Consider the following 56,701-nt stretch of genomic DNA (forward strand, 5'->3'; position numbering starts at 1 on the left):
GCCAACACCGGGGCGAACGACGCGTCCGGGGAGTCGTGCACGGCGATGAGCACCGCGACGACGATGAAGACAACGGTCACCACGCCGACGTAGCCCAAGACAACCTTGCGCGCGGTCCGCTGGTTGCTCCAGGCCATGGCACCCTCCCGGCCTCCACCCTGCCGCACGAGCGGGGCCCGCACCGGATGAGTGGGTTTCACGTCCCCCGGCACCGGCGCGGGCCCGGCCGACTACTTCGCCAACTGGGCCTTGACCTGCGCGACCGTCGGGTTGGTCAACGCCGACCCGTCCGGGAAGTGCAGGGTCGGGACGGTCTGGTTGCCACCGTTGACGCTCATGACGAACTCGGCCGCGTCGGGGACCTGCTCGATGTCGACCTCCTCGAACTCGATGCCCTCGTCCGCGAGCAGCGTCTTGAGCCTGCGGCAGTACCCGCACCAGGTCGTGGAGTACATGGTCAGCGTCGTGGGGGCGGACATCGGCTGGCTCCTCGGGGTCGTGCCGGAGATCGTCTCGTAGGGCTCAACGCCCCGGCCACTGTGCCCGATGCCGGTCGGGGGTGAGGCCCGCATCACACGAACGGGGAAAATGAGGTGACTTGCCCATGATTTTTCCGTCAAGATATGTTGCTGAGGTGATCCGCCCGCCGCGGATCGCGTCGAAGTCGCGAGAGCGAGCGTGGCCGCCCGCGATTCGCACCCAACGGCCGACAACGACCACAGGACTCCACAAACCCACTTTCGCCGGGTTGCGGGGACACGCGTCCCCGTCCAGGGTCAGTTTTGTTTCCGAGCCGAGCGCCCACGTGCGTCCTGGGGGACGCCACCTAGAACACGGAGGCGAACGATGCATCCCGACGTGTACCAAGACATGATCCGCCACCAGCAGGCCGAAGCCCGCCAAGAAGCCGCGGCCTGGCGCTTCGGCCACGGCGAACCCGCCGCCGAGTTGGCCTGGGAAGAACCCCCGGCCCACCCGAAGGACACCATCTGGCAACGGATCGTCGCGGGCAGCCGAAATCCACTCCGCACCTGACCGGTTCGAAGAACCGCCCCGAACGGGGTGCGTCCACCGCACCCCGTTCGGCTACACCCGATCCGGTGAATTTCGCCGACAACGAGCGACCGTCGCCGGGGATGAACCCGAATAATCTTCCAGCCTTCGAGCTGATTAATTACCTGCCCCGCCACCGGATTCAGTAGGAAATTAATCCAACACCACGCGCTCCCGCGAACCCACCCACGAACCCGTGCGCCCTATTCGCACCGCACCTCTGCTCACCCACCCGCCCGGACGTTACCCACTCGCGGAGCGCTGCCCCGACATACAGGGGTTGCCCACCGGGCCCTCTAGCTCACCCGGCCTCTCTCGCTCACCCGGTGCTGTGCTGCCTACCTGGCGGTCTCTCGCTCACCTGGCGCCGCGTTGCCCACTTGGCGCTCTCTCGCCTACTCGGCGCTGCGCTGCTGGACCGGTGTTGCGCCGCCGGACCGGTTTCGCCTGTTGGACGACCGGTGCGCTGCTGGGCCGGTACTGCCCCGCTAGACCGGTGCGTTGGCAGGGCAGCGCTGCCTCGCGGACGGGCGCTTGCCTCACCCAACTGGTGGCGCCTTGCCGGAGTTTGCCCTCCCGACAAGGTGGCGTCGCCACCCAGCCTGGCGAGCAGACTGGCCCAGCGCACGGCCCGGAGGTGTGGCGCGGGCTCGACCACCACCCGCCTAGCGGAGGCGATGGCGCTTCTCCACCCGACGCGGCGCTCAGCTCGCTGCCCCATGGCTGGCGGTGGGCAAAGGCACGCTCGGGCCACCTGGCAGCCGGGCTCGTGCGGTAGCAGGCCCGTCGCCCTGATAGGGCTCCGGCCCGCCCGGACTTGGCACCGGCAGGTGCCAGCCCCGCCAGGTCTCGCCCTCGCCGGATCCAGCTCTGCCCGTTCAGCCCGGCCGGAGCCGGCTCTCGGGCTCAGTCCCGCCGGAGCCCAAGCCATGCCACACCCGGTCTGCGGGAGGCAGCCCGGCCGGAGCCGGTCTTGCCCGGTCCGCGCCCCGTCAGGCGCCAGCCCTGCCAGCCTTGCCAGGCGCCAGCCTTGCCAGCCCTGCTGGCTCTGTTCGCCCCTTCGCCCGACGGGCCAGCCGACAGGCACGTGCCAGCGCGTCAGGTCGGCCCACCTGGTGGCGGATGCGTGTCGAGCTTGCCCGCGCTCGGCCCAGTGGGCTCGCATTGCCTCGGTGCCTCGGTGCCTCGGTGCCTCGGTGCCTCGGTGCCTCGGTGCCTCGGTGCCTCGGTGCCTCGGTGCCTCGGTGCCTCGGTGCCTCGGTGCCTCGGTGCCTCGGTGCCTCGGTGCCTCGGCACAGGAGCGCCGGGAGTGCGGGGAATGGCGGGCGGGGGCGCTGTCCCTATTTTGTTGTGGGGGTTGGGTCAGGCGGTCACCTCCGCGGGAGCCGGGTCGAGTCGGACGACGATGGACTTCGACGTGGGGGTGTTGGACGTCTCGGCCGTCGAGTCCAGGGGGATCAGGGAGTTGGCTTCCGGGAAGTACGCCGCGGCGCAGCCGTGGGCTGTGGGGTAGGCGACGACGCGGAAGTTGTGGGCGTGGCGTTCCGGGGTGCCGGTCGGGTCGTCCGGCCACTCGCTGACGAGGGTGACCAGTTGGCCGTCGGCGAGGCCCAGGGCGGTGATGTCGTCGGGGTTGACCAGGACGACGCGGCGGGCGTCCTTGATGCCGCGGTAGCGGTCGTCGAGGCCGTAGATGGTGGTGTTGTACTGGTCGTGGCTGCGGAGGGTTTGCAGCAGCAGGCGGCCCGGGGGTACCCGGAGCACGGTGAGCGGGTTGGCGGTGAACACCGCCTTGTCGTGCCGTGTCCCGGTGAACTCGCGGGAGTCGCGGGGGGCGTGGGGGAGGACGAAGCCGTCTGGTTGGCGGACCTTCGCGTTGTAGTCCGAGCAGCCGGGGACCACGCGGGAGATGCTGTCGCGGATCTGGTCGTAGTCGTCGGCGAACTTGGCCCACGGCACCGAGTGGTCCGGACCGAACAGGGCCAGTGCCAAGCCGCACACGATGCCGACTTCGGACAGCAGCTTCTCCGACGCGGGCGCCAATCGCCCACGCGACCGGTGCACCACCGACATCGAGTCCTCGACCGTCACGAACTGCTCGCCCGACGCCTGGAGGTCCCGCTCCGTCCGCCCCCGCGTGGGCAGGATCAGGGCGGTCTCCCCGTGCACGACGTGCGACCGGTTCAACTTCGTCGACACGTGCACCGTCAACGCGCACGACCGCAGAGCCGACTCCGTCACCGAGGTGTCCGGTGCCGCCGAGACGAAGTTCCCCCCGACGGCCATGAACACCTTCGCCGACCCGTCCCGCATGGCCCGGATCGCGTTGACCGTGTCATGCCCGTGCGAGCGCGGCGACGAGATCCCGAACTCGGTGTCCAGCGCCGCCAGGAACTTCTCCGGCATCTTCTCCCAGATGCCCATCGTGCGGTCGCCCTGCACGTTCGAGTGACCCCGGACCGGGCACAGCCCCGCCCCCGGCTTCCCGATCATCCCCCGCAGCAGCGCCACGTTGGCGATCTCCCGGATGGTCGGCACGGAGTGCCGGTGCTGCGTCAACCCCATGGCCCAGCAGAAGATGACCCGCTCGGACGTCGCCACCATCCGCGCGACCCGCTCGATCTGCTCCTGCGGCAACCCGGTGGCCACCCCGATCTCCGCCCAGTCTACCGACCGGACGCTCGCCGCGTACTCCTCGAACCCCTCGGTCCGCGACTCCACGAACGAGCGATCCACGACCGTGCCCGGCTGCTCCGCCTCCCACCGCAGCAGCAGGTGCCCGATCGCCTGGAACAGCGCCTGGTCGCCGCCGAGCCGGATCTGGCAGAACTCGTCCGCCAGCTCCGTGCCCTTGCCCACCAGACCCCGCGCGTTCTGCGGGTTCTTGAACCGCAGCAGCCCCGCCTCCGGCAGCGGGTTCACCGCCACGATCCGCGTCCCACCGCGCTTGGCCACCTCGAGCGCGCTGAGCATCCGCGGGTGGTTGGTGCCCGGGTTCTGCCCCACCACCACGACCAGGTCCGCGTCGGTGATGTCGGCCAGGCTCACCGACCCCTTGCCGATCCCGGTGGTCTCCGCCAGGGCCGCCCCGGACGACTCGTGGCACATGTTCGAGCAGTCCGGCAGGTTGTTCGTGCCGTAGGACCGCACCAGCAACTGGTAGAGGAACGCCGCCTCGTTGCTCGTCCGCCCCGACGTGTAGAACACGGCCTCGTCCGGTGTGGACAAACCGCGCAGGTGCGCCGCGATCAACTCGAACGCGGCCGACCACGACACCGGCTCGTAGTGCGTCGCCCCCGGCCGCAGCACGACCGGCTCCGTGATCCGACCCTGCTGCCCCAGCCAGTAGTCGGTCCGCGAAGCCAGCGACGCCACCGAGTGCTCCGCGAAGAACTCCGGCCCCACCCGCCGCAGAGTCGCCTCCTCCGCGACGGCCTTCGCCCCGTTCTCGCAGAACTCGGCCAGCTTCCGGTGCCCCTGCGCCTCCGGCCAGGCGCAGCCCGGGCAGTCGAACCCCTCCCGCTGGTTGAGCAGCCGGAGGGTCTTCGCCGTGCGCACGGCCCCCATCTGCTCGACCCCGCGCTGCAGCGACACCAGGACGCCCGGGATCCCGGCTGCCCACTGCTTCGGCGGGGAGACGTCGAGGTCCGATTCGGTGACGTCCCGCTCTGGGGGTTTGCTGACCATGTGCCTATGGTCGTCCACCACCCCGGCTCACCGCAAAAAGTTGTCCACAACCCCATTGAGCACTTGACAGGGGTGGCGACGAGGCTCTGACCAGCGGCTCCCGCCCAGGAGCCGCCAGGTCAGGCCGGGCAGCCGCTGGTGTTCGGCACCGCCGTGTTGAGGTCGAAGTACGCCTCCGGCCCCAGTCCCGTCCCCCCGGTCGCCACCGGGTCCTTGTACGCGGGCGCCAGGAACCCCCGCTTGTACGCGTCGCACGAGATCGAGTACCCGTACCCGCCGACCTCGCCGTACCAGAGCCCCTGGCTGCCCGGCGTCCAGTGCGGCCCGCGCAGCAGCTTGTACTCCACGTCCGCCCGCACCACGACCAGGATGTCCATCGCCGAGGTGTGCTTGGGCTGCCGGTCGTCGGCGAAGGCGTAGACGAAGACGTAGTTGGTGCGCACGACCAGTTGCCCCGGTCCGCCCGCGCTCACCTGCATCGACCCGTTGACCTTCGGCGCGACCGGCAGCAGCGCGCTGCCCTTGTCGATCATGCTGACCAGGCCCTGGGTCTGCGGCTGCTGGGCCGTGCCGAACAGCGGCTGCAGCTGCCTGCGCGAGTCCGGGGCCAGCAGCGACAGGTACCGCTGGGGGTTGTGGTCGGCCAGCATCGCCGGGTCCAGCCTGCTGGCGATCAGCACGTCCCGCACCAGGGCCGTGGCCTGCGCGACCTCGTCCTTGGTGAACTCGCCGACCGGCATCGCCGGGGGCGCCTTGACGCCGTCGGCGCCGTCCGCCCAGCCCGCCGCGGGCGTGCCCGCGTACGGCCGGTTCGCGTCGACGGTGGGCAGCGCGAACTCGGCGTCGCCGCCACCGCCGCCACCGTCGCCCTTGGGCGAGCGGTCGAACACCCCGACGCCGACCAGCAGCATGACAACAGCGACCGCCGCCACGAGGGCGGCGGCCACCACGAGCCAGCGCTCGAGCCTGCGACGGCGCGCACGGCGCATCATCGCCTTCACGTCGGCTCTCGCCGAGTCCCGCACACGGCGTCGCCACGCGGCGTCCTGTAACGCCGCGTGATCGCCGTACTCACGTTGGTCCACCGGCCCCCCAAGGGCGATCCAAACCGGCGGACCGGTCTGGTTGAGGTGTCGACTGCCTGGTGAACACACCATCGATACGGCCACATCCGGCGTTAACAAAGCGATCACGCGAACTGTCCGCGCTGCGGTGAACGGCACTCGAAACCCGACCAACGGTCGCACCTGTTCATTTTGGTCGCGGCTGGTCACCCGGTTGGCGTAAGCAAACAGCGAGGGTCGAATTGGGACCCACGGGGCGTCTGCCGAAGCGGACCTGAGCCACCTCGAAGTGGCTCAGGTCACAAGTCTACTCCGACAAAAGAGTGACGGTGGCGGAAACGCCGGGGTGCGGCAAGCGGGTGTACCGCAGCGCCCGAACGGAGCCCGCGGCCCGCAGGTCGGCCTCGGCCGCGCGCAGTGCCATCTCCTCCTCCGGGCCGCACTCGAGCACCAGTTCGGCCACCGGCCAGCGCATGGACCGGCGGGCCTCCGACTTGGCCCGCCGGACCGCTACCAAGACCTCGGTGGCCAGGGCAAGCGTCTCGGCGAACCCTTCGGTTCCGGTCACTGTCGGCCACGGAGCGGAGTGCACCGAGCCCTTCTGCCACCACGACCACGTCTCCTCCGCCGCGAACGGCAGGAACGGCGCAAGAAGCCTCTGCAGGGCCGACAGGCACACCCGCAACGCGGCCCTGGCCGAGTCTCCACCGTCCCCGTACGCGCGATCCTTGACCAGCTCCAGGTAGTCGTCGCACCACGACCAGAAGAACCGCTCGATCCGCTCGAGCGCGTCGGTGTACTCGCCGTCGTCGAAGGCGGCTGTGGTAGCCGCGACCACTGCGTCCAACTCGGCCAGCGCCGCCAGGTCCAGCGGCTCGGACACCGTCTGACCTGGGGCGAAGCCGAGTACGAACCGGCTCGCGTTGAGCAGCTTCGTGGCCAGCCGCCGACCCACCCGCATGCGGGTCTCGTCGAACACCGTGTCCACGCCGGGGCGCCCCGACGCCGCCCAGTAGCGCACCGCGTCCGCGCCGTAGTCGTCCAACAACGACTCCGGGGTCACTGCCGTGCCGTCCTTCTTGCTGAGCTTCCGACGGTCCGGGGTCACCACCCACCCGGACAGCGCCGTCTGCCGCCACGGGAGGACCCCGGTCTCGGTATGCGCACGCAGCACGGTTGAGAACAACCAAGTCCGGATGATCTCGTGGCCCTGAGGGCGCAGATCCATCGGATACGTCCGACCGAACAGCTCCGGGTCGTCGTCGGCCCCGCACACCAGCAGCGGTGTGAGCGACGAGGTGGCCCACGTGTCCATCACGTCCGGGTCGGCCGTGAACCCGCCGGGCGCGCCGCGCTGGTCCTCGGTGTAGCCCAGAGGGGTGTCGGAGGCCGGGTCGACGGGCAGGTCCGCTGGAATGATCGGATTCGCGTAGTCCGGCTCCCCGGTGGCGTTAATCGGGTACCAAAGCGGAAAGGGCACCCCGAAGAACCGTTGCCTGCTGATCAACCAATCGCCCGCCAGCCCTTCCGTCCAGTTCTCAAAACGCACGTGCATATGCACCGGCTGCCAGTGCAACTCGCGTCCCCGGGCGAGCAGGGTTTCTCGATGCGCCGACGACTTGATGAACCACTGACGCCCCGACACGATCTCCAATGGTCGGTCTCCGCGCTCGTAGTAGGCCACCGGACGCTCCACCGCGCGGGGCTCACCTAGGAGCGCTCCCGCTGCGCGCAGTGACGACACCACCCCCTCACGGGCGGCGTGCACCGTCTTACCCGCCAGCGCGCGGTAGGGCTCCGCAGCGACCCCCGGCGGCGGGTCGGCAAGGAACCGACCGTCTCGGCCGATCACCGGACGCACGGGCAGACCCAACTCGCGCCACCACCGCACATCGGTCAAATCGCCGAAGGTGCAGCACATGACCAACCCGCTCCCGCGCTCGGGATCGGCCTCCGGATGCGTCAACACCGGCACGGGCACCCCGAACACCGGGGTGAGCACGGTCGTGCCCACCAGCGCGCGGTGGCGCTCGTCGTCGGGGTGCGCGATCAACGCCACGCACGCGGGCAGCAGCTCCGGGCGCGTGGTCTCCACCTCCACGCCCTCGGCGAACCGCAACGTGTGCCACGCCCCCTTACGCGGGCGGTGCTCCACCTCGGCCTGGGCCACCGCAGTCCGGAAGCCCACGTCCCACAACGTCGGCGCCTCAGCCTGGTAAGCCTCACCCGAGGCCAGGAGACGCAAGAACGACCGCTGCGACAACCGTCGCGCTCGCTCGCCGATGGTCGTATAGGTGCGAGACCAGTCCACGGATAGACCCAACCGGCGCCACAACGCCTCGTAGCCCTTCTCGTCCTCCTCCGTCTGCCGCGCGCACAGCTCCACGAAGTTGCGCCTGGAGATCGCGGTCGGTTCACCGGTAGGTGTGAACCCGGGGTCGTAGGGCAGGCTCGGATCGCACGTCACGTTGTGCACGAGCTGCACCCGTCGCTCGGTCGGCAGCCCGTTGTCGTCCCACCCCATCGGGTAGAACACGTCCTTGCCGCGCATGCGCTGGTAGCGCGCGATCAGGTCCGTGTGCGTGTACGAGAACACGTGACCGATGTGCAGGCTGCCGCTGACCGACGGCGGAGGCGTGTCGATGGAGAAAACGCCTTCCCGTGGCCGATCCCCGCGGAAGCGGTATACAGCGGACTCTGCCCACCGGGGGGTCCACGTCGCTTCCAGCCCGTCGAGGGACGGGCGCTCGGGCACGGTAGGTGCGTTGTCTGCCATAACCGGACGGTAGTGGCCTCCCCGCTCCCGGTTCGACCCGTTTTCCCTGGCCTTCGTAGACTCGCACCGTGACTGAGACCCCCACCTCACCAACCACCGACCTCCCCTCGGCCTGGGAGCCGAGCGCGGTAGAGGCGGAGCTGTACGAGGGATGGGTAGCCGCCGGGTACTTCACCGCCGACGCGGCCAGCGACAAGCCGCCGTTCACGATCGTGCTGCCCCCGCCGAACGTCACCGGCAGCCTGCACATGGGCCACGCGCTCAACCACACGGTCATGGACGCGCTGACCCGCCGCCGCCGGATGCAGGGCTACGAGGTCCTGTGGCTGCCGGGCATGGACCACGCGGGCATCGCCACCCAGAACGTCGTGGAGCGCCAGCTGGCGAGCCAGGGCCTGTCCCGGCACGACCTGGGCCGCGAGGCGTTCGTCGAGCGCGTCTGGGAGTGGAAGACCGAGTACGGCGGCAAGATCCTCGACCAGATGCGCCGCCTCGGCGACGGCGTCGACTGGTCCCGCGAGCGCTTCACCATGGACGACGGCCTGTCCCGCGCCGTGCAGACGATCTTCAAGCGCCTCTACGACTCCGAGCTGATCTACCGCGCCGAGCGCATCATCAACTGGTGCCCGCGCTGCCGCACCGCGCTGTCGGACATCGAGGTCGAGCACTCCGAGGACGAGGGCGAGCTGGTCTCCATCCGCTACGGCGATGGTGACGCCTCGATCGTCGTCGCCACTACGCGCGCGGAGACGATGCTCGGCGACACCGCCGTTGCCGTGCACCCCGACGACGAGCGCTACAAGCACCTTGTCGGCACCGAGGTGGCCCTACCGCTCACGGGTAGGCGCATCCCCGTAGTGGCCGACGAGCACGTCGACCCGGAGTTCGGCACAGGCGCGGTCAAGGTGACCCCGGCCCACGACCCCAACGACTTCGAGATCGGCCGTAGGCACAACCTGCCGTCTCTTACGGTCATGGACATCAAGGGCAACATCACCGTCCACGGCCCCTTCGAGGGCCTGGACCGCTTCGAGGCCCGCCCGGCCGTGGTGCGCGCGCTGCGCGAAGAGGGCCGCATCGTTGCGGAGAAGAGGCCCTACCTGCACTCGGTCGGCCACTGCTCACGTTGTGACACCGTTGTCGAACCGCGGCTGTCCTTGCAGTGGTGGGTCAAGGTCGAGCCTCTTGCGCGCGCGGCCGGTGACGCGGTGCGCGACGGTCGTACCCAGGTGCACCCGCCGGAGCTGGCCAAGCGCTACTTCGACTGGGTCGACAACATGCACGACTGGACCATCTCGCGGCAGCTCTGGTGGGGCCACCGCATCCCGGTTTGGTACGGCCCGGACGACCAGGTGGTGTGCGTCGGACCGGACGAGGAGCCGCCGACCGGCCAGGGCTGGACCCAGGACCCGGATGTGCTCGACACGTGGTTCTCGTCGGCGTTGTGGCCGATCTCCACCCTCGGCTGGCCCGCGGAGTCGGCGGACCTGGCCAAGTTCTATCCGACCAGTGTGCTGTCGACCGGCTACGACATCCTCTTCTTCTGGGTCGCCCGGATGATGATGTTCGGCCTCTACGCGATGGACGGACAGCAGCCCTTCGACCACGTCTACCTGCACGGTCTTATCCGTGACGCGCAGGGCAAGAAGATGTCGAAGTCGCGCGGCAACGTCATCGACCCCCTCGACTGGTTGGACCGCTTCGGCGCGGACGCCACCCGCTTCACCCTCGCGCGCGGCGCGAACCCGGGTAGCGACATGGCCCTGGCCGAGGAGTGGGCGGCCGGATCGCGCAACTTCGGCACGAAGCTGTGGAACGCCAGCCGCTTCGCCCTGATGAACGGCGCCACTACGGCCGTTCCGGTGCCCGACCGCGCGGAACTGACGGACGCCGACCGGTGGATCCTCGACTCCGCCGACGCCCTCTTGTCTGAAGTGGACAAGCTGTTCGAAGGCTTCCAGTTCGCCAAGCTGTGCGACGCGCTCTACCACTTCACGTGGGACCTCTACTGCGACTGGTACCTGGAGTTGGCCAAGGTCCAGATCGCCGAGGGCGGCGCGCGCGCCGATGCCACCCGCGCGGTACTCGGCCACGTGCTCGACAAGGTGCTGCGGCTGCTGCACCCGGTCATCCCGTTCGTCACCGAGGTGCTGTGGAAGGCGCTGACCGGCAAGGAGTCCGTGGTCATCGCGGACTGGCCCACGGTGTCGGGTGCCGAGCGCGACGCGCAAGCCAAGGTTCGCGTGGAGGGCGTGCAGAAGCTCATCACCGAGATCCGGCGGTTCCGCGCGGATCAGGGGGTAAAGCCCGGCCAGAAGGTGAAGGCGCGCCTGTCCGGTGTGGACGCGGTAGGCCTAACCGCGCACCAGACGGCCGTTACCGCGTTGGCGCGCCTAGAGGCGCCGGGTGACGAGTTCGCGGCAAGTGCGTCGTTGGAGGTCTCACTGGCCGGTGGGACCGTCACCGTGGAGTTGGACCTGTCCGGCACCGTTGACGTCGCAGCGGAGCGCAAGCGCTTGACCAAGGACCTGACGGTGGCCGAGAAGGAACTCGCGCAGTGTGCGGCCAAGCTGGGCAACCCCAAGTTCACCGACAAGGCCCCCGCGGACGTCGTGGACAAGATCCGCGTGCGCCGCGACGCCGCCGCCGCCGAGATCACCCGCGTGCAGGCCCGACTTGAGGCACTGCCCGCGAGCTGATGCTTTCGCCGGTCACGGGGTCACGAAGATCATTAGTGTGGCGCCATGGCATCGCTACTCGCCCTGATCGCCGCGCACGATGAGGTGGCCCGGGTACTGGCCTGGCCCGGCGGTTTCGAGCTGGGCCGGGCCGACCACCTCGAGGACGTCCACCTCGCGGGCGGCGCGGCGCTGGAGCCGATCGCGGGCGACCAGTCGGGCGGCACGTTCTTCTTCTGTGGCGAAGGCGGTGAAGAACGCCCGGTGCTCTATGCGGACTCCGAGGGCGGGGCGGCGCTGCTCGCCACCGGTCTCCCGGAGTTGTTGCGGCTGCTGCTCGTTGTGCCTTGGTGGGGGGATTGCCCCGCGTTCACCGCCGAGGAGCACGAGGAGGCGAGGGGTTGGTACCTCGAGGACGAGCCGGACCTGCTCCCGCAACGGGAGCGGGCGGCGGCCGTGCTCGGCTTGGAGCTGCCGGACGGGGCTACCGCACTGGCCCGGCTGCGCGAGGTCGCGACCTCGGCGGGGCCGGACTTCGCACTGGTCCTCACCTCGGACAACGAGCCCTACCGGCAGCTCATCCCGAAGGGGTGACGTACCTCAGGCCGGTACGGGCAAGTCATAGACCGTGACGGGGATGCCGGTGAGTTCGTCGGTGATGAGCGGCTCGATGTCCTCCCAACGACCACCCGCGAGGCCCGCGCCGATGCGGGGCATGTGCACGCTCGCGCCGAGGGGGGCTGCTTGGGTCGCGAGGTGGCGCAGGCACTGGCGTAAGGCGTCGTAGCGGATCGGTGGGGTGGTGGTGCGGCTGGTGCGGGTGCCGCGTTGGCCGACCATGTTGGCGACCCAGATGTCGGCCGTGACCTGTACGAGTTGAGTCGCCCCGAGGCCGAACTCGTTGTTGGCCCGGTCTCGGTACCAGCGGCGGAAGGCGGCTTCGGGCTCCGGCCAGCGCGCGGAGATGGCCAGGACGAAACCCCTGCCCCAGCCGCCGCGGTCGTTGCAGACGTGGGCGATGACCTTGGGGCCGGTTGCCTGGGGGGCGGTCGCGTCGCCGACCAGGTAGTGGATGTCCGCCATGGGCGGGGACGGTAGGCGGGCGCACCGACAAGATCGCTGGTCGTGACGGTGCCAGGTCCGGCGTCGGACCTGGCACCGTCACGAGCGGTCAGTCGGATTCGGTGTCGATCCAGCGGAACTCGACCTGGCGATTCCCGCCGAGCACGTGGGAGGCGGACTCGGCGGTGCGGAACTGGCCGCGGGTGCGGACGCCCTGGGCGTCGGGCATGCCGAAGAGCTCGACGTAGTCGTCGCCGGCGCCGTCGGCGATTTCCATGCCCCAGCCGAGGACGACGAAGTCCGTGGCCTGGCCTTCGGTGTCGCGTTGCACCTGGTAGACGGCGAATCGCCGGGGCGCGAAGTGCGCGGTGACCTCGGCGATTTGCCTGGTCAGCTCGTCTTCGGGGATGGGGGCGGCGGTGACCTGCATCAAGACCTCCTGATTCGCAACGTTGCGATCGGACTTGGGCAGCATCGCATCTCGACGGGTCGGAGAACAATGGCGCCATCGAGTGAATGCATTCGGAGCTACGTTGCGAGACACTGACGCCGACCAACCAAGATCGGGAGGATGGACATGGCTACCCCCAAGCAACCCACCGTCATCGGACGCGGGCTCGGCGGCGAACTGCGGATGCTGCGCGAGGCCAGGAAGATGAGTTGCAAGGAGGTCGCGAGCCAGTTGGGCTGGCAGGCGTCCAAGATTTCCCGGATGGAGACCGGCAAGCAGGGCATCAGGCCCGCCGACGTCGCGTCCCTACTCGTGATCTACCGGGTGATCGGAAAGGATCGCGAACGCCTGGTCAAGTTGGCCGAGCGCTCCGACGACATAGGGTACTGGGAGCATCAGACAGCTCTGTCCGATGAGTCCAAGACCCTCATGCGCATCGAGCGCGAGGCCACCGAGATCGTCAACTACGAGCCGCTGGTTCTTCCGGGGCTGGTGCAGACCGCTGACTACATTCGGGCGCTGATGCGAGCGGGGAACGTCCCTGCTGCGGATGTAGATTCCAGGGTCGCTGCTCGGTTGGCCCGCCAGGTGATCCTCACCAAGGATGTTCCGCCAGTCTTGCGGATGATCGTCGATGAGTTCGTGCTTCGTCGCGTGCTGGGCAGTCCGAAGGTGATGGCGCGGCAGCTCCGGCACATCTTGGAGGCAACTGAGCAGTCCACTACTACGGTGCAGGTGTTGCCCTTGTCGCTACATGGGCACTCAGGTCTGGATGGTTCGTTCGTGTTGATGGACTTTGAGCGGAACAAGCCGGTGGTCTACCTCGATCACAAGGTTTCCGGCCTCTTCCTGGAGGAAGAGGCTCACATCGAGTTCTTCCGTGCTGAGACCGATACTCTGGGTGGGCTGGCTCTGAGCCCCGCCAAGTCGGCGGAACTCGTTGCGACTATCGCACGAGAGCATGACCGAGAGTGAGGAACCTGATGGACGTGGTGGACCGGGCTTCGATGGTGTGGCGCAAGTCCAGCCGGAGCGGCACCAACGCGAACTGCGTGGAGGTCGGCTTCGTGTGGCGCAAGTCGAGTCGTAGTGGCTCCAACGCGCAGTGCGTCGAGGTTGGCCACGGGCCTGAGGTCACCGGTGTGCGGGACTCCAAGAACCCCGACGGCCCCATGCTGGCCTTCCCCGTCGCTTCGTTCGCGCAGGCCATCCGTACCCTCTAGGCGTGAGTCTGGATGAACTGGATCAGGTCGAGGCGGAACTCGACACCCGCTGGCCGGAGACCAAGCTCGAACCGTCGTTGACCCGCATCGCCGCGCTCGCCGACCTGCTCGGCGAGCCGCACCGGGCGTACCCGGTCGTGCACATCGCGGGCACCAACGGCAAGACCTCGGTCACCCGCATGATCGACGCCCTGCTCACCCGCATCGGGCTGCGCACCGGCCGGTTCACCAGCCCGCACCTGCAACTCGTCACCGAGCGCATCAGCCTCGACAACGCGCCCATCGACCCCACGCGCTACATCGAGGTCTACCGCGACATCGAGCCGTACATCGGCATGGTCGACTCAGGCTCCGACGTGCGGATGAGCAAGTTCGAGGTGCTCACCGCCATGGCCTACGCCGCGTTCGCCGACGCCCCCGTCGACGTCGCCGTGGTCGAGACCGGCATGGGCGGCGCGTGGGACGCCACCAACATCGCCGACGGCAAGATCGCGGTCATCACCCCCATCGGCATCGACCACGTCGAGTTCCTGGGGCCGGACATCCTCGGCATCGCCCGCGAGAAGGCCGGGATCATCAAGCAGGGCTCCATCGCCCTCATCGCCGAGCAGAACCCCGAGGTCGCCCGCGTCCTCCAGGAACGGGCCGTCGAGGTGGACGCCACTATCGCGCGCCAAGGCCTGGAGTTCGGCGTCCTGCGCCGCGACATCGCCGTCGGCGGCCAGGTCCTGTCCCTCCAGGGCCTCGGCGGCGTCTACGACGAGATCTTCCTGCCCCTCCACGGCGAGCACCAAGCCGCCAACGCCGCACTGGCCCTGGCCGCCGTCGAGGCCTTCTTCGGCGCGGGCGCCGATCGTCAACTCGACGTCGAAGCCATCCGCGAGGGCTTCGCCTCCGCCACCAGCCCGGGCCGCCTCGAACGGGTCCGCATGGCCCCCAGTGTCTTCGTTGACGCCGCCCACAACCCCCACGGCGCCGCAGCCCTAGCCAAAGCCCTCGACGACGAGTTCGGCTTCCGGCGGCTGGTGGGCGTAGTGGCGGTCATGGACGGTAAGGACGCGCCAGGCATCTTGTCCGCCTTGGAACCTGTGCTCACCGACGTCGTAGTGACGACGAACTCGTCCCCGCGCGCCATGGACCCGGACAGGCTCGCCGACATCGCCACCGACATCTACGGCGACGAGCGCGTGATGGTCTACCCGAACCTGGTAGACGCCATCGAGGCCGCGACCCAACTGGCCGAAGAATCCGAAGAGCCCGACGAACCCCTATCCGGCGGTGGGGTAGTGGCTACCGGCTCCGTAGTGACGGCGGGCGAGGTCCGGGCCCTCTTCGGTAAGGACCCGGCATGAGCGCCCCAGACCCCATGAAGAGCTTCCGCGGTGTCATGTCGGCGCTGCTCATCCTGGAAGCCATCGTCGTCCTCTTGGCGCTCTTGGTCGTCACCAAGTCCGACATCGCGTCTTGGCGGATCTGGTCTGTCGTCGCCTTGGCCCTCGCAATGGTGTTGGCGTGCGCCTTCGTCAGCCGCCCTTGGGCGACCTGGATGGTGATCGCCCTACAGGTCCTCGCCATCGCAGGCTTCTTCGTGCTCACTGCTTTGGGCGTAGTAGGCGTTCTCTTCGCTCTTGCGTGGTCTTGGGCACTCTGGGCCCGCAACGACATCCGCAAACGCATGACCCAGGGCACGCTGCCCAGCCAACAGCAGTAGCGGGAACGCAAGAGGCCGCCCACGTCCAGGACGTGGGCGGCCTCTTGTGGCTTTACAGGTTCGGGAACCAGATCTTGATCTCGCGCTCGGCGGACTCCGGGGAGTCGGAGCCGTGCACGAGGTTGTACTGGACCTCCAGGCCGAAGTCACCGCGGATGGTGCCCGGGGTGGCCTTGTCGACCGGGTCGGTGCCGCCGGCGAGCTGGCGGAACGCCGAGATGGCGCGGGGGCCCTCGACGACGAGCGCCACTACGGCGCCACCGGTGATGAACTCCAGCAGCGACTCGAAGAACGGCTTGCCGTCGTGCTCGGCGTAGTGCTGCTCGGCCACGGCCCGCTCGACCGAGCGCAGCTCCAGTGCCGCCAGGGTCAGACCCTTGCGCTCGATGCGGGAGATGACCTCGCCGACCAGCCCGCGCTGCACGCCGTCGGGCTTGACCAGGACCAGGGTGCGCTCGCTCACGGCTGTCGCAACTCCATTCACGGGGGAGGGATTGGCACGCCGTGCATGACCACGAGCGTGTGAGCAGGGTAACCCGACCGGGGGCACGCCCCCGCACCAGCCACCCGCCCGAAATACGTGAGCACCGCTGTCTAGATCGCGTAGTGGCTCCGGTCTCGCCGCTCGGCAAGACCGGAGCCGCAACACCTATCGGCTCGGGTTGAGCGTCTTGGACCAGAGGGAGGTGCCCTTGCCATCACGCAGGTACACCGTCAGGTCGCCACTACGGCCGTCGACCTGCACCTCACCGAAGTGCTGGAACCCGGCCAGCGGCGAGGTGTTCGCCGCAGGCGGCGCGTGCACGAACACGGCCTCTGGGCCGAACGTCGGGTCGAGGTTGTTCGGACCGAACGCCCCCGCGTGCAGCGGGCCGGACACGAACTCCCAGAACGGGTCGAAGTCGCCTACCGCCGCGCGGTCGGGCGAGTAGTGGTGCGCGGCGGTGTAGTGCACGTCCGCCGTCAACCACACCACGTTGCGCACCCGGCGGCGAGCGAGGGTCCGCAGGACCCAGGCGAGCTCGTGCTCACGGCCCGCGGGCGCGCCCGGCAGACCGTTGGCCACGCCCTCGATGTCCTTGCCGTCCGGCACGACCAGGCCGATCGGCAGGTCGTTCGCCACGATCTTCCACGTCGCCCGGCTGCGCGCGAGGCCGTCGACCAGCCACCTGGCCTGGCGGTCGCCGAGGATGTGACCGGGCTTGGTCTGGTCGGCGGTGTTGGCGTCCTTGTACGTGCGCATGTCGAGGACGAACACCTCGACGTGCTTGCCGTACGCGAAGCTGCGGTAGATGCGACCGTCCTCCGCGCGGCGGCGGTCGATCGGCTGCCACTCGTGGAACGCCTGGGAGGCGCGGGCGGCCAGGACGTCGACGCGCTTCTCGGTGTACTGGGGGAGGTCGAGGATCTCGCCGGGGTACCAGTTGTTGGTGACCTCGTGGTCGTCCCACTGCACGATCGACGGGACGCGCGCGGCGAAGGCGCGGACGTTGTCGTCGAGCAGGTTGTAGGCGAACTGCCCCCGGTACTCGGTCAGCGTCTCGGCGACCTTGGACTTCTCAGGGGTGACGATGTTCCGCCACACGCGACCGTCGGGGAGCGTGACGGTCGGCTGCATGGGGCCGTCGGCGTAGACGGTGTCGCCGGAGTGCAGGAAGAAGTCGGGGCGGCGGGCGAGCATGGCGGCGTAGGCGGTCATGCCACCGGTGTCGGGGTTGATGCCCCAGCCCTGGCCCGCGACGTCGCCGGACCAGGTGAACCGCACGTCCGAGCGGCCGACGGGGGCGGTGCGGAAGGAGCCGACCAGGGGAGCGCTGGTGGCACGCCCGTCCAGGTCCTCGGCGCGGACGCGGTAGTGCACCTCCTGACCGGCGGGCAGGCCGGTCAACCGGAGGCGGCCGGTGCCGTCGGTGTCCGGGCTGAGCACCGGCCCCCGCAAACACCGCGCGTGGCGGAAGGACGGGTCGCGCGAGACCTCGACGAGCATCCGCGACGGCCGGTCCGCCCGCGTCCAGACGAGCGCGCCGTCGCTGGTCACGTCACCGGTCTGCACGCCGTGGGTCAGCACCGGCCGCGCCTTGCCCCGGGCGAACGCGACCCCGGGCAGCGCCAACCCGGCCGCCACCGCCCCGGCGCCAACCCCGCCAACACGCAACAGAGCCCTACGATTCAGTTCGGTCATGGCCGCTTTCTAACCCCCCGACCCCGTCTCCGGACCAACCCGAGTTGACCAGCGGATGACGCTTGCGCCACCGCTCACCCGGCCACGGTCCAGGTTGATCAACCGCATGGCCCGATCACCAGCAGAGCCGGGGCCGGACATCCGGGTGTCGTCGACCGCCAGGCCGGGAGGTCGCTTCCGGTTCTCGATCAGCCCTGGTGGACCAGCCGCTCGGGCGCCGAGCCGGTGTCCTACCAGGCTCTCGCCGGCTTGCCCGCCGCTGTTCGGAACACGCCATCCCGGTTGCCGTCCGCGGGCGAGGTGGTCTCCGACCCCTTGTCCAAGACCAGGTACCGGTCCGAGCCGCCGTCGGTGTGGAACCGGTACCTGGCCTCGGACTCGTTCTCGTTCCTTGTGCGAGTGCACCAGTGCCGCCACCGCGATCGCCTCTATGGCTCGCGGTGATCCTCGTTTGCCGCAGGTGGGATTGGTTCTCCCACCGTGACACCTCGTTGGCCGCTGCGTGGGCTTCGCGGTAGGAATCGCGCCTCGGCCAGTTCGTGTTCGAGCAGGGCGAGGTCTTCCCGATATCGATCCAGTTGCCATTCTTGATCCCCGACTTCACGTCCGCCGCCCGGGCAAGACGTTCGTAGCCGCTCACGATTGCCTCCGCCACGGGAACGGGGACTCCTCGCCGAAGGCTTCATCGTCGGTGTCAGTGCGCTGAGCGGGCCTCGTCGAGCACGACAGGGCGGTCGGCCTGGCCCGCTGCTCCGCTCGCCTATTTGATCACGTGCAACTCCACGTCACCGAGCCGTCACCCCGCACTGTACGGATGGCTCGGACTCGTGCTTGGCCCCTGTGGATAACTTTTTCCGCTTTGTCGGTCCCTCCGGATACTGTCGCCCCCGTGGGGACCAGCACCGAATCACTCGTATCCGCCAGGGGACTGGCCAAGCGCTTCGGCGACTTCGACGCCGTGCGCGGCATCGACCTCGACGTGCGTCCCGGTGAGGCCTTCGGCTTCCTCGGGCCGAACGGCGCGGGCAAGTCGTCGACCATGCGCATGATCGCGTGCGTCTCGCCGCGCACCGGGGGCGAGTTGACCGTGCTCGGCATGGACCCGAGTCGCGACGGGCCCGCCATCCGGGGGCGGCTCGGCGTGGTCCCGCAGCAGGACAACCTCGACACCGAACTCACTGTCCGGGAGAACCTGCACGTCTACGGGCGCTACTTCGGCCTGTCCAAGGCGCACGTCCGCGCCAAGGCCACCGAGCTGATCGAGTTCGCCCAGCTCGCCGACCGCTCCGACGCCGAGGTCGAAACGCTCTCCGGTGGGATGAAGCGGCGCCTCACCATCGCCCGATCGCTGATCAACGACCCCGAGCTGCTGCTCCTCGACGAGCCCACCACCGGCCTCGACCCGCAGGCCAGGCACCTGCTCTGGGACCGCCTCTTCCGGCTCAAGCAGCAAGGCGTCACCCTCATCGTGACCACTCATTACATGGACGAAGCCGAGCAGTTGTGCGACCGGCTCGTGGTCATGGACGCGGGCCGAATCGTCGCGGAGGGCAGCCCGGCCGAGCTGATCGCCCAGCACTCCACCCGCGAGGTGCTGGAGCTGCGGTTCGCGGCGGGCACCCAGGACGAGCAAGCCGTCGAGGGGCTGGCCGAGCGGGTGGAGGTGCTGCCCGACCGCCTCCTGCTCTACACCACCGACGGCGAGGCGTCCTTGGCCGCCGTCCACCGGCGCGGCCTCACCCCCGTCTCCAGCCTGGTCCGGCGCAGCACGCTGGAGGACGTCTTCCTCCGCCTCACCGGCCGGACGCTGGTGGACTGATGCCGACCGCGATCACCACCCCGCGCGCCATCCGGCTCGTCGTCGAGGGCCAGTGGACCTGGTACCGCCGCAGCTGGCGGGCGTCCGTCGTCTCCAGCGTCCTGCAGCCCGTCCTCTACCTGCTGGCCCTCGGCATCGGCGTCGGCACCCAGATCCGGCCCGGTGGCGCGACCGGCGACCTGCCCTACCTGCAGTACCTCGCGCCCGCGCTGGTCGTGGCCAGCGCGGTGCAGACGGCCGCCTTCGAGTCGACCTTCCCGGTGCTGTCGGCGTTCAAGTGGCAACGCACGTACCACGGCATCGCCGCCACCCCGGTCAGCGCGACCCAGGTCGCCCTCGGCCAGCTCGCCTGGGTCGCGCTGCGGATCAGCGTCTCCGCCGCCGCGTTCCTGGTGGTCGCGGGTCTCTTAGGCGCGTTGACCAGCATCGGGGCTGTGCTGTCGCTGGTCGTCGCGACCCTCACCGCGGTGGCGTTCGCCGCGCCGGTGATCGCGTACTCGGCCACCATCGAGACCGAGGGGCAGCAGTTCAGCGTCATCTTCCGCTTCATCGTGATGCCGATGACGATGTTCTCCGGCACGTTCTTCCCGGTCGAGCAGCTGCCCGAGTGGGTGCGCCCGCTGGTCTGGCTCACCCCGCTCTGGCATGGCACCGAGCTGTCCCGCGCCGTCGCCTTCAGCACGTGGGAGGCGTTGGGCGCCCTCGGTCACCTGGCGTTCCTGCTCGCCATGCTGGCCGTCGGCACGCACTTGGCCGTCCGCAACTTCAACCGCAGGTTGGCTATCTAGATGACCACCACCGCACCCGAGACCCGGGTCCCCGAGCGCGTCGGCGTGCTGTTCCGCGTGTTGCCCACGGGCATGTACGCGGGCAGGCCCAGCGCCGTGCTGGAACGCTCGTTCCTGGTCAACCGGCGCACCTGGCTGGCCGTGGTGTCCGGGTTCTTCGAGCCGCTGTTCTTCCTGTTCGGCCTCGGCTACGGCTTCGGCGCCCTGATCGGCGACGTCACGGGACCGGGCGGCGAGCACATCAGCTACGTCGCCTTCGTCGCGCCCGCGCTGCTGGCCGCCTCGGCCATGAACGGCGCGGTCACCGACGCCACCTTCAACATCTTCTTCCGCTTCAAGTACGCCCGCACCTACGACGCCATGCTCGCCACCCCGCTGGGCCCGCTCGACGTGGCCATCGGCGAGATCACGTGGGCGCTGATCCGCGGTGCCCTCTACTCGGCGGGCTTCCTCGCGGTCATGCTCGGCATGGGGTTGCTGACCTCGCCGTGGGCGGTGCTCGCGCTCCCGGCCGCGGTCTTCGTAGCGGTCGCGTTCGCGGCGGTCGGCATGGCCTGCACGACCTTCATGCGGTCGTGGCAGGACTTCGACCTGGTGAACCTCGCCGTGATGCCGATGTTCCTGTTCTCCACCACCTTCTTTCCGTTATCGGTGTACCCGCCCGCACTGCGGGTGGTCGTGCAGTGCTTCCCGCTCTACCACGCGGTGGAGATCATGCGCGGGTTGTGCACCGGCTTCGTCGGCCTAGCGATGCTGGGGCACCTCGCGTACTTCGTGCTGATGGCCGCCGTCGGGCTCGTGGTCGCGGCGCGCAGGCTGGGCAAGCTCCTGCTGGCGTGATGGCGGCGGCGAGCACCTGACCGGCAGTGGCCCGTCCGATACGCCGAGAGTGACGGGTTACCCTGGTTCGTTGTGAGCGTCGAGTCTGTGTTCCCCCGGCTTGAACCCCTGCTGCCCCGGGTGTCCAAGCCGGTCCAGTACGTCGGTGGTGAGCTGAACGCCACCGTCAAGGAGTGGGACAGCACCACCGTGCGCTGGGCGCTGATGTACCCGGACGCCTACGAGGTCGGCCTGCCCAACCAGGGCGTCATGATCCTCTACGAGGTGCTCAACGAGATCCCGGACGTGCTCGCCGAGCGCACGTACGCGGTCTGGCCCGACCTCGAGAAGCTCATGCGGGAGCACGACGTCCCGCAGTTCACCGTGGACGGCCACCGCCCGCTCGGCGCGTTCGACGTGCTCGGGGTCAGCTTCTCCACCGAGCTGGGCTACACGAACATGCTCACCGCGCTCGACCTCGCGAAGATCCCGCTGCACGCCGCAGACCGCACCGTCGACCACCCGGTCGTGCTGGCCGGTGGTCACGCCGCGTTCAACCCGGAGCCGATCGCCGACTTCATCGACGCCGCCGTGCTCGGTGACGGCGAGGAGGCCGTCGGGGAGATCACCGACGTCATCCGCGCGTGGAAGGCCGAGGGGCGTCCCGGTGGCCGTGACGAGCTGCTGACCCGTCTCGCCGAGTCCGGCACCGTCTACATCCCCCGGCTCTACGACGTCACCTACCGCGAAGACGGCCACATCGACGCGGTCAAGCCCAACCGCGACCGCGTGCCGGAGGTGGTCGCCAAGCGGACCACCATGGACCTCGACGCGTGGCCGTACCCGAAGAAGCCGCTGGTGCCGCTCGCGGAGAGCGTGCACGAGCGGATGAGCGTCGAGATCTTCCGCGGCTGCACCCGCGGCTGCCGCTTCTGCCAGGCGGGCATGATCACCCGCCCGGTGCGCGAGCGCTCCATCGACGGCATCGGCGCGATGATCCAGCAGGGCCTGGAGGCCAGCGGCTTCGAGGAGGTCGGCCTGCTGTCGCTGTCCAGCGCCGACCACTCCGAGATCGGCGAGATCACCAAGCAGCTCGCCGACCGCTACGAGGGCACCAACACCGGCCTGTCGCTGCCGTCCACCCGGGTCGACGCGTTCAACATCGACCTGGCCAACGAGCTGTCCCGCAACGGCCGCCGCTCCGGGCTCACCTTCGCCCCCGAGGGCGGCAGCGAGCGGATCCGGCGCGTCATCAACAAGATGGTGTCCGAAGAGGACCTGCTCAAGACGGTCACCGCCGCGTACGCCAACGGCTGGCGGCAGGTGAAGCTGTACTTCATGTGCGGCCTGCCCACCGAGACCGACGAGGACGTGCTCCAGATCGCCGAGATGGCCAAGAACGTCATCCGCGCGGGCAGGCAGGCCAGCGGCCGCAAGGACATCCGCTGCACGATCTCGATCGGCGGGTTCGTGCCCAAGCCGCACACCCCGTTCCAGTGGGCGCCGCAGTGCGACCCGGACACCGTGGACAGCAGGCTGCGCAAGCTGCGCGAGGCGGTCAACTCCGACCGCGACCGCAGCCTCGGCCGCAACATCGGCATGCGCTACCACGACGGCAAGCCCAGCCTCATCGAAGGACTGCTGTCCCGGGGCGACCGCCGGGTCGGCCGCGTCATCGAACGCGTCTGGCGCGACGGTGGCCGCTTCGACGGCTGGAGCGAGCACTTCTCCTACGACCGCTGGGTGGCCGCGGCCGCCGCCGAGCTCGAACCGCTCGGCGTCTCGCTCAACTGGTTCACCACGCGCGAGCGCACGGAGGAGGAGGTCCTGCCCTGGGACCACCTCGACTCCGGCCTCGACAAGCAGTGGCTCTGGGACGACTGGCTCGACGCCCTGGACGCCCGCGAGCAGGACGACTGCCGCTGGACCCCCTGCTTCGACTGCGGCGTCTGCCCGGCCATGGGCACCGACATCGAGATCGGTCCCACCGGCCGCAAGCTGCTGCCCATCAGCCCGGTCGGCATCGGGTCCCCGGTCCAGAACCCGGCCCTCGCCAAGTCGTGAGAATCCGCATCGCGGGTGAGGGCGACATCCCCGCCCTCACCCGCCTGCGTCGCCTGTGGACCGAGGAGCTCACCCCTACCACCCCAGACGACGAGTTCGAGTCCACATTCACCCAGTGGTGGCTACACGAACGAGACCGCCGGATCTTCTGGCTGGCCGAAACCGAGGACGCCGACCCCATCGGCTTCCTCAACATGGTCATCTTCACCCGGATGCCCCGCCCGAGCCAGCCACCGAGCACCTGGGGCTACGTCAGCAACGTCTACGTCCGCGCGACCCACCGCAACCAGGGCACCGGCCAAGACCTGCTCAACGCGGCCATAACCCACGCCGACACGCACAACTACGTCCGCCTCGTGCTGAGCCCGACCGACCGCTCCATCCCGTTCTACAACCGCGCCGGCTTCACCCCAGCGACTTCCCTGCTGATCCGCCCAGGCGTCCCGACAGAGTGACAGTAATCCCCAGCCCCATCCACACCCTCCCCTTGAACTGCAATTCCCCCACCCGCCGCATATCCACATCCCCCTGATACCCCACTAACCACTGTCCGAGAAACCCATGGCAGACCAGTCTCTACCTGGTCACCGACCACTGTGGCCACGCCGAACAGAACGCCGCGATCGCGGCCTACGCAAAGCTAGTCGGTCACTGCGGCCAGGGCGTTGACCAGTCCGTGGCCGTAGAAGCTGTTGAAGGGCGCGTAGCCCGAGCAGTAGGCGTCCTGGCCGCCCGTGCCATCCAGGTCGTAGTCGACCGGGCACGGCACCGACTCCGCCTCCGTCGTCAGCAGCCGCGTCAGGCGTTGGGGGGAGGCGCCTGGGTGCGTTGACGCGAGCAGGGCCGCCACCCCGGACACGTGTGGCGTCGCCATCGAGGTGCCGCAGGCCGTCGCGTAGCCGCCGGGGACCGTGGACAGGACGCAGCGGTCGCCGGTCTGCTCGCCGCCCGGGGCCGTCACGTCGATGACGCCCAGGCCGTAGGCGCTGTAGCCGGCTTTCACTCGATCCGGTCCGATCGCCGACACCGCGACTACTCCGCGCAACCCCGCGGGCAGGACCCGGCAGGAGGCGTCGACGGTGCGCCACTGGCCGTCGAGGCCTGGCATCTGGCCGCTCGGCTCGGCGAGGTCGCGGGCCTCGTTCGACGCGGCGGCCACGCTCAGCACACCCCGGCCGGTCGCGTAGTCCGTCGCCCGCCGCACGGCTTCGTAGACGACGTGCTCGGCGCCGCGGTCGCAGGTCAGGGGCCACGGGTCGACGTAGTAGCTGTGGTTCGCCACCGCCATCCCGTTGGCCGCGGCCCACATCAGCCCGCACACCACCGACTCCGGCCGCACCGTCCCGTCGTCGTCGACGACCCGCACCGATGCCAGGCGCACGTCCGGCGCCACACCCGTGATGCCCCGCCCGTCGTCCGCCGCCGCGATGATGCCCGCCACGTGCGTCCCGTGCGGTGAGACCGAGGGCTGCCACGCCTGCGGTGACCGGTCCGCCTTGCCCGTCAGGCACCCCGCCGACTTCGCCGGGTCGACCGCGCGGGCCAGGTCCGGGTGGGTGTTGTCGATCCCCGAATCGAGGACGCCGACCACCACCCGGTCGCTACCGCGAGTGATCGCGTGCGCGGCGCCCGCCTGGATCTCCGTCATGTCCCACTGCTCGCCCGAGCGATCTGTCGCCACGTCCGGGTCGCCCGTGTCCACCAGTGGTGACTGCTTGTGCGCCCGCCCCACGACCGCCTCCGTGCTGAACGCGCGGTCGCGCCCGAACCGGTCGGCGAACCCGGGGTCGGAGGACGCCGCGACGCCCACCGCGATCTCCGGGTAGTACGCCACCGGCGCGGCGCAGGACGAGTCGACCTCGTCGTCGGCGTCGGCCGCGGTCGTGCCCTCGGGGAAGAGCACCAGGTAGCGCAGCGGGGCCGAGGTGGGGTGGCAGGGCAGCGACCCGTCCTCCAAGGGCTCGCCGGCCGCGAGGGTGGGAGCGGAGAAAGCCGCCGCCACTACCGCGACGCTGACCGCTGCCGCCCTGGTCAGGCGGAGCAGAGGCACGGGCGACCTCCAGTACTGGTTCCCTCGGGCCGGGCTGTCCACTCGGTGCGGACGCTATCCACGCCACGGGAGCGAAACAAGCGCGCGAGCCGAATTGGCGCTCCCGGTACGGTGCCACTGTCCCGGTGAGCTCACCACCGGAGGACAGCGACTCCACCGGAAGGAGTAACCCCTGAGCCGCCAGGACCAACCCAACCCGTCGGCGCCGCCGGTGCAGAAGATCCGGCTGCGCTACGCCAAGCGGGGTCGGCTGCGCTTCACCTCGCACCGCGACGTGGCCCGCGCCTTCGAGCGCGCCCTGCGCCGCGCGGGCGTGCCGATGGCCTACTCCCAGGGGTTCAACCCGCACCCCAAGATCTCCTGGATCGGCGCGGCGCCCACCGGGGTGGCCAGCGAGGCCGAGTACGTCGAGATCCAGGTCGTCGAGGCGCTCGACCCGGCGAGCCTGGCGCGGGTGCTCGACGCGGCGCTGGCCCCCGGCCTCGACGTGCTCGAGGCGGTGCAGGCGGGACCGGGCGGGCTCGCCGAGCGCATGGAGGCCAGCGACTGGCACATCGAGCTGCCCGGGGTCGACCCGGACACGCTGAGTGTCGCCGTCGAGCGCCTGCTCGCCGAGGAGCACGTCGAGGTGGAGCGGCTGACCAAGGACGGCAGACGGCTCATCGACGCCCGACCTGCGGTGATCCGCGCCGAGGTGACCGAATCCGGGGGCGACACCCCCGGTGTGGGGATCGACATGTCCTACCCGGAGCGTTCGTGTGGGATACTGCGTGTGGTCGTCCGGCAGACAACACCGGCCGTGCGACCCGACGACGTGCTGAGCGCGCTCCGCGTGGTCGCCGCTCTGGAACCGCCGGTGCCCGCGAAGGCGACACGGACGGCCCAGGGGCGGCTTGACGACGAAGGCGGTCTGTCCGATCCGTTGGCCCTCGACAGGCAAGCGGGCCTCGGGTAGTCCATCGGGGAGACGGAGTCGCCTCAGCCGTGGTCGAACGACCTGCCGTCAGCCGGTTGCGGTCCCGATGACCACAGCCGCCAGCGGTGATGGGCGAGGATTCCCGCCGCCTTGCGCGGTGGAACAAGGACAACTAGGGCCCCTGAGCGGCCGCGTCTGGCACGACGCGCCCGGGGGCGGAGGAGCTACATGTCGGACACGACTACCCCTGCCGGGGCCACCGGCGGGGCCGCCACCACACCCGTTGAGCAGGCGCTGGCGGAACTGCCCGCCAAGGTGCGCGTGCACGCGCTGGCCAAGCTGCTGTCGGTGAGCAGCAAGGAGGTCATCGCCACCCTCGACCGGATCGGCGAGACGGTGCGCGGTGCGCAATCCAGCGTCAGCAAGGAGACGGCCGCGCTCGTCGTGCGCGCGCTGCTCGACGAGCCCGAGGTCGTCGAACCCGCGGCCGTCGAGCCCGAGGTCGTCGAGGACGAGCCCGAGGTGGTCGAGGCCGCCCCGCGCCGGATCCCGCCCACGCCGGTGTTCGCCTCCGCGTCGCCGCTGTTCCTGCCCCCGGAGCCCGCCGCGTCCCGGCCCGCCCCGGTCCAGCCGGTCGCGGTGGTCGAGCCCGCGCCGGTCGAGGCGGAGGAGCCCCCGGTCGCCGATGAGGACGACGACGAGGACGGCGCCCACAGCAGGCGCCGCCGCCGCGGTCGCCGCGGTCGCGGTCGCGGCAAGGGCGCGGCCGACGAGGCGGGCGAGCCCGCCGAGGACGAGGCCAAGCCCGCCGCCGAGGCCGAGGAGCCCGAGGAGGAGCCGGAAGCCGAGACCGAGGCCGACGACGCGGGCGACGCGGGCAGCCGCCGCCGCAGGCGTCGCCGCCGCCGCAAGGGCGGCGGCGACGACGACGGCGCGGACGCGGGCGACGACCCGCCGAACACCGTCGTGCACGTCCGCGAGGCCCGCGACGAGAAGGCCGAGGCCGCGTCGGCCCGCGACGAGGTGCGCAGCGTGCGCGGCTCGACCCGGCTGGAGGCCAAGCGCCAGCGCCGCCGCGACGGCCGGGAGGCGGGCCGCAGGCGCGCGCCGATCCTGTCGGAGGCCGAGTTCCTGGCCCGCCGCGAGGCCGTCGACCGCGCCATGGTGGTGCGCGAGCACGGCGACCGCACGCAGATCGCGGTCACGGAGGACGGCGTCCTCGTCGAGCACTTCGTGACCTCGTCCGGCACCGGCTCGCTGGTCGGCAACGTCTACCTGGGCCGCGTGCAGAACGTGCTGCCCAGCATGGAAGCCGCGTTCGTCGACATCGGCCGCGGCCGCAACGCCGTGCTCTACGCCGGTGAGGTCGACTGGGACGCCGCCGGTCTGGAGGGCAAGGCCCGCAAGATCGAGCAGGCGCTGTCCACCGGAGACAGCGTCCTGGTGCAGGTCACCAAGGACCCGGTCGGGCACAAGGGCGCCCGGCTCACCACCCAGATCAGCCTCCCCGGCCGCTTCCTGGTCTACGTGCCCGGCGGCGGCGCGACCGGCATCTCCCGCAAGCTGCCGGAGAACGAGCGGCGCAGGCTCAAGGACCTGCTCAAGCGCATCGTCCCCGAGGACGCGGGTGTGATCATCCGCACGGCCTCGGAGGGCATCGCCGAGGCGGAGCTCGACCGCGACGTCCGCCGCCTGCAGGCGCAGTGGCAGGTCATCCGGGACAAGTCCGACGGCACCAACGGCACCCGCCGGTCGAACGCCCCCGCGCTGCTCTACGAGGAGCCCGACCTGCTGGTCAAGGTCGTGCGCGACCTGTTCACCGAGGACTTCACCTCGCTGGTGGTGCAGGGCGACCAGGCGTGGGAGACCATCGACGCCTACGTCCGCCACGTCGCCCCCGAGCTGCTGGAGCGGGTGCGCAGGCACGTCGGCACCAAGGACGTCTTCGCCGAGCACCGGGTCGACGAGCAGCTGCTCAAGGCGCTCGACCGCAAGGTCTGGCTGCCCTCCGGCGGCTACCTGGTGATCGACCGCACCGAGGCGATGACGGTCATCGACGTCAACACCGGCAAGTTCACCGGCTCCGGGGGCAACCTCGAGGAGACGGTCACCCGCAACAACCTGGAGTCGGCCGAGGAGATCGTCCGCCAGCTGCGGCTGCGCGACATCGGAGGCATCATCGTGATCGACTTCATCGACATGGTGCTGGAGTCCAACCGGGACCTGGTGCTGCGCAGGCTCACCGAGTGCCTCGGCCGCGACCGCACCCGGCACCAGGTGGCCGAGGTCACCTCGCTCGGGCTCGTGCAGATGACCCGCAAGCGGGTCGGCACCGGGCTGCTGGAGGCGTTCAGCACCACCTGCGAGCACTGCAAGGGCCGCGGTGTGGTCGTCACCACCGAGCCGACGCTCAAGGCGCCCGCGGCCAACGGCGGTGGTCAGCCGCAGCCCGAGAAGCCGCAGCAGCAACAGCAGCAGCAGGGCGGTGGCAGGCGCAACCGCAACCGCGGCAGCGACGAGCAGAAGACCCGCGAACCCGCCCGCGAGCAGGTCAAGGACGAGTCGGCCAAGGTCGCGGTCCGGGACATCGCCAAGGCCACCCGGCACGTCGCCGACGTCCCGGAGGTCTCGGGCAACGGCAACGGGCACGGCCCGCACCACACCGAGCACGCCGTCGCCGAGCCCGCCGCGCCGTTCAGCGCGGAGGACCTCTCCGAGAGCGTCGTGGCGGCCGACTCCGAGGTGCCTGAAGGCCGGGCGTCGCGCAGGCGCCGCACCAGCCGCCGCGCCCAGGGCGCGCCGTCCGGTGGCGCCGAGGCGCTGACCGTCGTGCGGGCCGAGGTGGAGCAGCGCGCGGCCGAGCCGCCGCTGGCCGCGTCGGCCGCGCAGGTCCGGTCGGCCTCGGAGCCCAGGTCGAGCGCGGGTGTCGAGCCGGTCGAGCCGGTCGTGCCCCGTCGGCGGACGCCCCGACGGGCCGCTTCCCGGCCCGCCGGACCGCCCGTGGACGCGACCAACGACAACTGAGGGGACCCCGGTTTGACCGTGGATTCCACCGGCACGTAACCTGTTACACGGCCCGCCCATCGGTGGGCTGTGTCGTGCCAAGCCCGGTCCGCCGAGGCGGTCCCCGCGCCAGTGGGGGGCTAAGCCTGCGGACCAGGGCTCGCAGGACCCCCACCGTCTAGTAGCAGGAGACTTCCGTCCCGATGTACGCGATCGTCAAGACCGGCGGCAAGCAGTACAAGGTGGCTGTTGGCGACGTCGTCGAGGTCGAGAAGCTCGAGGGCGCGCCGGGCACCGAGCTGAGCCTCGCCGCGGTGCTCGTCGTCGACGGCACCGACGTCACCTCGGACGCGGACGCCCTGGCGAAGGTCTCGGTGACCGGCAAGGTCGTCGAGCAGACCAAGGGCCCCAAGATCCGGATCCACAAGTTCAAGAACAAGACCGGGTACCACAAGCGACAGGGTCACCGTCAGAAGCTGACCCGCGTCGAGGTCACCGGCATCACCAAGTAGAGGACCTGAGCAGCCATGGCACACAAGAAAGGCGCGTCCAGCTCCCGCAACGGGCGCGACTCGAACGCCCAGTACCTCGGCGTGAAGCGCTACGGCGGCCAGGTCGTCAAGGCGGGCGAGATCCTGATCCGCCAGCGCGGCACCAAGTTCCACCCGGGTGTGGACGTGGGCCGCGGCAAGGACGACACCCTCTTCGCGCTCGCCGCCGGTGCGGTCCAGTTCGGCACCAAGCGCGGTCGCAAGACCGTCAACATCGTCCCGGTCGAGGCCTGATCGGCACCCGGGACAGCTAGATCCCGACGAGGGGCGGGCCGGAGCGGATCCGGTTCGCCCCTCGTTCGCGTTTCGAGGCCGCACGGCCTCGGTGAAAGGAAGACACCCGTGTCCCGTTTCGTCGACCGAGTCGTCATCCACGCCGCCGCGGGCAGCGGCGGCAACGGGTGCGCGTCGGTGCACCGCGAGAAGTACAAGCCGCTCGGCGGCCCCGACGGCGGCAACGGCGGCAACGGCGGCGACGTCATCCTCGTGGTCGACGGCAACGTGCACACGCTGCTGGACTTCCACTTCCACCCGCACGCGGGCGCGGCCAGCGGCAAGCAGGGCCAGGGCGCGAACCGCGACGGCGCCATGGGCGAGGACCTGGAACTGCTCGTGCCCGACGGCACGGTCATCCTCGACGAGTCCGGTGCGGTCCTCGCCGACCTGGTCGGGCACGGCACCCGGTTCGTCGCCGCGCGCGGTGGCCGGGGCGGCCTGGGCAACGCGGCGCTGGCCTCGAAGGCGCGGCGGGCGCCCGGGTTCGCGCTGCTCGGCGAGCCGGGGGAAACCCGCGACCTGGTGCTGGAGCTGCGGTCGGTGGCCGACGCCGGGCTGCTGGGCTTCCCGTCGGCGGGCAAGTCCTCGCTGATCGCGGTGCTGTCCTCGGCCAAGCCGAAGATCGCCGACTACCCGTTCACCACCCTGGTGCCGAACCTCGGCGTGGTGACGGCGGGGGAGTCGGTGTACACGATGGCCGACGTGCCCGGGCTGATCCCGGGCGCCAGCCAGGGCAAGGGGCTGGGGCTGGACTTCCTGCGGCACATCGAGCGGTGCTCGGTGCTGGTGCACGTGGTCGACTGCGCGACCTATGAGCCGGGCCGCGACCCGGTGTCGGACATCGACGCGCTTGAGGAGGAGCTGGCCCGGTACACCCCCGCGCTCGGCGGCGACCTGGCCTCCCGGCCGCGCCTGGTGGTGCTGAACAAGGTCGACGTACCCGAGGCCCGCGACCTGGCGGAGATGGTGCGCGCCGAGATCGAGGCGCGCGGGCTGCCGGTGTTCGAGGTGTCGACGGTGACCCGGGCCGGGCTGCGCGAGCTGAGCTTCGCCCTGGCCAAGGTCATCGAGGAAGACCGCGCGAGCAGGCCTGCCCCCGAGGTGACCCGCGTCGTCCTGCGGCCGACCGCGGTGGACGACTCCGGCTTCACGGTCGAGCGCGACCCGGCGGACGAGGACGGCTTCATCGTCCGCGGCGAACGCCCGGACCGCTGGATCCGCCAGACCGACTTCAACAACACCGAGGCCGTCGGCTACCTGGCCGACCGCCTGGCCCGCCTGGGCGTCGAGGAGGCCCTGGCCAAGCAGGGCGCCGTGCCCGGCTGCCCGGTGACCATCGGCGGCGTCACGTTCGACTGGGAGCCGTCGACCCCGGCGGGCATCGCGGTGATGATGCAGACCCGGGGCAACGACCCCCGCCTCGACCGCAACGAGCGGATCGGCGCGTCCGAGCGCAAGGTCGCCAAGCTGTCCCGTCGCAAGCACGTCGACTACGGCGACTACAGCGAGACCGGCATCGCCCACTACGACGACGATGACGAGTGAGCGAGCCCACGTCCGCCTGGTCGCCCGACCGGTGTTCGTAGTGGCCTGTCGTATCGTCACGGCGCTGAGGTCGTACGCCACCCGCTACCGGACCTCGCCCCGGTAAGACCAGGCCGTCGACCACGGCCCGCGTCGACGGTGCTGACTGCGCGCCGGTGGCTCGGCGAGGTCAGGTCGTTGTCGAGCAGGTTGGTCCCGTCTCGGAGGGGTGAGCTCGGATGAGCACCCGTGCAGCTGTCGCCGACGCGCGGCTCGTGGTCGTCAAGGTCGGGTCGTCGTCGTTGACCACGGCCGAGGGCGGTCTCGACCCGGCGCGGTTGGACGACCTCGTCGACGCGATCGCGGGGCGGCGCGCGGCGGGCAGCCAGGTCGTCCTGGTGTCCTCCGGTGCCATCGCGGCCGGGTTGGCGCCGCTGGGCATCGCCCGGCGGCCGCGTGACCTGGCGACCCAGCAGGCGGCGGCGAGCGTGGGGCAGATCGTGCTGGGTCACGCGTACGTGGCCTCCTTCGCCCGCCACTCCCTGCGCGTCGGCCAGGTGCTGCTGACCGCCGACGACGTCGTCCGCCGCTCCCACTACCGCAACGCCCAGCGGACCCTCACGCGCTTGCTGGCCCTCGGCGCGGTGCCCGTCGTCAACGAGAACGACACCGTGGCCACCGACGAGATCCGCTTCGGCGACAACGACCGCCTCGCGGCCCTGGTGGCCCACCTCATCGGCGCCGACGCCCTGGTCCTCCTGTCCGATGTGGACGCTCTCTACGACGGCGACCCGCGCCTGGGCCCGGCCCGGCGCATCACCGAGGTGGCAGGCGGGTCCGATGTGGAGGGTGTGCGCGCGGGCACGTCGGGCGCGTCCGGCCTGGGCACCGGCGGCATGGCCTCGAAACTCGCCGCCGCCCGCCTTGCCTCCGCCGCGGGCGTCCCAGTCCTGCTCGCCGCCGCGACGGACGCCGTGAACGCCCTCGGCCCCGCTGAGGTGGGCACCGCCTTCGCCACCGCGGGCCGCCGGCTGTCGTCCCGCCGCTTCTGGCTCGCCTACGCCGCGGACTCCACCGGCACCCTCACCCTCGACGACGGGGCCGTGGCCGCCGTCGTCCGCGACCGCCGCTCCCTCCTCGCCGCGGGCATCACCGCCACCACCGGCGACTTCGTGGCGGGAGACGTGGTCGAGCTGACCGACCAGTCAGGCAACGTCATTGCCCGCGGCATCACCAACTACGACGCCCCGGAACTCCCAGACCTGATCGGCCACCAATCCCACACCCTCCCCACCAGCCGCCGCCGAGAGGTCATCCACGCCGACGACCTGGTCCCGCTCGCGCACCACTGACCAGCCGTCACCGAACTCCCCGGCGCGGGCATCGCCCTGGTCCTGTCCGAACGCCGAGACCATCCAGGGAACTGGCTACGCGGTCGACCAGGCTGGTCGCCGATTTGGTGGCCATGGCCAACTCCAGCAAGGAAAGCGCCACCGGCGAGGCCTTCCGGCCACCATCACCAAACGGCCTCAACGCGGCCATCCCGGTTGCGTGCACCGGACACGCCGACCAGCGCGCACGACCCGCACACCTCGCAGCACCATCGCGTCCGCGACCCCGCTCGCCCGTGGAGTCTTGCTCTGGTCGCCGCCTGTGAACCGTGGGTCGCGGGGAACTCGGCGGGTAGTCGACTGAGCGCGCCGCCTGCCTGCTGAGCACCGCATGGCCCGCCTGCTATTCAGTTGTCGCGATCACGTTTTCTGCCGCCCTCGCAGACCGCCCGCTCAGGTCGTCGTGGCCAGGGCGAATGGCAGCACCTCCTTCGCTCCCGCGTCGCGGAGTCGGGCCGCGGCGACGGTCATGGTCCAGCCCGTGTCGACGCGGTCGTCGATCAGCAGTACCGGCCCCGTCGCCGATCGCACCTGCTCCGCCACCTCCTCCGGCACCGCCAGCGACTTCCACAGCCACGACAGCCGCTGCGCGCTGTTCGCCTGTGGTGCCGAAGAGCGTGACTCCACCGTGCCCAGCCACGGCAGTCGCCCGATCGTCGCGATCCGCTCACCGAAGCTGCTCACCAGCCGAGGTCGCGTGGTCGACCCCACCGTCACCACCCCGGACGGCCGCTCGCTCCACCCCCACGTCGCCAGCACCTGCACGCAGGCGTTCACGACCTCCTCCGGCACGACCTCGTCCGGACCCGCGAACACCTCCCGCAACCGATTACCCCACCCGATGTCAGTCAACCGACCCAGGGCCCGACCGGGTTCCGCCGCCCGGTCCGCCGAGATCCGCCCCGACAGCGGCACCCCGAGCGCGGCCATCCCGGTCGGCCACTGCTTCTTCGGCGTGATCTCCACCCCTGGCCGCCGCAGCCGCTCCTCGGCCGCCGCCACCCCGGCCTCGGACACCTCCGCGCTCCACCGCTCACCCGTGCAGTTGTCGCACCGGCCGCACGGCGCCGCGTGGGGGTCGTCCAGCTGCCGCAGCAGGAACTCCATGCGGCACCCGGTGGTCTCCTGGTACTCCAGGATCGCCTGCTGCTCGGCCTGACGGGCCTGCGCGATCCGCCCGTAGCGCGCGCCGTCGTACTCCCACGGCGCCCCGGTCGACTCCCACCCGCCGCGCACCCGCCGGACCGCGCCGTCCACGTCGAGCACCTTCAACACCATCTCCAACCTGCCCCGCGACAGGTCCACCAGCGGTTCCAACGCCTGCGTCGACAACGCCCGCCCCGCGTCCGCCAGCGCGGCCAAGACCTCCCGCACCGCCGGTTCGCGTGGGAACGCGAGGGAGGCGAAGTAGCTCCAGATGTCCTTGTCCTCGGTGCCCGGCAGCAACACCACATCCGCCCGGCGGACGCCGCGACCCGCGCGGCCGATCTGCTGGTAGTACGAGATGGGCGACTGCGGCGCGCCCACGTGCATGACGAAACCGAGGTCCGGCTTGTCGAATCCCATCCCGAGCGCGGAAGTCGCGACCAGCGCTTTCACCCGATTCGCGAGCAGGTCGTCCTCGGCGCGCAACCGGTCGGCCTGCTCGGTGCGCCCCGTGTACGCCGCGACCGCGTACCCGCGGTCGCGCAGGAACGACGCGAGTTCCTCGGCGGCGGCCACGGTCAGGGTATAGATAATCCCCGATCCGGTGAACTTGTCGAGATTCTCGGCGAGCCAGGCCAATCGCGCTTTGGCGGTCGGCAACCGCAGCACTCCCAGGCGCAGGCTTTCCCGGTCCAACGGCCCTCGCAGCACGAGTGCTTTCCCGGTCCCCAGGTCCAATTGCTGGGAGACGTCGTGGACGACGCGGTCATTCGCGGTCGCCGTGGTGGCCAGTACCGGCACGTCTTCCGGCAATTCCCCGAGCAGCGTGCGCAGGCGGCGGTAATCGGGCCGGAAATCGTGTCCCCAGTCCGAGATGCAGTGCGCCTCGTCGACCACCAGCATCCCGGCCGACGCCGTCAACTGGGGCAGCACCGCGTCGCGGAAATCGGGGTTGTTCAGCCGCTCCGGACTGACCAGCAACACGTCGACCTCGCCGTCGGCGACGGCGTCGTGCACCCGGGTCCAGTCCTCGGGGTTCGACGAGTTGATCGTCGCCGCGCGCACGCCCGCCCGAGCCGCGGCCTCCACCTGGTTGCGCATAAGCGCGAGCAATGGCGAGACGATCACCGTCGGTCCCTCGCCGCGCGCCCGCAGCAGCGCGGTCGCGACGAAGTAGACCGCCGATTTGCCCCATCCCGTGCGCTGCACCACGAGGGCACGGCTGCGCCCGGAGACCAGTGCCCGGATCGCGGTCCACTGGTCGTCGCGCAGCCGCGCCTCGGGGCCTGCCAGGGCCCGCAGACGTTCCTCTGCCGAGTTCCGCAATGCCAAATCGTCCACACGACATGGATACCGCGCGTGGACGACAGCCGTCGACCCGCCACCCGGTGCTGTGGATGGATCCGGCCCATGTGGATAAAACCTGCCTCGCGCGAACGCGCACCATCCGCGCGAGGCAGGACCCCGGTTGCGGATACCGGGGTTCCGACGGGGGAGCGGTGGCTCCCCTGCCGGAGTCCTAGAAGGTCACCAGGACCTGGTCGAGGTCCTTGCGCACCAACCGTGGCACGGTGGCGTCGTCGGCCGGGTAACCGACCGGGATCACCGCGAACGCCTTCTCGTTGCGGGGGCGCTCCAAGACCTCGGAGAGGAACTTCATCGGGCTCGGGGTGTGCGTGAGCGCAGCCAACCCGGATAGGTGCAGCGCGGTCAAGAGCATGCCGACGGCGATACCGACCGATTCGTCGACGTAGTAGTGCTTGTGCTGCTCACCGTTGTCGTCGAGGTAGAACCGCTGTTCGAACACGACGATCAGGTAGGGAGCGTCCGTCAGGTGCGGCTTGTTGTGGTCCGTCCCTAGCGGTCGCAACGCCGACAGCCACTCGTCGCCGAGTCGGCCAGCGTAGGAGATCTGCTCCTCGTTCTCGGCTTCCGCGCGGATGCGGGCTCGGATGTCCGGGTCCTTGACCAGCACGAACGTCCACGGCTGCTGGTGAGCGCCGGACGGGGCAGTGGCCGCTACCGCTATCGCATCGATCACGACCTGCTCGGGCACGGGGTCGGTCGAGAAGGCACGCACGGTGCGCCGCTGGTCCATCTTGGTGCGCAGCTCCGCTGCCGCCTGCAGCGACTCCTCGGCCGTCACCTTGGTGGGGCGGTACGGCACGGGGTCGTACGGCTGATCGTGGATCGGTATCCAAGCCATGTCCGGCAGTCTCCCGGTCGAAAAGCCGCTGGTGGTCATACCGATCCGGTCATAGGACCCGGCTAATGACCCGAACGGTCGTGTCCGGAAGTCGTTCACGCGAGATGTCTCCCACACAACCACGCGTGTCAACACCCCGTAGGCTCGCCCTATGGCGCGTCGGATAGGGATCATGGGCGGCACCTTCGACCCGGTGCACCATGGACACCTCGTAGCGGCCAGTGAGGTGCAGGCGCGCTTCGAACTCGACGAGGTCATCTTCGTGCCGACCGGCGTCCCGTGGCAGAAAGGTGGCCGGGAGGTAAGCGCGGCGGAAGACCGCTATCTGATGACCGTAGTGGCCACGGCGTCCAATCCCCGCTTTTCCGTCAGCCGGGCGGACATAGACCGCGAAGGCGTTACGTACACGGTCGACACTCTGCGTGACCTGGGTACCCGATATCCGGACGCCGATCTGTTCTTCATCACCGGCGCCGACGCCTTGGAACAGATCCTGTCCTGGCATCGCGCCGACGAACTGTTCACCCTCGCCCACTTCGTGGGTGTCACCCGGCCGGGATACGACCTCGCCGCCACCCACCTGCCGTCCGGCAGCGTGAGCCTGGTCGAGGTGCCCGCGCTGGCCATCTCCTCCACCGACTGCCGCGCGCGCGTGGCCGCGGGTCAGCCGGTCTGGTACCTGGTCCCCGACGGTGTCGTGCAGTACATCTCCAAGAGGCGCCTGTACGCCGCCGAGGATTAACCGGCGCGCGCATACCGGTACCCTCGAGTGGTTAGCCCTGGCGATACCAACGAGGAGTGACGTGGCAGCGACGGACGTGGCACGCAACCTGGCCCTGGTCGCGGCCGCCGCGGCCGCCGACAAGAAGGCGGGAGACGTGATCGTGCTGGACGTCTCCGACCAACTCGTCATCACCGACTGCTTCGTGATCGCCTCCGCGGCGAACGAGCGGCAGGTCGGCGCGATCGTGGAGAGCGTCGAGGACCGGATGCGCGAGGCGGGGACCAAGCCGGTGCGCCGCGAGGGCGCCCGCGAGGGCCGCTGGGTGCTGCTGGACTTCGTCGACGTGGTGGTGCACATCCAGCACGCCGAGGAGCGCTCGTTCTACGGCCTGGAGCGGCTGTGGAAGGACTGCCCGCGCATCGACTTCGTGGCGGACCATCCCGCCGACGAGGACGACGAGTGACCCTGCGCAGGCTGGTCCTGTGGCGCCACGGCGAGACCGACTACAACGCCAGTGGCCGGATGCAGGGGCACATCGACTCGAACCTGACCGAGGTCGGCTGGAACCAGGCCAGGTTCGCGGTGCCCGCGCTGGCCAGGTTCGCTGCGGACCTCATCGTGGCCTCCGACCTGCGCCGGGCCACCGACACGGCCACGGTGTTCAGCGAGGCCACCGGGGTGCCGCTGCGGTTCGACAAGCGTTTGCGCGAGACCAACCTGGGGTCCTGGCAGGGCAAGACCGGTGCCGAGATCGACGCCGAGTGGCCGGGGGGGCGCGCGGAGTGGCAGACCGACGCCACGTGGACACCGCCTGGCGGTGAGTCGCGCGTGGAGGTCGCGGCCCGGGCGACCGAGGTCGTCGCGGGCCTCGACGAGGGTGTGGACGGGACGGCCGTGCTGTGCGCGCACGGCGGCCTGATCACGGCGCTGACCGGCAGCCTCCTGGAGCTCCCGGTGGCCAACTGGTGGCAGCTCGGCGGCATCAGCAACTGCCACTGGACGGTGCTGGCGCGCCGGGAGACCAGCGGGCTCGCGTGGCGCCTGATCGCCTACAACGCGGGCATCACCGGCTAGCCGATGGCGCCGACCGTCCTGCTGTTCGGCGACTCGCTGAGCTTCCACGGCCCCGACGGTCCCCATCCCTCCGACGACCCCCGGATCTGGCCGAACCTCGCGATGTCCGCTGTCGGCGGGCAGGTCGAGTTGTTCGCCGGTTTCGGTTGGACCGCGCGCGACGCCTACTGGTCGCTGGTGGGCGACCCGCGCGTGTGGACTGTCGTGCCGCATGTGGACATCCTTGTGCTCGCGGTGGGCGGCATGGATACGCTTCCCTCGCCGCTGCCGACCTACCTGCGCCTTGGTATCCGCTATCTGCGGCCGGACGGTCTGCGTCGGCGCGTGCGCGAGGCGTACCTTGCCGCGCAACCGTGGTTGGCCCGTGTGACCCGTGGGCGTCCGGTGGCGCTGTCCGCGCCTCTTAGCGTGCGCTACCTCAACGACATAGTCGTGGCAATCCGCGCACTACGGCCGGATTTGCCCGTAGTGGTCATGTTGCCTTCGGTGCACCGTGCTGCCGCGTACGGCAATGTGCACACGGGGCGTGAGCGCGCGGTGGCGATGGTGAGTGCTTGGGCGGCGCGCAGCGGGGTGAACGTCTTCGACGTCGCCGAGGTGGTGCGCGCGCACGTGCTCGGTGGCCACGGCAACCCGGACGGCATGCACTGGGGGTGGGACGGGCACCGGCTGGTCGGGGCCGCCATGGCCGACCTGCTGGTCCAGCGCGGCCTTGTAGTAGACCCGGCGGCGGACAACTAGGCTTCTGCCACGTGCCGATCGCTGTGGTTACCGACTCGACCGCCTACCTGCCGGAGGGCGTCGCCGACCGGCATGCGATCCGCGTCATCCCGCTGCTGGTCCGCGTGGACGGCAGAGAAGGGCGCGACGGCATCGACATGGGGCCTGTCCAACTGGCCCAGGCGCTCCAGGAGCGGCGGATGGTGACCACCTCGCGGCCCAACCCCGCCGAGTTCGCCGCGGCGTACCAGCGGACCCTCGACGGGGGCGCCGACGGGATCCTGTCCGTCCACCTGTCCCGCGACCTGTCCGGCACCTGGGAGTCCGCGCGGCTCGCGGCCGAGGAGTGCGGGCCCGACCTGGTGCGCGTGGTCGATTCCCGGACCACCGGCATGGGACTGGGGTTCGCCGCGCTGCGCGCCGCCGCGGTGGCCGCCGCGGGTGCCGGGGGAGCGGAGGTCGAGGCCGCGGCGGTCCGGGCGGCGAGCACCACGACCAGCTTCTTCATGGTCGAGACCCTGGAGTACCTGCGCCGAGGTGGCCGGATCGGTGCCGCGGCGGCCCTGCTGGGCACCGCGCTGGCGATGAAACCGATCCTGCACGTCCGGGATGGGCAGATCGTGCCGCTGGAGAAGGTGCGCACCACCGGGCGGGCGCTGGGGCGGCTCGTCGACCTGGCCGTGGGCGAGGCGGCGGGTGGACCGGTGGATCTCGCCGTGCACCACCTCGGTGCGCCGGAACGGGCAGCGGAACTCGCGGAACGGCTCACCGAGCGGGTTCCGGGGACGCGCGAGTGCGTGATCGCCGAGTTGGGTGCGGCAATTGGCGCACATACCGGGCCTGGCGTTCTTGGCGTCGTAGTGGCGCCAAAAACGCCGTAAGGTGGACCGGATTTATCCACATAGGCCGAAGTTGTCCACAGGAATCCTGCTGCTTCCCCGGTTTCTTTGACCTGGCCCTAGCTTCGGTGTCATGGCAGAGAAAAACCGCACCGATCAGATGGACGCCGTCCTCGCCCGCCTCGCCGCCGTCGCGGGCAGGCCCTGGGACCGAACCGAGGAAGAGCCGCCCACGCCCACTCCTGGGCGGCGTGGGCGAAGGCGGCGGCAGTCCGACCCGCCGACAGCGGCGGACCACAGTGGACAAAACCGGCGCGCGCGGACGCCGATCACCCTGGTCCTGGGGATCATCGCCGCCGCCGTGGTGATCACCGGTGCCGTCGCCCTGTCGGACACGCCGACCAAGGAGGTGCCCCCGAACCTGGCCGCGGCGACCGTCGAGCAGCCGGTGCCCAGCGCGGTCCCGGTGACCGTCGACGTCGTGGGCAAGGTCCACGAGCCCGGCCTGCGCACGTTGCCGGAGGGCTCCCGGGTCGACGACGCCCTGCGGGCCAGCGGCGGAGCACTGCCCGGGACCGACCTCACGACACTGAACCTGGCCCGGAAACTCGTGGATGGGGAACAGCTCGCGGTCGGTGTCCCGGCACCGGTGGCGGAAGTCGTCGAAGCGAAGCCGGGCGGCGTCGTCAACCTCAACACCGCGTCCCTGCCCCTGCTCGACACCCTTCCCGGAGTCGGGTCGGTCACCGCCCAACGCATCCTCGACTGGCGGGCCGAACACGGCGGGTTCACCCGGGTGGAACAGCTGCGCGAGATCGAAGGCATCGGCGGGGCCAAGTTCGAGAAGCTTCGCCAACTGGTCACCGTCCGATGACTCGCGGAACCGCAACCTCGACACTCCCGCGTGGGTGTCCGCCCACGGGCTCGCTCGGCCATCCCGATGCCCGCGCGGCCGGGTCGGACTGGCGTGCTTCTCGAGTACGTCCTGCCCAGGCTGGGTATTTGGCCGGCGGCGGGTATCTCGGCGCTCGCCATGAGCGGTGGGGCTCGGATGATCGTCGGAGCGACTGCGGGCTTTCGTACCAGCGTTCGGATGATCGGCGGGACGCGGTCCGATGAGAGGCCGCCTGCCGGGGACGATTCGGCGGATCGCGCGACGGGCTCCGGGCTTTGGGGAGGCACGGCGCTGGGCCCGAGTGCGTTCGTCGGAGTCGGATGCCGAGGCGGTGAGGCCGGCGCACGACTACCGATTGCTGGGAGGCGCGGCCGTGGTGTTCACGGCAGCGCTGTCGGGATTGTTGGTGCACTGGATCGCGGCAGTCGTCGTCGGTGCCGTTGCGGTGCTTGCCGGGGTGTTGTTGGCGCGTCGTCGTGTGGAGCCGTTGCGGATCTCGGCCGGGTGGCCGCTGGTCGTGTGCGGGGTGTTGGCGGTGTGGCCGGTGGCCACGCGGATGGAGGCCGCTGCCAGCGACCCGCTGCGGGAGGCGGCCGCGGCCGGGGCGGAGGTCGAGTTGCGGTTGGAGGTGAGTGAACGACCGAGGCGGGTGCGGAGTACGGGGTTCGGTGCGACGCCGTCCGGGGTGCGGACTGTCGTTGTGGCGGCCAACTCCGGTGATAGCCGGGTGCTCGTACTGGCGCCGGTCGACCGGTGGGCGGATGTCCTTCCTGGACAGGAGGTCGTCGCCAAAGGCACGGTGGCGCCCGCGGAAACCGGCTCGCTGACCGTCGCGGTGCTGCGTGTTCGTGGACCGCCGCTGTGGGCCGGGGAGGCACCGGGATGGCAGCGGGCCGCGCGAGCGTTGCGGATCGGTCTGCGGGAGGCGTCCGGGGTGCTCGACGACGAGCAGGCGGGGTTGCTGCCCGCGCTGGTGGTCGGGGACACCGACGGGATGGTTTCCGCGGTCGAGGACGAGTTCAAGGCGAGCGGCATGACCCACCTGCTCGCGGTCAGCGGCGCGAACCTCGCGATCGTCTGCGTGGTGGTGCTGTACCTGCTGCGGCTGATGCAGGTGGGTCCACGCGGGTCGGCGGTCGGCGCCCTGGTGGCGTTGGTGGGATTCGTGGTGCTCGCCGGGCCGGAGCCGAGTGTGCTGCGTGCCGGCGTGATGGGTGCCGTTGGTCTCCTGGCGCTCGCGTTGGGGCGTGAGCGGTCCGCGATCCCCGCGTTGGCGGTGGCCGTGATCGGGCTCGTGGTCCACGACCCGGCGATGGCGGTCGACTTCGGGTTCGTGTTGTCCGTTCTGGCGACCGGTGCGCTGGTGCTGCTCGCACCGCGCTGGGTCGACGGGCTGGCGGCTCGACGGGTGCCGCGTGTCCTCGCCGAGGCGTTGGCGGTGCCCGCCGCCGCGCACCTCGCGACGGCACCGGTTGTCGCCGGGATGAGCGGTCAGGTGAGCCTCGTCGCGGTGGTGGCGAACCTGGTGGCGGCACCGGTGGTCGCGCCCGCGACAGTGCTCGGGTTGGTCGCCGCGTTGATCGCTCCCTTGGCGCCGTGGGCCGCCGAGTGGGTGGTGCGGCTGGCGGGGCCGGAGGTCGACTGGCTCGTCCTCGTGGGCGGCACGGCCGCCTCGGTGCCCGGTGCCGTGCTCGACTGGCCGGGCGGCTGGTGGGGTGGGCTGCTGCTGGCGGCGGTGCTCGCCGGTCTGGTGTTGGCCATCCGACTGAGCCGGGTCCGGGTCGTGGTCGCCTTGGTGTTGGCCGGTGTGCTGCTGGTCTTGGTGCCTGTTCGGGTGTTGGCGCCGAGGTGGCCGCCCGCCGGCTGGGCGGCCGTGGCCTGCGACGTCGGCCAAGGCGACGCGCTGGTTCTGTCCACTGCGGACAGTGGGCGGGTGGTGCTGGTCGACACCGGGCCCGATCCGGTGCCGGTGCGGGACTGCCTGGACCGGTTGGCCGTCGACCGGGTGGCGTTGGTGGTGCTGAGCCACCTGCACGCCGATCACGTGGGCGGGCTGGCGGGTGTGCTCGCGACCCGGGCCGTCGGCGCGGTCGCCGTCGGGCCGGGGAGGTCGCCGGGGTGGGCTTGGCGGCAGGTTCGTCAGGAGGTGGCGGAAGCCGGGGTTCCACTGCTCCGGTTGACGTCAGGGCAACGGATGGTGTGGCCCGGGCTGGTGCTGGACGTGCTGGCGCCGCCGGGCGGAGAGGAGGAAGGAGAGCGGGGCGCGGACGCGGCCCAGGACGGAACGGCGATCAACAACCGGTCCGTGGTCCTGCGGGCCACGACCCGGGCGGGTCGGCTGCTGCTGACCGGCGACGTGGAGCTGGCGGCACAGGCGGACCTGCTGGCGGCGGGCGTGGATCTGACCGCCGACGTGGTCAAGGTGCCGCACCACGGCTCGCGGTACACGTCGCCGAGGTTCTTGGGCGCGGTTCGGGCGACGGTGGCGTTGGTCAGTGTCGGAGCGGGCAACCGCTACGGCCACCCGAGCCCCCGGACCCTCGCCGCCGTCGGTCGGGGAACCCTGGTGGCCCGCACCGACCACGACGGTGACAGCGCCATCACCGCTGCCGACGGCAAGCCGGTCCTGGTCACCCGGGGAAGCCCGCGCGGGCCACCCCGCTGATGGCCGCTGTCGTTGCGCCCCAACACAAACGCCCCGACCGGGTGGTCGAGGCGTGGGGTGGGGCTGTCCGTGGTTGGGCGGGTGTGGAGCACCCGCCCAACCTGCGGAAGCAGTCCGGTTCCGGGCGCTCAGCCGCGGTTGAGGACCTCGCGGACGGCGGCGGCCGACGGGGGGATGGTGGCGCGGGGGCCGATGTGGTCCTGGACGGCGTCCAGGGTCTTGAGGCCGTCACCGGTGATGAGGAGGACGGTCTCGGCGTCGGGGTCGAGCTGGCCGGTCTCGATCAGCTTCTTGGCCGTGGCCACGGTGACGCCACCGGCGGTCTCGGCGAAGATGCCCTCGGTGCGGGCCAGCAGGCGGATGCCCTCGACGACCTCGGCGTCGGTGACGTCCTCGACCGCGCCGTTGGTGCGGCGGACCGAGTCGAGCACGTACGGGCCGTCGGCGGGGGCGCCGATCGCCAGGGAGCGGGCGATGGTGTCCGGCTTGACCGGGCGGATCACGTCCTCGCCCGACTTGAACGCCGCCGCGACCGGGGAGCAGCCGGTGGCCTGCGCGCCGAACACCCGGTACGGGGTCGGCTCGACCAGGCCGAGCTCGCCCAGCTCGCGGAAGGCCTTGTCGACCTTGGTGAGCTGGGAGCCGGAGGCGACCGGGACCACGACCTGGCCCGGCAGCCGCCAGCCCAGCTGCTCGGCGACCTCGTAGCCCAGCGTCTTGGAGCCCTCGGCGTAGTAGGGGCGGACGTTGACGTTGACGAACGCCCAGTCCTCGTGCTCGGCGGCCAGCTCGGTGGCCAGGCGGTTGACGTCGTCGTAGTTGCCGTCGACGGCGATCAGGGCGCCGTCGTAGACCGCGGTGGTGAGGATCTTCGCGCGCTCCAGCGACGACGGGATCAGCACGACCGACTCCCAGCCCGCGCGGGCGGCCGCGGCGGCCACGGCGTTGGCGAGGTTGCCGGTGGACGGGCAGGCCAGCACGGTGAAACCGAGCTGGCGGGCGGCGGCGAGCGCGACGGCGACGACGCGGTCCTTGAACGAGTGGGTGGGGTTGCCGGTGTCGTCCTTGACCCACAGCGACCGCACGCCCAGCGCGGCGGCCAGCCGGTCGGCCTTCACCAGCCGGGTCAGGCCCGGGTCGGTGTTGGGGTAGGAGTCGACGTCGGCGGGCACCGGGAGCAGGTTCCGGTACCGCCAGATCGACTTGGGGCCCGCTTCGATGTCCGCGCGAGTGATGGTGCCGAACTCGTAGGCGACCTCGAGCGGGCCGAAACACTCCGCGCAGGCGAACTCGGCGGCGAGCGGGATCCGGTGGCCGCACTCACGACAGGACAGGGCGCGCGCGGGGCCCAAGTCGAGGGGCGTGGTGGTCTGGACGTCGACAGACGATGTCATCGCGAGGCATCTCCTCATCTATCCCGCGTGGCGGGTCGGAATTAGCACCGTGGTCGTCCGCCTCCTCGCGATGAGGAAGTGACGCGTACGCCGGTTGCCGGGGCTTCTTCGGGCCGATTCCCTCTGCCCCTCTGGATGAGCGGTATTCAGTTGTCGCCGCGGCGCATGTGCGCTCCCGCAGACGTGACGGCAACGGTACGGCACGACCTGCCCGGTCGGCCACCCCCGGGGGTCCCGCGTGCCCCGGCGCCGGTGTCGGTCGGGCGTGGGAGGATCGCGGCCGTGAACTCGCCCGCAGTCACCCCACCCCCGCTGCAACTCGTGCTGGGCGAAGAGGAACTGCTCGTCGAGCGAGCGATCCGGACCGTGCTCGACACGGCCCGGTTGGCCGACCCGTCCGCCGACCTCACCCGGATGCGGGTGGCTGATCTCACAGCCCCCGAGCTGGCCGAGCTGGTGAGCCCGTCGCTGTTCGCCGAGGGGCGGGTGATCGTCCTCGACACCGCGCACGAGGCCACCCAGGACATCGCGGCGCTGGTGATCTCGTACACCAAGGCGCCCGCCGAGGGCATCGTGCTCGCGGTCGTGCACAACGGCGGCGGGCGCAAGGCGGGCAAGGACATCGTGGCCGCCATGAAGAAGGCGGGCGCGGTGGTCACCGAGTGCCCGAAGATCACCAAGGCGGCCGAGCGGGAAGCGTTCGTCCGCAACGAGATCCGGCACGCGGGCGGCAAGACCGACCCGGCCGCCGTCGCCGCGCTGATCGACTCGGTCGGCTCGGACCTGCGCGAGTTGGCCGCCGCCGCGGCGCAGCTGGTCGCGGACGCGGCCGGAGCGGTGACGGAAGAGGCGGTGCGCCGCTACCACCGCGGCCGAGCCGACGTGACCGGCTTCGCGGTGGCGGAGAAGGCCGTCACCGGCGACGTCGCGGGCGCCCTGGAGGCACTGCGCTGGGCCATGCAGCTCGGCGTCCCGCACGTCCTGGTCGCCGACGCCCTGGCCGACGCCGTCCGCACCGTCGCCCGCGTCTCGGGCGCGGGCCGCGCCGACCCGTTCCGCCTGGCGGGCGAACTGGGCATGCCCGCGTGGAAGGTGAAGAAGGCCCTGGCCCAGGCCCGCGGCTGGAAAGCGGCGGGCCTGGCCGACGCGATGATGGCGGTGGCCGAGGTGAACGCGGACGTCAAGGGCGCGGCGGTAGACGCGGACTACGCCCTGGAGCGCGCCGTCCTGCGCCTTGGCCGCGCTCACCGTCGCGACTGAGCGTCCCGAGACCTGGGCGGTGACCCCAGGTTGCCCAGCCGTGGTGGCGGTGGCCCTGGGGGTCGAGGGCGTGGTGATCGACGTGGAATACGCCCTGGAGCGCGCCGTTCTGCGCCTCGGTCGCGCCTACCGTCGCGACTGAGCGCCCGAAACCTGGTCGGTGACCCCAGGTTGCCCGGCCGTGGTGGCGGTGGCTGGGAGTCGAGGGCGCGGCGGTAGACGCGGACTACGCCCTGGAGCGCGCCGTCCTGCGCCTTGGCCGCGCTCACCGTCGCGACTGAGCGTCCCGAGACCTGGGCGGTGCCCCCTGGTTGCCCGGCCGTGGTGGCGGTGGTCGTGGGAGTCGAGGGCGTGGTGATCGATGTGGACTACGTGCTGGAAGGCGCGGTCCTGCGCCTTGGCCGCGCTCGCCGTCGCGACTGAGCGTCCCGAGACCTGGGTGCCAGGTTGCCGGAGAAGCATCCGGCAACGGTGGGCGGGGGAGGCAGGGGCATAGGTGCCGCTGTGTGTTGCGTGCTGGAGCACGCCGTCCGGTGCCTCGGCCGCGCCCACCGCTGCGACTGACCACGCCTCGCGCGGGTTTGGGCGAGGGGTTCTTCTGTTTGGCCGCGCTGGTGTCAGGAAACGCGCCGGACGCAGTTGGGTTGGTGCGAGCGGCAAGCGTGCTTCGACCTGGGAGCGTCGGGTGCGGCGCGAATCAGGTCAGGTGGGCGGTGCGGCTGGCGAGGATCTCGTCGCGGCGGGTCAGGCGGTGGTGCCTGCGGATCTCGGCTTCGCGGTTGCGGCGCTCGTCCTCCGGCGTCTCCGCGGTGACGCCCGGTACCGCTCGCGGTTGGCCGTCCTCGTCGACCGCCACGAAGACCAGGTAGGCCGTGGCCACCCTGGTCGGGGGCACGCCCGCCCGGTCCCACGGCTCGGCCAGCACCCGGACCCCGACCTCCATCGAGGACCGGCCCGCCCAGTTCACCTGGGCGTGCGCGTGCACCAGGTCACCGACGCGCACCGGGTGCAGGAAGGTCATGCCGTCCATGGCCGCGGTCACCGCCGGGCCGCCGGAGTGGCGCTGGGCGACCGCGCCCGCGACGTCGTCGACCAGCTTCATGATGACTCCGCCGTGGACGGTGCCGAGGAGGTTGGTGTCCACAGCGGTCATGATGTGCGACAGCGAGGTTCGCGCCGCCGAGGTGGGCTTGGGGTGCAGCACCGGTTCCATGTCCGCAGTCTGGCCCAGAGACGACAGCGGCGCCGCCCTCGACGAGGGCGGCGCCGCTGTGAAACCCGACTCAGGCGGGCTTGAGCAGGACTCAGGCGAGCTTGTTCGCCCGCTGCGCCATGGCCGACTTCTTGTTGGCGGCCTGGTTCGGGTGGATGACACCCTTGCCCGCGGCCTTGTCCAGCTTGCGGCTGGCGTCGGCCAGCAGCTCCTGGGCCTTGGCCTTGTCGCCCGCCTCGGCGGCTTCGCGGAACTTGCGGATCGCGGTCTTCACCGAGGACTTGACGGACTTGTTGCGCAGCCGCGCCTTCTCGTTCGTCTTGATCCGCTTCAACTGGGACTTGATGTTCGCCATGCGTGTCTCCTCGGAGCCGTACCGGATGTCCGCGCCGCGACCTGGGGGTTCACACCTCCCGTGGCCCTGCCGAGCAGGTCTCCTCCATGGCGGAGTGCCGCACGGCGCGACGGACCAGGCTAACACCTCTATTCCTCGGACGAGTCCTCGGGACCTTCCTTGCGGGGCCTGCCCCGCCGGGTCGGGCCGCCCGCGCCGTCGGGCAGCCTGCCCGCCTCGGCCAGCGCCCGGCGCAGCATGAACTCGATCTGCGCGTTGGTGCTGCGGAGTTCGTCGTTCGCCCACCGCGCGACCGCGTCGTGGATGACGGGGTCGAGCCGCAGGAGGACCTTCTTGCGCTCGACCATCAGTGGTAGAGCGACCCGGTGTTGACGACGGGCTGGGCCTCGCGGTCGCTGCACAGCACCACCAGCAGGTTGCTCACCATCGCCGCCTTGCGCTCCTCGTCCAGTTCGACCACCTCGTGCTCGGCGAGCCGGTCCAGCGCCGCCTCGACCATGCCGACCGCGCCGTCCACGATCCGCTGCCGGGCCGCCACCACCGCGCCCGCCTGCTGCCTGCGCAGCATGGCCCCCGCGATCTCCGGCGCGTACGCCAGGTGCGTGATCCGCGACTCGATGACGCCGACCCCCGCCGCCTCGACCCGGGCCGCGATCTCCGCCGACAGCCGCTGGGTGATCTCGTCGGCGTTGTCCCGCAGGGAGAGCGTGCCCTCCGCGTCGTGGGCGTCGTACGGGTAGGTCGTGGCGATGTGCCGCACCGCCGTCTCGGTCTGGATGGCGACGAACGCGATGAAGTCGTCCACCTCGAACACCGCGCGGGCGGTGTCCTGGACCTGCCACACCACCACCGCGGCGATCTCGATCGGGTTGCCGTCGGCGTCGTTGACCTTCATCACGGCGGTCTCGTGGTTGCGGATCCGGGTCGACACCTTCCGCCGCGTGGTGAACGGGTTGACCCAGCGCAGGCCGTCGAGCCGCACGGTGCCCACGTAGCGGCCGAGGAACTGCACGACCTGGGCCTCGCCGGGGGAGACCATGGTCAGCCCGCCCATGGTGATCGCGGCGGCGAGGAACACCAGGCCGCCGAACACGATCGCGGTGACGGCCAGGCCGTGGCCGATCGACAGTTCGTCGGCCAGCCCCGCGATACCCACACCGACCAGGCCCAGCGCCGCGAGGGCGAGGGCCAGGGCGGCGACGGCGATGGGGATGCCCGCGGCGCCGAAGGCGGGCTTCTCGCGGACGTGCGGTGGGGGCAGCAGGGGGTGTTCGAAACTGGCGGGCGTGGTGCTCATGGCGACCTCCGGGCTAGCTCGCTTCTAGCAAAGTGATATCACTTTTTCGCCGAGTTCGCCACTACCGCTGAGCCGGGTAGGACACGGCGGTAGCTTGATCGCCGTGCACGGGGTGATCGCGTGGTGCGGCTTCTTCGGTGCCTGGCTGCTCTTCGCCGGGCCCGTCTACCAGGCCGCGTTGGAGCTGCACGAGCAGGACATCGAGGAAGAGCAGCTCGCTGCGGCCCGGGAGGGCGTGCGGATCAGGCCCATCTCACCGTGGTGGTGGCTGCTGCCGCCGGTGCGTTACTGGCTGGGCAGGCGGCGGGCCAGGGAGTACCGCGAGGCCATGCTCCGGGCGCTGGCCGACGAGCACCTGAACTCGCTGGTCAGGTTCCTGGACAAGGCCAACGGCTGGCTGCTCGTCGCGCTCGGAGGTCTCCTCATCGCCGCCAAGGAGACCGGGGAGCTGGTGGAGTACCACCACTGGCCGACGGTGCTGTTCTGGGTGCTGCTGGTCGTGATGGCCGCGCTCTGCGCCCTCTACACCGTGGCGCGCATGCGGCGCAGCCACGACATCCTGACGACGCGGGATCAGCGCCAGCCGTAGCGGTCCCGCAGCGCGTCGGCGACCAGGACGAAGCGGTCCTCCTCCAGCACCGACCCCTCGCGCCGGATGTCGTGCTCACCCAGCTCGAAGAGCCGGTCCATGCGCAGGTAGGACACCCGGCCGTCGCGGTCCCACCGGCCGGAGCCCAGCTCCAGCCAGTCGTCGCGGGCGTGCTCGTGCGGCTGCCTGCTGGAGAGCATCAACGCGCGCAGCGTCGGCCCACTACGTCCCACTACGAGCAGCGGTCGGTCCTTACCGCGCTCCGGGTCGTCCTCATACGGCACCCAAGCCCAGACGATCTCCCCCGGGTCCGCGTCGCCGTCGAGGTCCGGGGCGTAGACCACGTGCTCGGGACGGTCGCTGGTCGGCACCTGCCATACCGCGCCGCGGGCGGGCTTGGGGTCGTCAGACGAGTTGTGCACGAAGTGGGAGGGTAGTCGCGGTCGGCGCTGCTCGAAGGTAGGACAGTGGGGTGGAGTTCCTGAGCAGCCGAGTCATCATCCACCCGAGTGACCGCGAGCGTTCCCTGGTGTTCTACCGGGACAAGCTGGGTCTGGCGGTCTTCCGGGAGTTCCCCGGCGGGACGGTGTTCTTCCTGGGTGGCGGCTACCTGGAGCTGTCCGGCCGGGGTGCGGGCGGCGCCGGGCCCGACGTCGCGCTCTGGTTGCAGGTGCGCGACCTCGCCGCCACCGCCGCCGAACTCGTCGACCGCGGTGTCGCCCTGGACCGCGAGCCCCGGCTGGAGCCGTGGGGGCTGCGGGAGGCGTGGCTGTCGGACCCCGACGGCGTGCGGATCGCGCTGGTCGAGGTGCCCGCGGCGCACCCCATGCGGCTCGACTCGCGGCCACCCGCCTAGTCCATCGCGTCCAGGTGCTGCTCGAGCCGGTCCAGCCGGTCCGACCAGAGCGCCCGGTAGGGCGTGAGCCAGGTGTCGATCTCCGCCAGCGGTTCGGCGCGCAGCTCGTACCAGCGCCGCTGCGCGTCCCGGCGCACGCGCACCAGCCCGGCCTCGCGCAGCACCTTCAGGTGCTTGGACGTCCCCGGCTGGGTGAGACCCAGTTCGGCCACCAGCTCGCCCACCGATCGTGGCTGCTCACGCAGCAGGTCGAGGATCCGCCGCCGGGTCGGCTCGGCCAGCACGGTGAAGGTGGTCGCCACGCGTCGAACATTACCGACGGGGCATATACAAGGGCAATCCCGACACCCGAACCGCCCCGACACCGGGTGGCCATGGGACGATGGGGTTACCCCTGACCATGCGAGGACCCTCAGTGAGCACGTTCGCGGACACGACCTTCACGGCGCCGGAGCAGATCCGGAACTTCTGCATCATCGCGCACATCGACCACGGCAAGTCCACCCTGGCCGACCGGATGCTGCAGATCACCGGTGTGGTCGACGCGCGGGCGATGCGCGCGCAGTACCTCGACCGGATGGACATCGAGCGCGAGCGCGGCATCACCATCAAGGCGCAGAACGTGCGCCTGCCGTGGGAGCTCGACGGCGCCAAGCACGTCCTGCACATGATCGACACCCCGGGGCACGTCGACTTCACCTACGAGGTCTCCCGCGCGCTCGACGCCTGCGAGGGCGCCATCCTGCTGGTCGACGCGGCCCAGGGCATCGAGGCGCAGACGCTGGCCAACCTGTACATGGCGCTGGACCGCGACCTGCACATCATCCCGGTGCTCAACAAGATCGACCTGCCCGCCGCGGACCCGGACAAGTACGCCGCGGAGATCGCGCACATCATCGGCTGTGAGGCCGACGACGTGCTGCGGGTGTCCGCGAAGACCGGCCACGGCGTGCGCGAGCTGCTCGACGAGGTCGTCCGCCAGGTGCCCGCGCCGGTCGGCGTGGCCGACGCGCCAGCCCGCGCGATGATCTTCGACTCGGTCTACGACACCTACCGCGGCGTGGTCACCTACATCCGCGTGGTGGACGGCAAGATCACCCCGCGCGAGCGGATCCGGATGATGTCCACCGGCGCCACCCACGAGTTGCTCGAGGTCGGCATCATCTCCCCGGAGCCCAAGGCCAGCGCGGGCCTCGGCGTCGGCGAGGTGGGCTACCTCATCACCGGAGTGAAGGACGTCCGCCAGTCCAAGGTGGGCGACACCGTCACCTCCGAGCGCAAGGGCGCCACCGAGGCGCTCGCGGGCTTCCGCGAACCGCGCCCGATGGTCTACTCCGGCCTCTACCCGGTCGACGGCTCCGACTACCCCGACCTGCGCGAGGCGCTGGACAAGCTCCAGCTCAACGACGCGGCGCTGGACTACGAGCCGGAGACCTCCGCCGCCCTGGGCTTCGGGTTCCGCTGCGGCTTCCTCGGCCTGCTGCACCTGGAGATCACCCGCGACCGGCTGGAGCGCGAGTTCGGCCTCGACCTGATCTCCACCGCGCCGAACGTGGTCTACCGGGTCGTGCTCGACGACGGCCGCGAGCTGACCGTGACCAACCCGTCGGACTGGCCCGTTGGCAAGATCTCCGAGGTCTACGAGCCGGTCACCAAGTGCACGATCATCGCCCCGAGCGACTACATCGGCGCGATCATGGAGCTGTGCCAGAGCAAGCGCGGGCAGCTCGGCGGCATGGACTACCTGTCCGAGGACCGCGTGGAGCTGCGCTACACGATGCCCCTCGGCGAGATCATCTTCGACTTCTTCGACGCGCTGAAGTCCCGCACCCGCGGCTACGCCTCGCTGGACTACGAGGAGTCGGGCGAGCAGAGCTCCGAGCTGGTCAAGGTCGACATCCTGCTGCAGGGCGAGGCCGTGGACGCGTTCAGCGCGATCGTGCACAAGGACTCCGCGTACGGCTACGGCACGCGGATGGCCACGAAGCTGCGCGAGCTGATCCCGCGGCAGCAGTTCGAGGTGCCGATCCAGGCCGCCATCGGGTCCCGGGTGATCGCCCGCGAGACCATCCGCGCGATCCGCAAGGACGTGCTCGCCAAGTGCTACGGCGGTGACATCAGCCGCAAGCGCAAGCTGCTGGAGAAGCAGAAGGAAGGCAAGAAGCGGATGAAGATGGTCGGCCGCGTCGAGGTGCCGCAGGAGGCGTTCGTGGCCGCGCTGTCCACCGACGAGTCGCCGGACAAGGCCAAGGGCAAGAAGTAGGTCCGGTCCGGCGGTTCGCCGCTACGGGAGCCGGTAGTCCAGCGACCAGGTGTGGTCGTCGCCGGTCTTGGTGATCTCCAAGGTGCCGGTGAGGCCCACCAGGTCGCCGGTGCCGGTGTTGGGCACGACGACGATGTCCAGCGAGCCCTCGTCGCCGTTAGCGGTCGCGTGGTGCTGGAGCACGAAGCTGCCCTTGCGGCCGTGCAGCGTGCCGTGGACGCGCTCGAACGCCACGTAGGCGGCGGTGCCGGTGGCGGGCACGACGGCGCTGGTCATGTGCACCTCGCTGGTGCCGACCAGGTCGCCGTCGAACACCTTGCGGATCACCGTGTGCCCCAGCTCGACACCTTCGTGCTGGTCGTACGGGGTTTCCGGCTCCCACTGGTCCACGATGAACGTTCCCTGAGCCCGCTCGCCCACGCTGTGCCTCCCGATGGCAACACTCGAATACCCGCCTGTGGACAACTTCCGACGAATGTCGTCCCGATGCGCGATTCTGTCCTCGACGGCACCGGAGCGGAAGAGGAGGAACCCGTGAACGACGACCCGTTGACCCGGTTGCGGGAGCTGTGCATGGCCATGCCCGAGGCCACCGAGCGGATCAGCCACGGCGCGCCGACGTGGTTCGTCCGCGACAAGAAGGTCTTCGTGATGTTCCAGGACAACCACCACGGCGACAACCGCACCGGGTTCTGGTGCGCGGCACCGCCGGGGGCGCAGGAGGAGCTGGTGGGGGAGGACCCGGAGCGGTTCTACCGACCGCCGTACGTCGGACACCGGGGGTGGTTAGGCGTGCGGCTCGACGTGTCGCCGGACTGGGCGGAGATCGCGGAGATCGTCGACCAGTCCTACCGACTCGTCGCCGCGAAGCGCCTCATCGCCGAACTCGACGCGCGGACGGGTGGGTGAGTCATCGGTCGAAGGCCTCGCGAGTCGCTCGCGGATCCGACGGATCGAGGTCAGGCGCGCCGTCGAGTTTCAGCAGGAGGTGACGGCCAGGGCCGTGGACCGGCCGGTTCACATCGGGGCGCGCGTCCTGTGTAGCCGGTTGCCACGAGATCGAGGTGGTCGCTGCTTCGGGAGTGGGTCGTGGCCGGAGGTGGCATGGCCGAGGTCATGGGACCTGCCAGGCGCGCGCCGGTGGATTCTGCGATGGCGATGGCTCGGCGACTGGGACGGTCGGTGCCGCGTTCATGGGCATGGGACCGACCGGGCGCGTCGATGGGGCTCTGCCTGGGCGAAGGCAGAGGCGCGTGACGAGGCCGGGTAGTGCCGGCAGCGTGTCCGGGGATGGTCTGTGACGGTCTGGTGTGAGTCTCGTCGTTTGCCCCACCGAGGGCGCCGTGTGCGGTCGGCGTTGAGTTCGCGGTGGTGACGGCGGACGGTCGGGTGCGGGTTCGGCGTGGTGCGTCGCCTGGTGTGGTTCGACGTGCTCCGCGCTGAGTGGGGTGGTTGGACCTTGAGGAATTCGGATATGGAGGGAGGAATCGGGCCGAGGGATCACGGTTCGGGCTTGGCGGGCGACTGGTGGGGTGAGCCGGGTCGGTCGCGGGGTGAGTTGGTGGCGCGGGTGTGCAACCGGTGGTGCGGGTCAGGCGTCCGAGGTGGCGTGTGGATCCGGGGTGGCCAGGCTCGCGAGGTAGGCGAGGGCGTGCGCGTACTTGGCGCGCAGGCGTTCGCGGGTGGGCTCGTCCAGTGTGGCCAGCCGGGCGGGGGAGGAGTTGTCGGCGATGTCGGCGTGCTTGACCCGCAGGGCCATCGGGTTCGCGGCGACGCGGGTCAGGTAGTCCTGTTGGGACTCGTCGGGGTGCTTGCTGATGGCCTCGACGGCGAGGACCACCTCCGGCGGGCACCCGGCGGCGGTGAGGTCGTCGGCGGTCACCGCGGTGTCCTCGATGACGTCGTGCAGCACCGCCGTCATCCGGTCGTGGTCGCCGTCCAGGGTGGACATGACCCGGAGCGGGTGTTCGATGTAGGGCCGCCCGGCCTTGTCGAGCTGGCCCTCGTGGGCGTCTCGGGCTATGCGAACCGCGTCCTCAAGGGTGAACATGCGGGGAATGTAACCGGTGGTCGACGGAGCGCACGTCGATCACGTCGTTGTGGTGGACATGGAGCGCGCGGTGCGCGTGTGCGGAGGAGTGGGTGATGGACGAACCTTGGGGACTGTCCGGCCCGGAGTTCTTGGGTGCCTACTGGGTGGCGGTCGCCGCCGCGTTCGCCCTCACCGTCCTCGTGGCGGTGGTGTCGCGCATGCGCGGTGGGCAGGCGGCGGGCGACCACGGCCGGCTGGACAACTACGAGCTGGCCATGCTCGCGGGCGGCCCGACCCGGGTCGAGGACACCGCGTTCGCGGGGCTGGTCTCGCGCGGCGCGGTCCGGGTCAGCCGGTCCGGTGTGGCCACTCCCACCCGCGCGGGCACCCCGGCCGACCCGGTGCAGGACCACGTCCTGCGCAAGCTCGGCTCCTCGCACCGGGTCACCTCGCGCGGCACGCTGGGCATCCGGGGCAGTGAGCTGGGCGACCGCATCGCGGCGGGGCTGGTCGAGCGCGGCTACCTGACCTCGGGGCGCAAGGGCGGCTTCCGGCGGGTGCACCTGCTCTTCCTGGTGATCTTCATCGTCGGGGTCGTCCGGCTGGTGAACGGCATCTCGCTGGAGCGCCCGGTGGGCAACCTGGCGCTGTCGTTACCCGCGACCCTCGTGGTCTGGCTCATCGCCCGCCTGTTCCTGGGCAGCGCCCGCCAGCGCGCCACCCGCTACGGCACGGCCGCGCTCCGCCGGGCCCGCGGTGAGGTGCCCCGGGGCGTGATGGGGGTCGGCGCGCTGGCGCCGGTCGCCCTGTACGGCCTGGTCGCCTACCCGGACGAGGACCTGGGCGCGATCTTCACCCAGCACGTCCCGCAGTCGAGCACGTCCTCCAGCGGCGACTCCGGCAGCAGCAGTTGCAGCAGTGGGAGCAGTTGCAGCAGCGGCAGCAGCTGTGGCGGTGGCAGCAGCTGCGGTGGCGGCGGTGGGTGCGGCGGCTGATCGCGCTTGGCCGATTCCCGGTGGTCCAAGCCGTTGGTCCTTGATCCAGTCCGGTGTCGGGTGGGGTGTCGCGGCGGTACGGTTTGGGCGTGCTGACTGACACCGCGGTTCCGATTGTTGTCGCGCCGATGGCGGGCGGGATCAGCTCACCCGCCTTGGTGGCCGGGGCGGTGGACGCGGGCGCGTTCGCCTTCCTGCCCGCGGGCTACCTGAGCGCGGACGCGCTCCGCGGGCAGATCGAGCAGACGCGGGGATTGGTCGGCAAACCGTTCGGGGTCAACATCTTCGTGCCGAACTCGAAGTCCTCTGCGGACACAGCGGGGTATCGACAATCCCTGTCCGGCGAGGAGGAGCGGTACGGCGTCGCGGCGGGCGAGGCCGGGTGGGATGACGACGACTACGCGGCCAAGATCGACGCCGTGGTCGACCTCCGCGTGCCGGTCGTGTCCTTCACCTTCGGCCTGCCCGGGGTCGAGGACGTCCGGCGGCTCAAGGAGAACGGGACGCAGGTGGTCGTCACCGTCACCACCCCGGCGGAGGCCGAGGCCGCGGCGGAGCGGGGCGCCGACGTCCTGTGCGTCCAAGGCGCGGCCGCCGGTGGACACCGCGGGGTCTTCGAGGACAACTCCGCCCTTCCCGGCGGCGGGCCCCTCTACGACCTGCTGCCCGCCCTCCGGCTGATCGGCGCGCGAACAGGCCTGCCGCTCGTCGCCGCCGGTGGACTGTCGCACGGTGGTGACGTGGCGGCGGTGCTGGCGGCGGGGGCGGTCGCGGCCCAGCTGGGCACGGCCTTCTTGCGGTGTACGGAAGCGGGCACCTCCGCCGTGCACCGGGACCTGATCGCCGACGGCACCCGCGAGACCACCCTGACCAGATCCTTCACCGGCCGCCCCGCGCGAGGACTGGTCAACCGCTTCATCGCCGAACACGCCGACGCCCCCAGCGCCTACCCGGACCTGCACCACGTCACCAAACCCCTGCGCGCCGCCGCCCTCCGCGCGGGCGACCCGGAAGCCATGTCGTTGTGGATGGGCCAGGCCTACTCCCGCGCCGAGGAAGCCCCCGTCGCGGCGGTACTCCACATGCTCAT

Annotated in this window: 54 protein-coding genes and 1 riboswitch (2 of these 55 cut by a window edge); of the genes, 33 read left to right on the forward strand and 21 right to left on the reverse strand. The window is 70.7% G+C overall.

Translation table 11 applies throughout. The annotated features are described in order from the left end of the window. Positions 1–137: the 5' end (the start) of an SCO4225 family membrane protein gene (locus CLV40_RS10035; protein ID WP_104478567.1), read on the reverse strand. Its footprint begins 184 nt before the window's first position; only the first 137 of its 321 coding nucleotides appear in the window; its start codon is at positions 135–137; its stop codon lies off the left edge, out of view. 93 nt (positions 138–230) lie between these two features. Beyond that, positions 231–479, reverse strand: a complete 249-nt coding sequence (locus tag CLV40_RS10040; protein ID WP_104478568.1) for a mycoredoxin — start codon at positions 477–479, stop codon at positions 231–233. 367 nt (positions 480–846) lie between these two features. On the opposite strand from CLV40_RS10040, the gene CLV40_RS37120 reads away from it, so the two are divergent. Next, positions 847–1,035 carry a hypothetical protein gene (locus tag CLV40_RS37120; RefSeq protein WP_146107981.1) on the forward strand — a complete coding sequence of 63 codons (189 nt, stop codon included), beginning with the start codon at positions 847–849 and terminating at the stop codon, positions 1,033–1,035. A gap of 1,380 nt (positions 1,036–2,415) precedes the next feature. Here the strand turns inward: CLV40_RS37120 and CLV40_RS10050 are convergent. The 3 genes from CLV40_RS10050 to valS all read right to left on the reverse strand — a co-directional run bounded on the left by CLV40_RS10050 (position 2,416) and on the right by valS (position 8,580). Continuing rightward, positions 2,416–4,740 carry an FdhF/YdeP family oxidoreductase gene (locus CLV40_RS10050; RefSeq protein WP_104478569.1) on the reverse strand — a complete coding sequence of 775 codons (2,325 nt, stop codon included), beginning with the start codon at positions 4,738–4,740 and terminating at the stop codon, positions 2,416–2,418. A 119-nt stretch (positions 4,741–4,859) separates the two neighbouring features. After that, a complete protein-coding gene (locus tag CLV40_RS10055) occupies positions 4,860–5,729 on the reverse strand; it encodes a hypothetical protein (protein ID WP_181043417.1) in 870 nt (289 codons plus the stop codon). A 382-nt stretch (positions 5,730–6,111) separates the two neighbouring features. Then, on the reverse strand, positions 6,112–8,580 hold the full coding sequence (gene valS, locus CLV40_RS10060) for a valine--tRNA ligase (protein ID WP_104478571.1): 2,469 nt from the start codon (positions 8,578–8,580) through the stop codon (positions 6,112–6,114). Between the two features lie 68 nt (positions 8,581–8,648). On the opposite strand from valS, the gene CLV40_RS10065 reads away from it, so the two are divergent. After that, positions 8,649–11,279 carry a valine--tRNA ligase gene (locus tag CLV40_RS10065; protein WP_104478572.1) on the forward strand — a complete coding sequence of 877 codons (2,631 nt, stop codon included), beginning with the start codon at positions 8,649–8,651 and terminating at the stop codon, positions 11,277–11,279. A gap of 45 nt (positions 11,280–11,324) precedes the next feature. After that, positions 11,325–11,852, forward strand: a complete 528-nt coding sequence (locus CLV40_RS10070) for a hypothetical protein (protein WP_104478573.1) — start codon at positions 11,325–11,327, stop codon at positions 11,850–11,852. A gap of 6 nt (positions 11,853–11,858) precedes the next feature. On the opposite strand, the gene CLV40_RS10075 is transcribed toward CLV40_RS10070, so the two are convergent. Together CLV40_RS10075 and CLV40_RS10080 are read right to left on the reverse strand one after the other, a co-directional pair. Further along, the gene (locus tag CLV40_RS10075) at positions 11,859–12,341 is read right to left on the reverse strand and encodes a macro domain-containing protein (protein WP_104478574.1); all 483 of its coding nucleotides are present in this window, start codon (positions 12,339–12,341) and stop codon (positions 11,859–11,861) included. An 88-nt stretch (positions 12,342–12,429) separates the two neighbouring features. Further along, positions 12,430–12,750 (reverse strand): hypothetical protein, encoded by a 321-nt coding sequence (locus tag CLV40_RS10080; protein ID WP_104478575.1) that lies wholly within the window; start codon positions 12,748–12,750, stop codon positions 12,430–12,432. Positions 12,751–12,897: 147 nt separating this feature from the next. Between CLV40_RS10080 and CLV40_RS10085 the strand changes: the two genes are divergently transcribed. From CLV40_RS10085 to CLV40_RS10100, 4 genes are read left to right on the forward strand one after another with little or no spacing between them, the layout of a single operon-like run. Then, positions 12,898–13,746, forward strand: coding sequence for a helix-turn-helix domain-containing protein (locus CLV40_RS10085; RefSeq protein WP_104478576.1), 849 nt, complete (start codon positions 12,898–12,900; stop codon positions 13,744–13,746). Continuing rightward, positions 13,743–13,994, forward strand: coding sequence for a DUF397 domain-containing protein (locus CLV40_RS10090; protein ID WP_342752258.1), 252 nt, complete (start codon positions 13,743–13,745; stop codon positions 13,992–13,994). The genes CLV40_RS10085 and CLV40_RS10090 overlap by 4 nt, the downstream gene beginning before the upstream one ends. A 2-nt stretch (positions 13,995–13,996) precedes the next feature. Further along, positions 13,997–15,346, forward strand: coding sequence for a bifunctional tetrahydrofolate synthase/dihydrofolate synthase (gene folC, locus CLV40_RS10095; protein ID WP_104478578.1), 1,350 nt, complete (start codon positions 13,997–13,999; stop codon positions 15,344–15,346). Next, the gene (locus tag CLV40_RS10100; protein ID WP_104478579.1) at positions 15,343–15,705 is read left to right on the forward strand and encodes a DUF4233 domain-containing protein; all 363 of its coding nucleotides are present in this window, start codon (positions 15,343–15,345) and stop codon (positions 15,703–15,705) included. Before folC ends, CLV40_RS10100 begins: the two co-directional genes overlap by 4 nt. A gap of 52 nt (positions 15,706–15,757) precedes the next feature. On the opposite strand, the gene ndk is transcribed toward CLV40_RS10100, so the two are convergent. Both ndk and CLV40_RS10110 read right to left on the reverse strand, forming a co-directional pair. Beyond that, a complete protein-coding gene (ndk, locus tag CLV40_RS10105) occupies positions 15,758–16,168 on the reverse strand; it encodes a nucleoside-diphosphate kinase (protein WP_104478580.1) in 411 nt (136 codons plus the stop codon). 186 nt (positions 16,169–16,354) lie between these two features. Next, positions 16,355–17,887 carry an alkaline phosphatase D family protein gene (locus CLV40_RS10110; protein WP_104478581.1) on the reverse strand — a complete coding sequence of 511 codons (1,533 nt, stop codon included), beginning with the start codon at positions 17,885–17,887 and terminating at the stop codon, positions 16,355–16,357. Between the two features lie 889 nt (positions 17,888–18,776). On the opposite strand from CLV40_RS10110, the gene CLV40_RS10120 reads away from it, so the two are divergent. The 5 genes from CLV40_RS10120 (at position 18,777) to CLV40_RS10140 (ending at position 23,832) form a co-directional block, all read left to right on the forward strand. Beyond that, positions 18,777–19,706, forward strand: coding sequence for an ABC transporter ATP-binding protein (locus CLV40_RS10120; protein WP_245931195.1), 930 nt, complete (start codon positions 18,777–18,779; stop codon positions 19,704–19,706). Then, positions 19,706–20,494, forward strand: a complete 789-nt coding sequence (locus CLV40_RS10125) for an ABC transporter permease (protein WP_104478584.1) — start codon at positions 19,706–19,708, stop codon at positions 20,492–20,494. The genes CLV40_RS10120 and CLV40_RS10125 overlap by 1 nt, the downstream gene beginning before the upstream one ends. Next, the gene (locus CLV40_RS10130; RefSeq protein ID WP_104478585.1) at positions 20,495–21,334 is read left to right on the forward strand and encodes an ABC transporter permease; all 840 of its coding nucleotides are present in this window, start codon (positions 20,495–20,497) and stop codon (positions 21,332–21,334) included. Positions 21,335–21,406: 72 nt separating this feature from the next. Continuing rightward, positions 21,407–23,377: a TIGR03960 family B12-binding radical SAM protein gene (locus CLV40_RS10135; RefSeq protein ID WP_104478586.1), complete on the forward strand. Its 1,971-nt coding sequence runs from the start codon at positions 21,407–21,409 to the stop codon at positions 23,375–23,377. Then, a complete protein-coding gene (locus CLV40_RS10140; protein ID WP_104478587.1) occupies positions 23,374–23,832 on the forward strand; it encodes a GNAT family N-acetyltransferase in 459 nt (152 codons plus the stop codon). The genes CLV40_RS10135 and CLV40_RS10140 overlap by 4 nt, the downstream gene beginning before the upstream one ends. A 185-nt stretch (positions 23,833–24,017) precedes the next feature. Here the strand turns inward: CLV40_RS10140 and CLV40_RS10145 are convergent, their stop codons facing one another. Then, positions 24,018–25,427 (reverse strand): S8 family peptidase, encoded by a 1,410-nt coding sequence (locus CLV40_RS10145; RefSeq protein ID WP_104478588.1) that lies wholly within the window; start codon positions 25,425–25,427, stop codon positions 24,018–24,020. Between the two features lie 211 nt (positions 25,428–25,638). Between CLV40_RS10145 and CLV40_RS10150 the strand changes: the two genes are divergently transcribed. The 6 genes from CLV40_RS10150 to proB all read left to right on the forward strand — a co-directional run bounded on the left by CLV40_RS10150 (position 25,639) and on the right by proB (position 33,049). Continuing rightward, the gene (locus tag CLV40_RS10150; protein ID WP_104478589.1) at positions 25,639–26,382 is read left to right on the forward strand and encodes a TIGR03936 family radical SAM-associated protein; all 744 of its coding nucleotides are present in this window, start codon (positions 25,639–25,641) and stop codon (positions 26,380–26,382) included. Between the two features lie 189 nt (positions 26,383–26,571). Then, positions 26,572–29,367 carry a translation initiation factor IF-2 N-terminal domain-containing protein gene (locus tag CLV40_RS10155; RefSeq protein WP_104478590.1) on the forward strand — a complete coding sequence of 932 codons (2,796 nt, stop codon included), beginning with the start codon at positions 26,572–26,574 and terminating at the stop codon, positions 29,365–29,367. 182 nt (positions 29,368–29,549) lie between these two features. Further along, entirely contained in the window at positions 29,550–29,858 is a 309-nt protein-coding gene (gene rplU / locus CLV40_RS10160) for a 50S ribosomal protein L21 (protein ID WP_104478591.1), read from the forward strand. A gap of 15 nt (positions 29,859–29,873) precedes the next feature. Then, positions 29,874–30,131, forward strand: a complete 258-nt coding sequence (gene rpmA, locus CLV40_RS10165; protein ID WP_104478592.1) for a 50S ribosomal protein L27 — start codon at positions 29,874–29,876, stop codon at positions 30,129–30,131. 108 nt (positions 30,132–30,239) lie between these two features. Beyond that, positions 30,240–31,718 (forward strand): GTPase ObgE, encoded by a 1,479-nt coding sequence (obgE, locus tag CLV40_RS10170; protein WP_104478593.1) that lies wholly within the window; start codon positions 30,240–30,242, stop codon positions 31,716–31,718. Positions 31,719–31,936: 218 nt separating this feature from the next. After that, positions 31,937–33,049 (forward strand): glutamate 5-kinase, encoded by a 1,113-nt coding sequence (gene proB, locus CLV40_RS10175; protein WP_104478594.1) that lies wholly within the window; start codon positions 31,937–31,939, stop codon positions 33,047–33,049. A gap of 432 nt (positions 33,050–33,481) precedes the next feature. On the opposite strand, the gene CLV40_RS10180 is transcribed toward proB, so the two are convergent. Both CLV40_RS10180 and CLV40_RS10185 read right to left on the reverse strand, forming a co-directional pair. Further along, entirely contained in the window at positions 33,482–35,575 is a 2,094-nt protein-coding gene (locus tag CLV40_RS10180) for a RecQ family ATP-dependent DNA helicase (protein ID WP_104478595.1), read from the reverse strand. A 178-nt stretch (positions 35,576–35,753) separates the two neighbouring features. Beyond that, positions 35,754–36,440 carry a nitroreductase family protein gene (locus CLV40_RS10185; RefSeq protein ID WP_104478768.1) on the reverse strand — a complete coding sequence of 229 codons (687 nt, stop codon included), beginning with the start codon at positions 36,438–36,440 and terminating at the stop codon, positions 35,754–35,756. 151 nt (positions 36,441–36,591) lie between these two features. Here CLV40_RS10185 and nadD point away from each other — a divergent pair, with 151 nt between their 5' ends. From nadD to CLV40_RS10220, 7 genes are all read left to right on the forward strand, one after another. Continuing rightward, positions 36,592–37,182: a nicotinate-nucleotide adenylyltransferase gene (gene nadD, locus CLV40_RS10190; RefSeq protein ID WP_104478596.1), complete on the forward strand. Its 591-nt coding sequence runs from the start codon at positions 36,592–36,594 to the stop codon at positions 37,180–37,182. Positions 37,183–37,243: 61 nt separating this feature from the next. Beyond that, the gene (gene rsfS / locus CLV40_RS10195; RefSeq protein ID WP_104478597.1) at positions 37,244–37,627 is read left to right on the forward strand and encodes a ribosome silencing factor; all 384 of its coding nucleotides are present in this window, start codon (positions 37,244–37,246) and stop codon (positions 37,625–37,627) included. Next, positions 37,624–38,238, forward strand: a complete 615-nt coding sequence (locus tag CLV40_RS10200; protein ID WP_104478598.1) for a histidine phosphatase family protein — start codon at positions 37,624–37,626, stop codon at positions 38,236–38,238. Before rsfS ends, CLV40_RS10200 begins: the two co-directional genes overlap by 4 nt. A 3-nt stretch (positions 38,239–38,241) precedes the next feature. Beyond that, positions 38,242–38,979, forward strand: coding sequence for a diglucosylglycerate octanoyltransferase (octT, locus tag CLV40_RS10205; protein WP_104478599.1), 738 nt, complete (start codon positions 38,242–38,244; stop codon positions 38,977–38,979). A gap of 11 nt (positions 38,980–38,990) precedes the next feature. Next, positions 38,991–39,839, forward strand: coding sequence for a DegV family protein (locus CLV40_RS10210; protein WP_104478600.1), 849 nt, complete (start codon positions 38,991–38,993; stop codon positions 39,837–39,839). A 91-nt stretch (positions 39,840–39,930) separates the two neighbouring features. Further along, positions 39,931–40,671 (forward strand): ComEA family DNA-binding protein, encoded by a 741-nt coding sequence (locus CLV40_RS10215; protein ID WP_104478601.1) that lies wholly within the window; start codon positions 39,931–39,933, stop codon positions 40,669–40,671. Positions 40,672–40,993: 322 nt separating this feature from the next. Next, the gene (locus CLV40_RS10220; RefSeq protein WP_374065557.1) at positions 40,994–43,357 is read left to right on the forward strand and encodes a ComEC/Rec2 family competence protein; all 2,364 of its coding nucleotides are present in this window, start codon (positions 40,994–40,996) and stop codon (positions 43,355–43,357) included. Between the two features lie 128 nt (positions 43,358–43,485). On the opposite strand, the gene thrC is transcribed toward CLV40_RS10220, so the two are convergent. Continuing rightward, positions 43,486–44,751, reverse strand: coding sequence for a threonine synthase (gene thrC / locus CLV40_RS10225; RefSeq protein WP_104478603.1), 1,266 nt, complete (start codon positions 44,749–44,751; stop codon positions 43,486–43,488). Positions 44,752–44,762: 11 nt separating this feature from the next. Next, a riboswitch (SAM riboswitch) is annotated at positions 44,763–44,893 on the reverse strand. Positions 44,894–45,033: 140 nt separating this feature from the next. Here thrC and holA point away from each other — a divergent pair. Both holA and CLV40_RS37860 read left to right on the forward strand, forming a co-directional pair. Continuing rightward, entirely contained in the window at positions 45,034–46,011 is a 978-nt protein-coding gene (gene holA, locus CLV40_RS10230; RefSeq protein ID WP_104478604.1) for a DNA polymerase III subunit delta, read from the forward strand. Between the two features lie 255 nt (positions 46,012–46,266). Continuing rightward, the gene (locus CLV40_RS37860; RefSeq protein ID WP_181043418.1) at positions 46,267–46,434 is read left to right on the forward strand and encodes a hypothetical protein; all 168 of its coding nucleotides are present in this window, start codon (positions 46,267–46,269) and stop codon (positions 46,432–46,434) included. A gap of 274 nt (positions 46,435–46,708) precedes the next feature. On the opposite strand, the gene CLV40_RS10235 is transcribed toward CLV40_RS37860, so the two are convergent. From CLV40_RS10235 to CLV40_RS10250, 4 genes are all read right to left on the reverse strand, one after another. Then, the gene (locus CLV40_RS10235) at positions 46,709–47,224 is read right to left on the reverse strand and encodes an acyl-CoA thioesterase (protein ID WP_104478605.1); all 516 of its coding nucleotides are present in this window, start codon (positions 47,222–47,224) and stop codon (positions 46,709–46,711) included. Between the two features lie 91 nt (positions 47,225–47,315). Beyond that, entirely contained in the window at positions 47,316–47,579 is a 264-nt protein-coding gene (gene rpsT, locus CLV40_RS10240) for a 30S ribosomal protein S20 (RefSeq protein WP_104478606.1), read from the reverse strand. Between the two features lie 128 nt (positions 47,580–47,707). Beyond that, positions 47,708–47,926 carry a type II toxin-antitoxin system antitoxin gene (locus CLV40_RS10245; protein WP_104478607.1) on the reverse strand — a complete coding sequence of 73 codons (219 nt, stop codon included), beginning with the start codon at positions 47,924–47,926 and terminating at the stop codon, positions 47,708–47,710. Continuing rightward, the gene (locus CLV40_RS10250; protein WP_104478608.1) at positions 47,926–48,876 is read right to left on the reverse strand and encodes an SPFH domain-containing protein; all 951 of its coding nucleotides are present in this window, start codon (positions 48,874–48,876) and stop codon (positions 47,926–47,928) included. Before CLV40_RS10250 ends, CLV40_RS10245 begins: the two co-directional genes overlap by 1 nt. A 103-nt stretch (positions 48,877–48,979) precedes the next feature. Here CLV40_RS10250 and CLV40_RS10255 point away from each other — a divergent pair, with 103 nt between their 5' ends. After that, positions 48,980–49,465 (forward strand): hypothetical protein, encoded by a 486-nt coding sequence (locus tag CLV40_RS10255; protein WP_146107983.1) that lies wholly within the window; start codon positions 48,980–48,982, stop codon positions 49,463–49,465. On the opposite strand, the gene CLV40_RS10260 is transcribed toward CLV40_RS10255, so the two are convergent. Continuing rightward, positions 49,450–49,887: a type II toxin-antitoxin system PemK/MazF family toxin gene (locus CLV40_RS10260; RefSeq protein ID WP_104478610.1), complete on the reverse strand. Its 438-nt coding sequence runs from the start codon at positions 49,885–49,887 to the stop codon at positions 49,450–49,452. The two genes, CLV40_RS10255 and CLV40_RS10260, sit on opposite strands and share 16 nt — an antisense overlap. 50 nt (positions 49,888–49,937) lie before the next feature. Here CLV40_RS10260 and CLV40_RS10265 point away from each other — a divergent pair, with 50 nt between their 5' ends. Next, entirely contained in the window at positions 49,938–50,321 is a 384-nt protein-coding gene (locus tag CLV40_RS10265) for a VOC family protein (protein WP_104478611.1), read from the forward strand. Here CLV40_RS10265 and CLV40_RS10270 read toward each other — a convergent pair. Beyond that, entirely contained in the window at positions 50,318–50,623 is a 306-nt protein-coding gene (locus CLV40_RS10270) for an ArsR/SmtB family transcription factor (RefSeq protein ID WP_104478612.1), read from the reverse strand. The two genes, CLV40_RS10265 and CLV40_RS10270, sit on opposite strands and share 4 nt — an antisense overlap. Positions 50,624–50,736: 113 nt before the next feature. On the opposite strand from CLV40_RS10270, the gene lepA reads away from it, so the two are divergent. Beyond that, positions 50,737–52,584 carry a translation elongation factor 4 gene (gene lepA, locus CLV40_RS10275; protein WP_104478613.1) on the forward strand — a complete coding sequence of 616 codons (1,848 nt, stop codon included), beginning with the start codon at positions 50,737–50,739 and terminating at the stop codon, positions 52,582–52,584. A 21-nt stretch (positions 52,585–52,605) separates the two neighbouring features. Here the strand turns inward: lepA and CLV40_RS10280 are convergent, their stop codons facing one another. Continuing rightward, positions 52,606–53,004, reverse strand: a complete 399-nt coding sequence (locus CLV40_RS10280; protein WP_104478614.1) for a DUF3224 domain-containing protein — start codon at positions 53,002–53,004, stop codon at positions 52,606–52,608. A gap of 66 nt (positions 53,005–53,070) precedes the next feature. Here CLV40_RS10280 and CLV40_RS10285 point away from each other — a divergent pair, with 66 nt between their 5' ends. Then, positions 53,071–53,493 (forward strand): MmcQ/YjbR family DNA-binding protein, encoded by a 423-nt coding sequence (locus CLV40_RS10285; protein WP_104478615.1) that lies wholly within the window; start codon positions 53,071–53,073, stop codon positions 53,491–53,493. Positions 53,494–54,175: 682 nt separating this feature from the next. Here the strand turns inward: CLV40_RS10285 and CLV40_RS10290 are convergent. Beyond that, positions 54,176–54,634, reverse strand: a complete 459-nt coding sequence (locus CLV40_RS10290; protein WP_104478616.1) for an HD domain-containing protein — start codon at positions 54,632–54,634, stop codon at positions 54,176–54,178. A 95-nt stretch (positions 54,635–54,729) separates the two neighbouring features. On the opposite strand from CLV40_RS10290, the gene CLV40_RS10295 reads away from it, so the two are divergent. Further along, a complete protein-coding gene (locus CLV40_RS10295; protein ID WP_104478617.1) occupies positions 54,730–55,611 on the forward strand; it encodes a TIGR04222 domain-containing membrane protein in 882 nt (293 codons plus the stop codon). Positions 55,612–55,700: 89 nt separating this feature from the next. Continuing rightward, positions 55,701–56,701, forward strand: partial view of a nitronate monooxygenase gene (locus CLV40_RS10300; RefSeq protein ID WP_281261652.1) — the 5' portion only. Its footprint extends 52 nt past the window's final position; only the first 1,001 of its 1,053 coding nucleotides appear in the window; the start codon lies at positions 55,701–55,703; the stop codon falls past the right edge of the window.

The organism is Actinokineospora auranticolor (genome assembly GCF_002934265.1).
Lineage (GTDB): Bacteria > Actinomycetota > Actinomycetes > Mycobacteriales > Pseudonocardiaceae > Actinokineospora > Actinokineospora auranticolor.

What these genes read in the sequence shown, in the direction of transcription:
- CLV40_RS10040 (WP_104478568.1), bottom strand. Translation starts at nt 479, where the DNA reads ATGTCCGCCCCCACGACGCTGACCATGTACTCCACGACCTGGTGCGGG.
- CLV40_RS37120 (WP_146107981.1), top strand. Translation starts at nt 847, where the DNA reads ATGCATCCCGACGTGTACCAAGACATGATCCGCCACCAGCAGGCCGAA.
- CLV40_RS10050 (WP_104478569.1), bottom strand. Translation starts at nt 4,740, where the DNA reads ATGGTCAGCAAACCCCCAGAGCGGGACGTCACCGAATCGGACCTCGAC.
- CLV40_RS10055 (WP_181043417.1), bottom strand. Translation starts at nt 5,729, where the DNA reads ATGCGCCGTGCGCGCCGTCGCAGGCTCGAGCGCTGGCTCGTGGTGGCC.
- valS (WP_104478571.1), bottom strand. Translation starts at nt 8,580, where the DNA reads ATGGCAGACAACGCACCTACCGTGCCCGAGCGCCCGTCCCTCGACGGG.
- CLV40_RS10070 (WP_104478573.1), top strand. Translation starts at nt 11,325, where the DNA reads ATGGCATCGCTACTCGCCCTGATCGCCGCGCACGATGAGGTGGCCCGG.
- CLV40_RS10075 (WP_104478574.1), bottom strand. Translation starts at nt 12,341, where the DNA reads ATGGCGGACATCCACTACCTGGTCGGCGACGCGACCGCCCCCCAGGCA.
- CLV40_RS10080 (WP_104478575.1), bottom strand. Translation starts at nt 12,750, where the DNA reads ATGCAGGTCACCGCCGCCCCCATCCCCGAAGACGAGCTGACCAGGCAA.
- CLV40_RS10085 (WP_104478576.1), top strand. Translation starts at nt 12,898, where the DNA reads ATGGCTACCCCCAAGCAACCCACCGTCATCGGACGCGGGCTCGGCGGC.
- CLV40_RS10100 (WP_104478579.1), top strand. Translation starts at nt 15,343, where the DNA reads ATGAGCGCCCCAGACCCCATGAAGAGCTTCCGCGGTGTCATGTCGGCG.
- CLV40_RS10110 (WP_104478581.1), bottom strand. Translation starts at nt 17,887, where the DNA reads ATGACCGAACTGAATCGTAGGGCTCTGTTGCGTGTTGGCGGGGTTGGC.
- CLV40_RS10125 (WP_104478584.1), top strand. Translation starts at nt 19,706, where the DNA reads ATGCCGACCGCGATCACCACCCCGCGCGCCATCCGGCTCGTCGTCGAG.
- CLV40_RS10130 (WP_104478585.1), top strand. Translation starts at nt 20,495, where the DNA reads ATGACCACCACCGCACCCGAGACCCGGGTCCCCGAGCGCGTCGGCGTG.
- CLV40_RS10155 (WP_104478590.1), top strand. Translation starts at nt 26,572, where the DNA reads ATGTCGGACACGACTACCCCTGCCGGGGCCACCGGCGGGGCCGCCACC.
- rplU (WP_104478591.1), top strand. Translation starts at nt 29,550, where the DNA reads ATGTACGCGATCGTCAAGACCGGCGGCAAGCAGTACAAGGTGGCTGTT.
- rpmA (WP_104478592.1), top strand. Translation starts at nt 29,874, where the DNA reads ATGGCACACAAGAAAGGCGCGTCCAGCTCCCGCAACGGGCGCGACTCG.
- proB (WP_104478594.1), top strand. Translation starts at nt 31,937, where the DNA reads ATGAGCACCCGTGCAGCTGTCGCCGACGCGCGGCTCGTGGTCGTCAAG.
- CLV40_RS10185 (WP_104478768.1), bottom strand. Translation starts at nt 36,440, where the DNA reads ATGGCTTGGATACCGATCCACGATCAGCCGTACGACCCCGTGCCGTAC.
- nadD (WP_104478596.1), top strand. Translation starts at nt 36,592, where the DNA reads ATGGCGCGTCGGATAGGGATCATGGGCGGCACCTTCGACCCGGTGCAC.
- octT (WP_104478599.1), top strand. Translation starts at nt 38,242, where the DNA reads ATGGCGCCGACCGTCCTGCTGTTCGGCGACTCGCTGAGCTTCCACGGC.
- CLV40_RS10215 (WP_104478601.1), top strand. Translation starts at nt 39,931, where the DNA reads ATGGCAGAGAAAAACCGCACCGATCAGATGGACGCCGTCCTCGCCCGC.
- thrC (WP_104478603.1), bottom strand. Translation starts at nt 44,751, where the DNA reads ATGACATCGTCTGTCGACGTCCAGACCACCACGCCCCTCGACTTGGGC.
- CLV40_RS10235 (WP_104478605.1), bottom strand. Translation starts at nt 47,224, where the DNA reads ATGGAACCGGTGCTGCACCCCAAGCCCACCTCGGCGGCGCGAACCTCG.
- rpsT (WP_104478606.1), bottom strand. Translation starts at nt 47,579, where the DNA reads ATGGCGAACATCAAGTCCCAGTTGAAGCGGATCAAGACGAACGAGAAG.
- CLV40_RS10245 (WP_104478607.1), bottom strand. Translation starts at nt 47,926, where the DNA reads ATGGTCGAGCGCAAGAAGGTCCTCCTGCGGCTCGACCCCGTCATCCAC.
- CLV40_RS10250 (WP_104478608.1), bottom strand. Translation starts at nt 48,876, where the DNA reads ATGAGCACCACGCCCGCCAGTTTCGAACACCCCCTGCTGCCCCCACCG.
- CLV40_RS10285 (WP_104478615.1), top strand. Translation starts at nt 53,071, where the DNA reads ATGCGCGATTCTGTCCTCGACGGCACCGGAGCGGAAGAGGAGGAACCC.
- CLV40_RS10290 (WP_104478616.1), bottom strand. Translation starts at nt 54,634, where the DNA reads ATGTTCACCCTTGAGGACGCGGTTCGCATAGCCCGAGACGCCCACGAG.
- CLV40_RS10295 (WP_104478617.1), top strand. Translation starts at nt 54,730, where the DNA reads ATGGACGAACCTTGGGGACTGTCCGGCCCGGAGTTCTTGGGTGCCTAC.